This window comes from Streptomyces sp. GL_148 (assembly GCF_057834205.1).
This window is the reverse complement of the sequence record NZ_CM174396.1, coordinates 7,099,816-7,157,302: the sequence shown is the minus strand read 5'-3', so window position 1 is coordinate 7,157,302 and position 57,487 is coordinate 7,099,816. Positions and strand designations below refer to the sequence as shown.

Annotated in this window: 48 protein-coding genes and 3 pseudogenes (1 of these 51 cut by a window edge); 24 read left to right on the top strand and 27 right to left on the bottom strand. The window is 69.8% G+C overall.

Annotation, left to right across the window (positions count from 1 at the left end; genetic code table 11):
• Together AC3IYI_RS32320 and AC3IYI_RS32315 are read right to left on the bottom strand one after the other, a co-directional pair.
• Positions 1-607, bottom strand: the 5' portion of a protein-coding gene (locus tag AC3IYI_RS32320; RefSeq protein WP_489406991.1) for an ABC transporter permease. The gene continues 449 nt to the left of window position 1, outside the view; only the first 607 of its 1,056 coding nucleotides appear in the window; the start codon lies at positions 605-607; the stop codon falls past the left edge of the window.
• Positions 604-1,626, bottom strand: a complete 1,023-nt coding sequence (locus tag AC3IYI_RS32315) for a sugar ABC transporter substrate-binding protein (RefSeq protein WP_489406990.1) — start codon at positions 1,624-1,626, stop codon at positions 604-606. Before AC3IYI_RS32315 ends, AC3IYI_RS32320 begins: the two co-directional genes overlap by 4 nt.
• A 206-nt stretch (positions 1,627-1,832) precedes the next feature.
• Between AC3IYI_RS32315 and AC3IYI_RS32310 the strand changes: the two genes are divergently transcribed.
• On the top strand, positions 1,833-2,837 hold the full coding sequence (locus AC3IYI_RS32310) for a Gfo/Idh/MocA family protein (protein ID WP_489406989.1): 1,005 nt from the start codon (positions 1,833-1,835) through the stop codon (positions 2,835-2,837).
• 196 nt (positions 2,838-3,033) lie between these two features.
• On the opposite strand, the gene AC3IYI_RS32305 is transcribed toward AC3IYI_RS32310, so the two are convergent.
• Both AC3IYI_RS32305 and AC3IYI_RS32300 read right to left on the bottom strand, forming a co-directional pair.
• Positions 3,034-3,954 (bottom strand): DMT family transporter, encoded by a 921-nt coding sequence (locus AC3IYI_RS32305; protein ID WP_489406988.1) that lies wholly within the window; start codon positions 3,952-3,954, stop codon positions 3,034-3,036.
• Between the two features lie 174 nt (positions 3,955-4,128).
• Entirely contained in the window at positions 4,129-4,743 is a 615-nt protein-coding gene (locus AC3IYI_RS32300) for a dihydrofolate reductase family protein (RefSeq protein WP_489406987.1), read from the bottom strand.
• A gap of 169 nt (positions 4,744-4,912) precedes the next feature.
• Here AC3IYI_RS32300 and AC3IYI_RS32295 point away from each other — a divergent pair, with 169 nt between their 5' ends.
• Positions 4,913-5,647 (top strand): 3-oxoacyl-ACP reductase family protein, encoded by a 735-nt coding sequence (locus tag AC3IYI_RS32295; protein WP_489406986.1) that lies wholly within the window; start codon positions 4,913-4,915, stop codon positions 5,645-5,647.
• A gap of 128 nt (positions 5,648-5,775) precedes the next feature.
• On the opposite strand, the gene alc is transcribed toward AC3IYI_RS32295, so the two are convergent.
• Together alc and allB are read right to left on the bottom strand one after the other, a co-directional pair.
• Complete coding sequence (gene alc, locus AC3IYI_RS32290) at positions 5,776-6,894, bottom strand: allantoicase (RefSeq protein WP_489406985.1); 1,119 nt, start codon at positions 6,892-6,894, stop codon at positions 5,776-5,778.
• Between the two features lie 2 nt (positions 6,895-6,896).
• Positions 6,897-8,231, bottom strand: coding sequence for an allantoinase AllB (gene allB, locus AC3IYI_RS32285; protein ID WP_489411752.1), 1,335 nt, complete (start codon positions 8,229-8,231; stop codon positions 6,897-6,899).
• A gap of 337 nt (positions 8,232-8,568) precedes the next feature.
• Here allB and AC3IYI_RS32280 point away from each other — a divergent pair, with 337 nt between their 5' ends.
• Positions 8,569-9,369 (top strand): IclR family transcriptional regulator, encoded by an 801-nt coding sequence (locus AC3IYI_RS32280; RefSeq protein ID WP_385367555.1) that lies wholly within the window; start codon positions 8,569-8,571, stop codon positions 9,367-9,369.
• 78 nt (positions 9,370-9,447) lie between these two features.
• Here the strand turns inward: AC3IYI_RS32280 and AC3IYI_RS32275 are convergent, their stop codons facing one another.
• Together AC3IYI_RS32275 and AC3IYI_RS32270 are read right to left on the bottom strand one after the other, a co-directional pair.
• Positions 9,448-10,140: an ABC transporter ATP-binding protein gene (locus AC3IYI_RS32275; RefSeq protein WP_489406984.1), complete on the bottom strand. Its 693-nt coding sequence runs from the start codon at positions 10,138-10,140 to the stop codon at positions 9,448-9,450.
• Positions 10,137-11,228 carry an ABC transporter permease gene (locus AC3IYI_RS32270; protein ID WP_489406983.1) on the bottom strand — a complete coding sequence of 364 codons (1,092 nt, stop codon included), beginning with the start codon at positions 11,226-11,228 and terminating at the stop codon, positions 10,137-10,139. Before AC3IYI_RS32270 ends, AC3IYI_RS32275 begins: the two co-directional genes overlap by 4 nt.
• A 134-nt stretch (positions 11,229-11,362) precedes the next feature.
• Here AC3IYI_RS32270 and AC3IYI_RS32265 point away from each other — a divergent pair, with 134 nt between their 5' ends.
• Complete coding sequence (locus tag AC3IYI_RS32265; RefSeq protein WP_489406982.1) at positions 11,363-12,607, top strand: sensor histidine kinase; 1,245 nt, start codon at positions 11,363-11,365, stop codon at positions 12,605-12,607.
• Complete coding sequence (locus AC3IYI_RS32260) at positions 12,604-13,239, top strand: response regulator (RefSeq protein WP_243339143.1); 636 nt, start codon at positions 12,604-12,606, stop codon at positions 13,237-13,239. The genes AC3IYI_RS32265 and AC3IYI_RS32260 overlap by 4 nt, the downstream gene beginning before the upstream one ends.
• A 71-nt stretch (positions 13,240-13,310) precedes the next feature.
• Here the strand turns inward: AC3IYI_RS32260 and yczR are convergent, their stop codons facing one another.
• Entirely contained in the window at positions 13,311-14,807 is a 1,497-nt protein-coding gene (gene yczR, locus AC3IYI_RS32255) for a MocR-like transcription factor YczR (RefSeq protein ID WP_489406981.1), read from the bottom strand.
• 88 nt (positions 14,808-14,895) lie between these two features.
• Here yczR and AC3IYI_RS32250 point away from each other — a divergent pair, with 88 nt between their 5' ends.
• From AC3IYI_RS32250 to AC3IYI_RS32235, 4 genes are all read left to right on the top strand, one after another.
• Positions 14,896-15,135, top strand: a complete 240-nt coding sequence (locus AC3IYI_RS32250) for a hypothetical protein (protein WP_489406980.1) — start codon at positions 14,896-14,898, stop codon at positions 15,133-15,135.
• The gene (locus tag AC3IYI_RS32245) at positions 15,132-15,713 is read left to right on the top strand and encodes a nucleotidyltransferase family protein (RefSeq protein WP_489406979.1); all 582 of its coding nucleotides are present in this window, start codon (positions 15,132-15,134) and stop codon (positions 15,711-15,713) included. Before AC3IYI_RS32250 ends, AC3IYI_RS32245 begins: the two co-directional genes overlap by 4 nt.
• Positions 15,714-15,963: 250 nt before the next feature.
• A complete protein-coding gene (gene aceB, locus AC3IYI_RS32240; RefSeq protein ID WP_489406978.1) occupies positions 15,964-17,583 on the top strand; it encodes a malate synthase A in 1,620 nt (539 codons plus the stop codon).
• A 269-nt stretch (positions 17,584-17,852) separates the two neighbouring features.
• Complete coding sequence (locus tag AC3IYI_RS32235) at positions 17,853-19,040, top strand: GDSL-type esterase/lipase family protein (RefSeq protein WP_489406977.1); 1,188 nt, start codon at positions 17,853-17,855, stop codon at positions 19,038-19,040.
• Between the two features lie 85 nt (positions 19,041-19,125).
• Here the strand turns inward: AC3IYI_RS32235 and AC3IYI_RS32230 are convergent, their stop codons facing one another.
• Together AC3IYI_RS32230 and AC3IYI_RS32225 are read right to left on the bottom strand one after the other, a co-directional pair.
• Positions 19,126-19,515, bottom strand: coding sequence for a VOC family protein (locus AC3IYI_RS32230; protein ID WP_489406976.1), 390 nt, complete (start codon positions 19,513-19,515; stop codon positions 19,126-19,128).
• 101 nt (positions 19,516-19,616) lie between these two features.
• On the bottom strand, positions 19,617-21,641 hold the full coding sequence (locus AC3IYI_RS32225) for an ATP-binding protein (protein WP_489406975.1): 2,025 nt from the start codon (positions 21,639-21,641) through the stop codon (positions 19,617-19,619).
• Positions 21,642-21,768: 127 nt separating this feature from the next.
• Here AC3IYI_RS32225 and AC3IYI_RS32220 point away from each other — a divergent pair, with 127 nt between their 5' ends.
• Entirely contained in the window at positions 21,769-22,842 is a 1,074-nt protein-coding gene (locus AC3IYI_RS32220; RefSeq protein WP_489406974.1) for an Lrp/AsnC family transcriptional regulator, read from the top strand.
• A gap of 372 nt (positions 22,843-23,214) precedes the next feature.
• Here the strand turns inward: AC3IYI_RS32220 and AC3IYI_RS32215 are convergent, their stop codons facing one another.
• From AC3IYI_RS32215 to AC3IYI_RS32185, 7 genes are all read right to left on the bottom strand, one after another.
• A complete protein-coding gene (locus tag AC3IYI_RS32215) occupies positions 23,215-24,627 on the bottom strand; it encodes a nucleobase:cation symporter-2 family protein (RefSeq protein ID WP_489411751.1) in 1,413 nt (470 codons plus the stop codon).
• Between the two features lie 416 nt (positions 24,628-25,043).
• Complete coding sequence (locus AC3IYI_RS32210) at positions 25,044-26,447, bottom strand: 8-oxoguanine deaminase (RefSeq protein ID WP_489406973.1); 1,404 nt, start codon at positions 26,445-26,447, stop codon at positions 25,044-25,046.
• Between the two features lie 209 nt (positions 26,448-26,656).
• On the bottom strand, positions 26,657-27,580 hold the full coding sequence (gene pucL, locus AC3IYI_RS32205) for a factor-independent urate hydroxylase (protein ID WP_327255912.1): 924 nt from the start codon (positions 27,578-27,580) through the stop codon (positions 26,657-26,659).
• Position 27,581: 1 nt separating this feature from the next.
• Positions 27,582-27,974, bottom strand: coding sequence for a hydroxyisourate hydrolase (gene uraH, locus AC3IYI_RS32200; protein WP_489406972.1), 393 nt, complete (start codon positions 27,972-27,974; stop codon positions 27,582-27,584).
• Between the two features lie 8 nt (positions 27,975-27,982).
• Positions 27,983-28,498: a 2-oxo-4-hydroxy-4-carboxy-5-ureidoimidazoline decarboxylase gene (gene uraD / locus AC3IYI_RS32195; protein ID WP_489406971.1), complete on the bottom strand. Its 516-nt coding sequence runs from the start codon at positions 28,496-28,498 to the stop codon at positions 27,983-27,985.
• Positions 28,499-28,652: 154 nt separating this feature from the next.
• Positions 28,653-29,072, bottom strand: a complete 420-nt coding sequence (locus AC3IYI_RS32190) for a helix-turn-helix domain-containing protein (protein WP_489406970.1) — start codon at positions 29,070-29,072, stop codon at positions 28,653-28,655.
• A complete protein-coding gene (locus AC3IYI_RS32185) occupies positions 29,069-29,326 on the bottom strand; it encodes a YkoF family thiamine-binding protein (protein WP_489406969.1) in 258 nt (85 codons plus the stop codon). Before AC3IYI_RS32185 ends, AC3IYI_RS32190 begins: the two co-directional genes overlap by 4 nt.
• 181 nt (positions 29,327-29,507) lie before the next feature.
• Here AC3IYI_RS32185 and AC3IYI_RS32180 point away from each other — a divergent pair, with 181 nt between their 5' ends.
• The 6 genes from AC3IYI_RS32180 to AC3IYI_RS32155 all read left to right on the top strand — a co-directional run bounded on the left by AC3IYI_RS32180 (position 29,508) and on the right by AC3IYI_RS32155 (position 36,237).
• On the top strand, positions 29,508-30,341 hold the full coding sequence (locus AC3IYI_RS32180; protein WP_243339126.1) for a TIM barrel protein: 834 nt from the start codon (positions 29,508-29,510) through the stop codon (positions 30,339-30,341).
• A 74-nt stretch (positions 30,342-30,415) separates the two neighbouring features.
• Positions 30,416-31,306 (top strand): 2-hydroxy-3-oxopropionate reductase, encoded by an 891-nt coding sequence (locus tag AC3IYI_RS32175; protein ID WP_243339125.1) that lies wholly within the window; start codon positions 30,416-30,418, stop codon positions 31,304-31,306.
• 244 nt (positions 31,307-31,550) lie between these two features.
• Positions 31,551-33,008, top strand: coding sequence for a catalase (locus AC3IYI_RS32170; RefSeq protein ID WP_243339238.1), 1,458 nt, complete (start codon positions 31,551-31,553; stop codon positions 33,006-33,008).
• Positions 33,009-33,651: 643 nt separating this feature from the next.
• A complete protein-coding gene (locus tag AC3IYI_RS32165; protein WP_489406968.1) occupies positions 33,652-33,993 on the top strand; it encodes an ArsR/SmtB family transcription factor in 342 nt (113 codons plus the stop codon).
• 74 nt (positions 33,994-34,067) lie between these two features.
• On the top strand, positions 34,068-35,723 hold the full coding sequence (locus AC3IYI_RS32160; RefSeq protein WP_489411750.1) for a SulP family inorganic anion transporter: 1,656 nt from the start codon (positions 34,068-34,070) through the stop codon (positions 35,721-35,723).
• Between the two features lie 178 nt (positions 35,724-35,901).
• Entirely contained in the window at positions 35,902-36,237 is a 336-nt protein-coding gene (locus AC3IYI_RS32155) for an ArsR/SmtB family transcription factor (RefSeq protein WP_489406967.1), read from the top strand.
• A gap of 247 nt (positions 36,238-36,484) precedes the next feature.
• Here the strand turns inward: AC3IYI_RS32155 and gcl are convergent, their stop codons facing one another.
• Complete coding sequence (gene gcl, locus AC3IYI_RS32150) at positions 36,485-38,266, bottom strand: glyoxylate carboligase (protein WP_489411749.1); 1,782 nt, start codon at positions 38,264-38,266, stop codon at positions 36,485-36,487.
• A gap of 276 nt (positions 38,267-38,542) precedes the next feature.
• Between gcl and AC3IYI_RS32145 the strand changes: the two genes are divergently transcribed.
• Positions 38,543-39,466 carry a hypothetical protein gene (locus tag AC3IYI_RS32145; protein WP_489411748.1) on the top strand — a complete coding sequence of 308 codons (924 nt, stop codon included), beginning with the start codon at positions 38,543-38,545 and terminating at the stop codon, positions 39,464-39,466.
• Between the two features lie 42 nt (positions 39,467-39,508).
• Positions 39,509-39,997: a glutathione peroxidase gene (locus AC3IYI_RS32140; RefSeq protein ID WP_489406966.1), complete on the top strand. Its 489-nt coding sequence runs from the start codon at positions 39,509-39,511 to the stop codon at positions 39,995-39,997.
• Positions 39,998-40,105: 108 nt separating this feature from the next.
• Here the strand turns inward: AC3IYI_RS32140 and AC3IYI_RS32135 are convergent.
• A pseudogene (locus AC3IYI_RS32135) lies at positions 40,106-41,647 on the bottom strand (AMP-binding protein).
• A 240-nt stretch (positions 41,648-41,887) separates the two neighbouring features.
• Positions 41,888-43,087, bottom strand: coding sequence for a winged helix DNA-binding domain-containing protein (locus AC3IYI_RS32130; protein ID WP_489406965.1), 1,200 nt, complete (start codon positions 43,085-43,087; stop codon positions 41,888-41,890).
• 154 nt (positions 43,088-43,241) lie between these two features.
• On the opposite strand from AC3IYI_RS32130, the gene AC3IYI_RS32125 reads away from it, so the two are divergent.
• Positions 43,242-44,438, top strand: a complete 1,197-nt coding sequence (locus tag AC3IYI_RS32125) for a magnesium and cobalt transport protein CorA (RefSeq protein WP_489406964.1) — start codon at positions 43,242-43,244, stop codon at positions 44,436-44,438.
• 635 nt (positions 44,439-45,073) lie between these two features.
• Here the strand turns inward: AC3IYI_RS32125 and AC3IYI_RS32120 are convergent.
• Positions 45,074-45,280: pseudogene (locus tag AC3IYI_RS32120) on the bottom strand (TetR-like C-terminal domain-containing protein); the annotation flags it as partial.
• 87 nt (positions 45,281-45,367) lie between these two features.
• Between AC3IYI_RS32120 and AC3IYI_RS32115 the strand changes: the two are divergent.
• Positions 45,368-46,219, top strand: coding sequence for an IS5 family transposase (locus AC3IYI_RS32115; RefSeq protein ID WP_489406963.1), 852 nt, complete (start codon positions 45,368-45,370; stop codon positions 46,217-46,219).
• Between the two features lie 25 nt (positions 46,220-46,244).
• Here AC3IYI_RS32115 and AC3IYI_RS32110 read toward each other — a convergent pair.
• From AC3IYI_RS32110 to AC3IYI_RS32090, 5 genes and pseudogenes are all read right to left on the bottom strand, one after another.
• Positions 46,245-46,549: pseudogene (locus AC3IYI_RS32110) on the bottom strand (TetR/AcrR family transcriptional regulator); the annotation flags it as partial.
• A gap of 416 nt (positions 46,550-46,965) precedes the next feature.
• Positions 46,966-47,367, bottom strand: coding sequence for a hypothetical protein (locus AC3IYI_RS32105; RefSeq protein ID WP_489406962.1), 402 nt, complete (start codon positions 47,365-47,367; stop codon positions 46,966-46,968).
• A 124-nt stretch (positions 47,368-47,491) separates the two neighbouring features.
• Positions 47,492-51,526, bottom strand: a complete 4,035-nt coding sequence (locus AC3IYI_RS32100; protein WP_489406961.1) for an SGNH/GDSL hydrolase family protein — start codon at positions 51,524-51,526, stop codon at positions 47,492-47,494.
• 280 nt (positions 51,527-51,806) lie between these two features.
• Positions 51,807-52,340 carry a hypothetical protein gene (locus AC3IYI_RS32095; protein WP_489406960.1) on the bottom strand — a complete coding sequence of 178 codons (534 nt, stop codon included), beginning with the start codon at positions 52,338-52,340 and terminating at the stop codon, positions 51,807-51,809.
• 156 nt (positions 52,341-52,496) lie between these two features.
• The gene (locus AC3IYI_RS32090; protein WP_489406959.1) at positions 52,497-53,060 is read right to left on the bottom strand and encodes a hypothetical protein; all 564 of its coding nucleotides are present in this window, start codon (positions 53,058-53,060) and stop codon (positions 52,497-52,499) included.
• 505 nt (positions 53,061-53,565) lie between these two features.
• Here AC3IYI_RS32090 and AC3IYI_RS32085 point away from each other — a divergent pair.
• The 4 genes from AC3IYI_RS32085 to AC3IYI_RS32070 are packed head-to-tail and all read left to right on the top strand — an operon-like array spanning position 53,566 to position 57,469.
• Positions 53,566-54,198: a hypothetical protein gene (locus tag AC3IYI_RS32085; RefSeq protein ID WP_489406958.1), complete on the top strand. Its 633-nt coding sequence runs from the start codon at positions 53,566-53,568 to the stop codon at positions 54,196-54,198.
• Between the two features lie 17 nt (positions 54,199-54,215).
• Entirely contained in the window at positions 54,216-54,803 is a 588-nt protein-coding gene (locus AC3IYI_RS32080; RefSeq protein WP_489406957.1) for a toxin-antitoxin system, toxin component, read from the top strand.
• Between the two features lie 52 nt (positions 54,804-54,855).
• A complete protein-coding gene (locus AC3IYI_RS32075; protein WP_489406956.1) occupies positions 54,856-56,046 on the top strand; it encodes an MAB_1171c family putative transporter in 1,191 nt (396 codons plus the stop codon).
• On the top strand, positions 56,039-57,469 hold the full coding sequence (locus AC3IYI_RS32070; protein WP_489406955.1) for an FAD-dependent oxidoreductase: 1,431 nt from the start codon (positions 56,039-56,041) through the stop codon (positions 57,467-57,469). The genes AC3IYI_RS32075 and AC3IYI_RS32070 overlap by 8 nt, the downstream gene beginning before the upstream one ends.
• Positions 57,470-57,487: the final 18 nt, after the last annotated feature.

Here is a 57,487-nt window from a genome sequence, read left to right as displayed (position 1 = left end):
ACCACAGGATGGTGACCTTGAGGGTGACCGAGCCGAAGGTCCACTGCGAGGCGAAGAGCGCGCGGGCGGAGGAGAAGCCCTCCATGTCGGCGATGGTCTTGGTGGAGACCGAGCCGCTGATCAGCTTGGTGAAGCCGAGGTTCAGGCCGGTCAGCATCAGGAAGGTGCCGAGCGTGATGATGAAGCTGGGCAGTTTCGTGCGGGTCAGCATGAACCCGTTGAAGAACCCGATCCCCAGGGTGACCAGCAGCGATACGAGGACGCCCACCCAGACGTTGGCGGTCATCTGGTAGCTGAACATCGAGCTGAGCAGCGCCGACGAGGTGACCATGACCCCGGCGGACAGGTCGAACTCGCCGCCGATCATGAGCAGGGCCACCGGGACGGCCATGATGCCGATGGTGGAGGCCGAGTACAGGACCGTGCTCAGGCTGGAGGCCCGCAGGAAGCTGTCGGCGGCGAAGGAGAAGAAGACGAAGACGGCCGCCGCGCCGACCACCGCGCCGAGCTCCGGCCGGCCGAGCAGGCGGCGCAGCAGCGAGGTGGGTGCGAGCCGCTCGTCGCGCGGGGCGGGGGCGGGAGCCGGGGTCCGGGTGGTGGTGGTCATCGGCTGCCCCGGTTGATGAACTTCTCCAGGGTGGTGGCCTCGGCCCCCGTGACGATCTGCGGTCCGGTGAGCACCGGCCGGCCGCCGCCGAGCACGTCCGCGTTGTAGCGGTAGAGCCAGAGCAGGTCGACGGCCTCGTACCCCTGGAGGTAGGGCTGCTGGTCGACGGCGAATCCGAGGGCGCCGGACTTCAGGTCGCGGGCGACGGAGGCGTTCAGGTCGAAGGTGTCGACCTCGGCCTTGCTGCCCGCCGCGTCCTTGGCCTTGACGGCCGTGGGGGCGAAGGGGGCGCCGAGCGTGAGGATCGCGTCGACGGAGGGGTCGGCCTGGAGCTTGGCCTGGAGGGCGGCCTGGACGGACGGCATGTTGGTGCCCTCGACGTACAGGTTCTCCATGGTCCCGCCGGACTCGCCGAAGGTCTTCTTCGCTCCGGCGCAGCGCTGCTCGTGGCCCACGTTGCCCTGCTCGTGCAGGACGCAGACGGCCTTCTTGCGGCCGCGCTTGCCCAGCTCGGTGCCGACCGCCTCGCCGGCGATCTCCTCGTCCTGGCCGATGTGGGTGAGCGCACCGTACTCGGCGGACTGGGCGGATCCGGAGTTGACCGTGATCACCGGGATGCCGGCCTTGACGGCCTTGGCCAGGACGTCCTTGAGCGCCTCGGGCTTGGCCAGGGAGACGATCAGCCCGTCGACCTTCTGGTCGATGGCGTTCTGGACGAACTGGGCCTGCTGCTGCGCCTGGTCGTCGTGGGCGTAGACGAAGTTGATGTTGTCCTTCGCCGCGGCCTCCTTGGCGCCCTTCTGCACGATGTCCCAGAAGGTGTCGCCGTCTCCCGCGTGGGTGACCATCGCGAAGGTCCAGCGCGGGGTGGAAACGGCGGGCCGGCCCGCCGCCTCGGCCTTCGCGCGGTCCTCGGCGCGCTTGCCGCCCGTACTGCTGCAGCCCACGAGGGTGGTGGCACCCAGTACCGCCGCGAGCACCGCGCCCACGAGGCGTACCCCTGTCCGAACCCTAGCCACGTCTGCCCGTGCCTTTCGCTTGTCGGGCCGTTCCGCGAGCGCTGTCCCGCCGCGGTACCCGGTCGCCGAAACGGTCATTTGTTTCAAGCCGCAGCCGCCCAGTATCCGTCACAGTGCACCATGCAAGGTCATCGGGGCTATTGCGGACCGTGCCGGACACAGCGGGACAGATTGACAGCTCCCCCGGACGGGGTCACGTTGAGTGCATGCGCATCGGGCTGATCGGAACGGGCCGGATCGGTTCCTTCCACGCGTCCGCACTGGCCCGCCAGGCGGACGCGAGCTCGCTCCTGCTCGCCGACGCCGACCCCGCGCGGGCGGCGCGCCTCGCCGACCGGCTCGGGGCCACCGCCGCGCCCACCGTCGAGCAGATCTTCACCTGGGGCGTGGACGCGCTGGTGGTGTCCTGCGCCACCGAGGGGCACGCGGACCTCGTCGTACGGGCCGTCCGCGGCGGGCTGCCGGTGTTCTGCGAGAAGCCGGTCGCCCCGGACCTGGACCGCACCCTGACGGTGCTGCGCGAGGTGGCCTCGGCCGGCGGGGTGCTCCAGCTCGGGTTCATGCGCCGCTTCGACGCGGGCTATACGACGGCGCGCGAGCTGGTCCGCTCCGGAGCCCTGGGCCGGCTGCACACCGTACGGACCACGACCGCGGATCCCTCGCCGCCGGGCGCGGAGTACCTGCGGACCTCGGGCGGGCTGTACCGGGACTGCCTGGTGCACGACTTCGACATGGTCCGCTGGGTGACCGGGCGCGAGGTGAGCGAGGTGTACGCGACGGGGTCGGACGCGGGGCCTGCGGCGTTCCGGGAGGCGGGTGACATCGACACGGCGTCCGCCGTCCTCACCCTGGACGACGGGACACTGGTCTCCAGTACCGGTACGCGGTGCAATGGCGCCGGGTACGACGTACGGATGGAACTGGCCGGGGAGCTGGACCAGGTCTCCACCGGGCTGGACGACCGTACGCCGATCGCCTCGACCGAACCGCACGGACCGCCCCCGGCGACCAAGCCCTGGCCGGGCTTCCTGGAACGCTTCGCTCCCGCCTACGAGGCCGAGCTGGCGGCCTTCGTCCGGCTGGTGCGGGGCGAGGGCCCCAATCCGTGCGACGGCGTCGAGGCGCTCGCCGCGTTCCGGGTGGCGGAGGCCTGCGAGCTCTCGCGGCGGGAGCGGCGCCCGGTCGCGCTGGCGGAGCTCGCCGATCTCTGAGGTCCGCCAGCCGCCTGCTTCCGCCCGCCCGTCCGCCGCCTTCACGCGGTGGACGGGACCCTGCGCACGCGGGCGCGCGGAGCGGGGATACGGGTTCTCGTTGATGTCTTCGACGATCGCACTGAGGTCCACAACCGGCATGTGGCCACCCTAGACCGGGAGTTGACCTGACCCGAGCGGCTTTGGGTCAATCTGCTCAGCCGGCCGCGCGCCGCCCCCAGGCGGTACCCGCGAGCACCAGTGCGACCCCCGCGAAACCGGCCGCGCCGAGCCGCTCGCCGCCGATGGCGATGCCCGCCGCCGCGGCCCACAGGGGTTCGGTGCCGAGCAGCAGGCTGACGCGGGAGGGCGAGGTGCGGCGGACGGCCCACATCTGGACGAAGAAGGCGAACAGGGTGCAGAAGACGGAGAGGAAGGCGAGCCCGGCCCACTCGGCCGCGCCGAAGTCGGCGGCGGCCGCCCAGGGGCTCGCGCCGGTGCCGGGCAGCAGGGCCAGTACGGCGAACACGGCGACCGCGGTCCCGAGCTGGACGGTGGTTAGGGAGAGCGAGTCCGCCTCCTGCACGGCCTTGATCCGGGCCATGAGCAGGACGTGCGCCGTCCGCGCGAGCGCCGCGCCGAGGATGAGGAGGTCGCCGAGGCTCGGGGTGGTGAAGCCCGCCCCCTGGGTGAGCAGGACGACTCCGCTGACGGAGACGGCCGCGGCGCCGAGGAAGGCGGGCGAGGGGGCCTCGCGGCGGACGGCGGACTCGGCGAGCGGGGTGAAGATCATGGTCAGGCTGATGATGAGCCCGGCGTTGGTGGCGGACGTGTGGACGACCCCGTAGGTCTCCAGCAGGAAGATTCCGCCGAGTACGAGTCCCAGCACTCCGGCGCCGCGCAGTTGGGCGGGGGTCAGTGCGCGCAGCCGGCGACGGCCGGCGACGGCGAGGACGGGCAGGACCAGCGCGAAGCGCAGGACGAGCACCGCGATCACGGTGTGCGTGGTGGTGACGCCCTTGGCCGCGAGGTAGCTGCCGCCCCAGACGACGGCGACGAGCAGGACCGGCAGATCGGCGAGCCAGGCCCTGCGGGGCGCGGCGGCGGGAGCGGGGGCGGGGGCGGCGATGGTGGACACCGGTTCTCCAACGGCAGAAGGCAGGTGGAGACTTCGGCGGCTCGCACGGGGGGAGAGCTCAAGCTACCCGAGCATGATCGGCCGGTCGAGCCTTTTGATGCCCCCGGACCCCGCCCCCCGCCCGCAGGCCCGAAGGCACGCAGTCCTACGGAACCGCAGGCCAGGGGCCCGGTGTCAGCCGAAGCTGCCGAACGCGGCGCGCCCCTTCGGCCGGTAGGTGTGGATGGCCGTGCCGGCCGAGGTGGTGCGGGAGTCCTTCAGCTCGAAGGCCGTCGGCAGCCCGCCCGTCGGGAACAGCCGCCGTCCGCCGCCCAGGAAGACCGGGAAGACCAGCAGGTTCAGCTCGTCCACCAGGTCCCGCGCCAGCAGCCACTGCGCGAGCGCGCCGCTGCCGTGCACTTGCAGCTCCCCCTCGGTCGCGTCCTTGACCCGTACGACCTCGCTCTGCAGCTGCTCCCCGTCGATCACGGTGGCGGGGCCCCAGGCCGGCTCCTTGAGCGTGGTCGAGGCCACGTACTTGGGCAGCCGGTTGAGCTTGCTCGCGACCGGGTCGGCGGGGTCGTCGTGCTGCGGCCAGTACGCGGCGAAGATCTCGTAGGTCCGGCGCCCGAGCAGGAAGGCCGCGGCCCGGTCGAACACCTCGGTGACGAACTCCCCCATGCCCTCGTCGGCGAAGGGCACGAGCCACCCGCCGTACGCGAACCCGCCGCTGGGGTCCTCGTCCGGCCCTCCGGGCGCCTGCATCACACCGTCGAGGGTCAGAAAGGTGGTGAGGGTCAGCTTTCCCATGGTTCTGCGCTCCTTGGCTCCGGTACGTCGACTGTCACGGGTTCAGACTCCCGGGCCGCCCCGGACTCATCGGTCCGGCGCGCGCGAACGCGATGTCCATTTCCTGCCAGCGCCGTCGACTTCCGGGCGATTTCATTGAACTCGCAACCAACCAACGCGGAGGAACACCATGAACGGCAACGCAGTGGCCCTGGTGACGGGTGGCAGCAGGGGAATCGGCGCGGCGGTCGCGCTGCGGCTGGCGCAGGACGGAGCCGACGTCGCGATCACCTACGTCAGCGACGCCGCAGCGGCCGCCGAGGTGGTCGGCAAGATCGAGGCGCTCGGTCGGCGGGGCCTCGCCCTGCGTGCCGACTCGGGGGACGCCGAGCGGGCCGCCGGCGCGGTGGCGGAGGCCGTACGGGGCCTGGGGCGGCTCGACGTCCTGGTGAACAACGCGGGGGTGGGCGTGCTCGGCCCGCTGGAGGGGCTCGCCCTCGCGGACATCGACCGGCTCCTCTCCGTCAACGTACGGGGCACCTTCCTGGCCTCCCGGGCGGCGGCCGGAGTGCTGGGCCGGGGCGGGCGGATCATCACCATCGGCAGCTGCATCGCGCAGCGGGTCCCGGGTCCGGGCGGCACGCTGTACGCGATGAGCAAGGCCGCGCTGAGCGGTCTGACCAAGGCCCTCGCCCGGGAACTCGGCGAGCGCGGGATCACCGCGAACCTGGTCCACCCGGGCCCGGTGGACACCGACATGAACCCGGCCGGCGGCCCCTACGCCGCCCCGCAGGCGGCCATGACGGCCCTGGGCCGCTTCGGCACCCCGGAGGAGGTGGCCGCCATGGTGTCCTTCCTCGCGGGCCCGGACTCCGCATACGTCACGGGCGCCGAGTTCTCGGTGGACGGCGGCCACGCGGCGTAGGCCGTCGGGGCAGCGGCCCGCACTCGCCGGAAAGCCCGCAGGGGCGCGCCGTCGAAACGGTGCGCCCCTGCGGGGTGTTCGAGCATGCCCCGGGAGTGTCGGCCCCCGGGGCGGTCACGAGGGTGGCGTCAGCCGCCCAGCTCCTGGTGTCGGGCGGTGTGCGCGGCGGTGCCGGCCTCCGTCAGCGCACCGAAGAGGCGCAGGCGGGAGAAGCCGCCGTCCGGGAAGATGTCGATGCGCACGTGCGTGCCGACCGCCGGGGCGTCGAGCACGAAGCGGTGGTTGGTGTCGGGCTGCAGACGGGTGCGCGGCAGGAACTCCGTCCACTCGCCCTCCTCGCCCGTCTTGACGGACAGCGAGGCCCAGCCGGCCGAGTTGCCCTTGAGGTACGCGGTGTCGATCTCGACGGCGCGGATCTCGGACTCGGCGACGAGCTGGTAGCGGATCCAGTCGTTGCCGTTGTCGCGGCGACGGGCGGTCTCCCAGCCGTCGTCCATCTTGCGGGAGCGGCCCGGGTTGATGGTGTTGGTCGGCGGGGAGTAGAAGCGGTTGGAGGCGTCCTGGACGGAGCCGCCGTTCTCCAGGGCCACCACGTCGAAGGAGCCGAGCGCCGCGAGCCACTTGGGGTCGGGCACGACCTCGCCGTAGACGCGCAGGCGGGCGATGCCGCCGTCGGGGTGCTGGTTGACGCGCAGGTGCGTGAAGCGCGCCCGGGCGTCCACCACGAAGCCGTTGGCCGCGTGGCCGCCGACGGGGGTGCGGGCGACGATGGTCGTCCACTTGATGTCGTCGCCCTGGAGCTCCGCCGGGGTCGGCGCGAGGGCGCCTTCCCAGTTGGTGGCCTCGACAGAGACGGCCTGCGGCATGTTGCCGCGGAAGTGCGCGGTGTCGACGACGATGCCGCGGATGACGCCGGGGGCGCCCAGGCGGACGAGCGCCCAGTCGTGGTCCTCGGGGGTCGGCCAGGGCTGGGTGGCGGAGATGCCGCGGCGACGGCGGGTCTCCCAGCCGTCCATGACCTTGCCCTTGTGGCCGAAGTCCTCGGGGTCGAAGTGCGCGGCCTCGGAGATCAGCAGGTTCTCGCGCTGCGCGAAGAACTCGTCGTTGGCCTCGATGACACCGGCGCCGAGCTCACGGGCGGCGAGGTTCGCGTACTGGGTGAACGGGAAGTCCGCGCTGCGGTAGTCCGCGTACGGGTCGCCGCCTCCGTACGGGTTCGCGTTGCCGGTGAAGGATTCAATCGCCACTGTCAGTTCTGCCTTTCAAGGAGTCGGCCGGTGGGCTCGGACGGGGTGCCGTGGTCGGCGATCTGCGCTCCGCGCAGCCAGGTGGACTTCACGACGCCGTGCAGGGTCTTGCCCGCGTACGCCGTGACCTGGTTGCGGTGGTGCAGTTCCGCGGGGTCCACGGTGAAGGTCTCTTCGGGGGCCAGGACGGCGAAGTCGGCGTCGCGGCCGGCCTCGATCGCGCCCTTGCTCGCCAGACCGGCGAGGGCGGCCGGGGCGGCGGACATCCAGCGGACGACGTCCTCGAGGGTGCGGCCGCGCTTCTTCGCCTCGGTCCAGATGGCCGGCAGGCCGAGCTGGAGGGAGGAGATGCCGCCCCACGCGGTGGCGAAGTCGCCGGTCTTGAGGTCCGCGGTGGAGGGCGAGTGGTCGGAGACGATGCAGTCGATCGTGCCGTCGGCGAGCGCGTCCCACAGGACGTCCTGGTTGGCGGACTCGCGGATGGGCGGGCAGCACTTGAACTCGGTGGCGCCGTCCGGGACTTCCTCGGCCGTCAGGGTGAGGAAGTGCGGGCAGGACTCGACCGTGATCTGCACGCCCTCGGCCTTGGCCGCGGCGATCAGCGGCAGCGCGGAGGCGGACGACAGGTGCAGGACGTGGACGCGCGCGTTCAGTCGCTTCGCCTGGTCGATCAGGTTCTGGATCGCGGTGTTCTCGGCGTCCTGAGGGCGGGAGGCCAGGAAGTCGGCGTACTTGGGGCCCGGGTTCTGCGGCGCGGACTCCAGGTGGTGCGGGTCCTCGGCGTGCACGATCAGCAGGCCGCCGAAGCCGGTGATCTCGGCGAGCGAGGCGGCCAGCTGCTCCTGGTCGAGGAGGGGGAACTCGTCGACGCCGGAGGGCGACAGGAAGCACTTGAAGCCGAAGACTCCGGAGTCGTGCAGCGGACGCAGGTCCTTGACGTTGTCCGGCAGCGCACCGCCCCAGAAGCCGACGTCCACGTGCGCCTTGGTCCGCGCCACGTCCTGCTTGACCACCAGGTTGGCCGTGGTCGTGGTCGGCGGCAGCGAGTTGAGAGGCATGTCGAGGATGGTGGTGATGCCACCGGCCGCGGCGGCGCGGGTGGCCGTCCAGAAGCCTTCCCACTCGGTACGACCGGGGTCGTTCACGTGGACGTGGGTGTCGACCAGGCCGGGGAGGAGCACGTCGTCGCCGAAGTCCTCCAGCCGGGCCCCGGCCGGTACGTCGGCCTCGTACGGCAGCACGGCCGCGATCTTCCCGCCGGCGACGGCCACCGAAGCGGCACGCGTCCCCTCGGGGGTGATGACGCGCGTCGAGCGCAGTACCAGTTCCACAGCCAGGTCGGACACCGGAACCTCCCCATCTACTTCCACAGAGCGAAATTCAACGTTCTGTTGACGGAGTCTTCCCGTCGATCCGGAACCAGTCAAGAGCGCCCGGACGGACCACTGACGGCGGCGTATCGCAATTGGAGGTTTCCACAGGATGGAATTAAGATTTCGCTATGCAGAATGTAGCTACCGCCACCGGGAACCGGACGGGCAACTTCCCGAGGACGTCCACCACCAGGACAAACCGCCTCTGACCGGCGAGGACGGCATTGCCCCGGCTCTAGGGCCGACGCAGACCGACCGGTAGGCTGCTTGCTTGCCTGCCAGCACCGAAAGGACCGCGCCCGTGCCGACGTCCAGCGCCAGCACCACCGACGCCTCCACCAAGCCCACCGCCAGCGGTGGCGTCCAGTCCCTTGAGCGCGCCTTCGATCTGCTCGAACGCATGGCCGATGCCGGGGGCGAAGTCGGCCTCAGCGAGCTCTCCGCCGCCAGCGGTCTGCCGCTGCCCACCATCCATCGCCTCATGCGCACCCTCGTGGCGTGCGGCTACGTCCGGCAGCAGCCCAACCGACGGTACTCCCTCGGACCCCGGCTGATCCGCCTCGGCGAGTCCGCGTCGCGGCTGCTGGGCACCTGGGCCCGCCCCTACCTGGCGCGCCTGGTGGAGGAGACCGGCGAGACCGCCAACATGGCCCTGCTCGACGGAGACGAGATCGTCTACGTCGCCCAGGTGCCGTCCAAGCACTCCATGCGCATGTTCACCGAAGTCGGCCGCCGCGTGCTGCCGCACTCCACGGGCGTGGGCAAGGCGCTGCTCGCCTACACCCCCGCGGACGAGGTCAGGGCCCTGCTCTCGCGCACCGGGATGCCCGCCGCGACCGAGAAGACCATCACGACGCCCGAGGGCTTCCTGGAGGCCCTGGAGGTCGTCCGCCGGGTGGGCTACGCGGTCGACGACAACGAGCAGGAAATAGGAGTCCGCTGCCTCGCGGTCTCCGTGCCGAACTCGCCGACCGCCGCCGCGATCTCCATCTCCGGCCCGGCCGGCCGGGTGACCGAGGCGGTGGCCGAGTCCTTCGTGCCGATCCTCCAGGGCGTCGCGGCCGAGCTGTCGGTGGCCCTGCAGAGCCAGAACCCGGCGTAGCCGACCCCCGTACGCGGACCTGCGTACGGGAAAGGCCCCGGCCCCCTTCGAAGGGGGCCGGGGCCTTTCCCGTAGGCCCTACGCGGCCGGAACGGACCGCGCACCCTGCGACAGGCGGCCGTCGGTCATCGTCGCCGTGGCGTCCATCCGCTCCAGGTGCGCGTGGTCGTGGGTGACCAGCACGGTGGCCGTGGAGCGCTCCCGGGTGAGGGTGACCAGCAGGTCCAGGATCGCGGCGCCGCGCTCGTGGTCGAGGGCGCTGGTGGGCTCGTCGACCAGCAGCACGGCGGGCTCGTTCATCAGGGCGCGGGCGATGTTGATCCGCTGGCGCTGCCCCCCGGAGAGCTGGTGCGGCCGCTTGTCGGCCTTGTCGGCCAGTCCCACCGCGTCCAGCAGCTCCAGGGCCCGCCGGCGCAGGGCCCGCGCGGGCCGGCCGGAGAGATGGGCCATCACCTGGAGCTGTTCGGCGGCGGTGAGCGAGGCCAGCAGGTTCGGCTGCTGGAAGACGATGCCGATCTTCTCCCGGCGCAGCGCCGACTTCTCGCCCGCGCCGAGCACCGAGGTGTCCTGCCCGGCCACGACCACCCGTCCGGCATCGGGCGTGACGAGGGTGGCGGCCACCGCCAGCAGGCTGGACTTCCCGGAACCGGAGGGACCGACCACCGCCGTCAAGGTGCCGGCCGGCACCTCCAGACCGACCGCGTCCAGTGCGGTGAGGCGGCCGTCGCCGTCCGGGTAGGTGAGCGTGACGTCGTGCACGAGCAGGGTCATCGGGCGCTCCCGAGAGCGGTCAGGGGGTCTACGGCGGTGATCCGCCGGATGGACAGGGCGGCGCCGAGCGCGCCAAGCGCGATCATGACGGCCGCCGGCACCAGCACGGTGGCGGCGTCGAGCACGAAGGGCACGTCACCGCCGCTGATCAGCGCTCCGAAGCCGGCCGCGAGCGCGGTGCCGGCACCGGTGCCGAGCGCCAGCATCACCACGGCCTGCCCGAGGGCGTCCTTGAGGAGGTACGGGGTGGAGGCACCCAGTGCCTTCAGCACGGCGATGTCCCCGCTGCGCTGGATGGTCCACACCGTGAAGAAGGCTCCTATGACCAGGGCCGAGATGGCGAAGAGGAACCCGCGCATCAGCTGCAGGGAGCCGTTCTCGGAGGTGTACGAGCCGATCGCGGTCAGTGCCTCGTCGACGGTCTGCGCCTGCGTGCCGGTGGCCTCGTCCCCGGCCGCCCAGTCGACGCCGCCCGTCCCGTCGAGGGCGACGACGGTGGCGAGGGTGTCGATGGAGGTGCCGGGGTTCCCGACGCGCTGCCAGTCGTTGAGGTCCATCCAGACGACCGGGGTGTGGCTGTAGGCGGCGGCGGCGGAGACCGCGGCGACGGTCATCTCGACCTGGCCGACCCTGAGCTTGCCTCCCGCGGTCAGCCCGCCGAGCTCCTTGGCAGCCTTCTCCGTGAGGACCACCTGTCCCTGGGTCAGCCCGCTCCCCCGGGGCGCGAGGGATCCCGCCGGATCCACGCCGAAGAGGGACACGGCCGCAGTGCGCTCACCCGAGACGACATTCGTGGTGCGGATGCCCAGCGGCTGCGCCGACGTCACCCCCGGCTGTTCCCGCCAGGCCAGCCAGGCCTTCTCGGGCACCTGGGAGTTGGTGAAGGAGACCTTCTGGTCCCCGGAGGGCGCGGCGAACGCGAGGCGGGTGGTGGCGGGCAGGCCGGTGATGGCCGAGATGTTCTCCCGGGCCAGGCCTGCGGTGAGCCCGGACAACAGGCCGACCAGCAGCGTGATCAGCAGTACGACCGAGCCCATCAGGGCGAAGCGGCCCTTGGCGAACCGTAGATCTCTCCATGCGACGAACATGTTCCCCACCTTGGTCTTCCGCGTGGACACAAGGCATCGCGCCACAGTAGAGATCCTCGTATCGAAGGGCGCACCAAGACATCAATCCTTTGGTTGACCGGGGCCCCCGGACCCGGACTTACGCTGGTCAGGCCATGACTGCTCACCTCCCGCCCCCCGCGGCCGCCCTCCCCCCGCCCCCCGCGCCCGGTGCCCCCGGCGCCCGCACCCTCACCCCCGTCTCCCGCGTCCTGCGGCTGTGCCTGCACGCCCTGCTCTTCGGCCTGCTCGCCCTCGCGGCCGGGCGGGCCGTCGCCGACTCCGCACCGCGCGCGGGCTGGGTGGTCGCGGCCTGCGCGGTACTGGCCGCCGTGTACGTCGCGGGCGTACGGACCCCCGCGGTGCACAGCTCGGCGCGCGCCGGGGCGGTGTGGCTGGCCGCGCTGGGCGCTGCCTGGGCCGCGCTGCTCGTGGTCTCCCCCGACGGGCTGTGGATCGCCTTCCCGCTGTACTTCCTGGAGCTGCACCTGCTGCGGCTGCGCTGGGGCGTGGCGGCCGTCGCGGTGACCGCGTGCGCGGCGATCGCCGGCTTCCTCGCACACAGTGGCGCGGTGACCCCGGGGGCCTTCCTCGGGCCGCTGCTGGGCGGCGCCGTGGCGGTGGCGACCGTACTGGGCTACCAGGCGCTGTACCGGGAGAGCGAGCGGCGCCGCGAGCTGATCGAGGAGCTCATCACCACCCGGGCCGAGCTGGCCGCGGCCGAGCGGAGCGCCGGGATCCTGGCGGAGCGGGAACGCCTGGCCCGGGAGATCCACGACACCCTCGCCCAGGGCCTGTCCTCCATCCAGCTGCTCCTACGGGCCGCGGAGCGCAGCCTGCCCGAGGGCTCGGCGGCCCTCCCGCACATCGGCCGGGCCCGGGAGGCCGCCCAGGAGAACCTCGCCGAGGCACGGCGCTTCGTACGGGCCCTCACGCCTCCGGACCTGGAGCACGGGTCGCTGCCGGCCGCACTGGAACGGCTGTGCTCGGGGGCGCCGGGCCCGCGGGTCCGTTTCTCCCTGAGCGGCACCCCCCGCTCCCTCCCCACGCCCTACGAGGTGGCGCTGCTGCGGATCGCGCAGTCGGCTCTGGCCAATGTGGTGCGGCACGCGGAGGCCGGGCGCGCCGAGATCACCCTGACCTTCATGGACTCCTCGGTGACCCTGGACATCGTCGACGACGGCAGGGGCTTCGACCCCTGCGCGGCCTCCTCCGCCCCCTCGGACGGGGGCGGCTTCGGCCTGCCGGCAATGCGCTCGCGGGCCGAGACCCTGAGCGGCCTGTTCACGGTCGAGTCCGCCCCGGGCCAGGGCACCGCCGTGGCCGTCACCCTTCCCCTGCCCGCGGAGGCCCTGTCATGACGATCCGGCTGCTCCTCGCCGACGACCACCCGGTGGTCCGGGCCGGGCTGCGCGCGGTGCTGGACACGGAGCCGGACTTCGAGGTGGTGGCGGAGGCGGCGACGGCGGAACGGGCGGTGGAGCTGGCCGGCTCCGCCGGGGTCGACGTGGTCCTGATGGACCTCCAGTTCGGCCCCGGCGGCGGCATGCACGGCTCGGCGGCCACGGCCCTGATCACGGCCGGGTCCCCGTCCCCCCGGGTGCTGGTGCTGACCACGTACGACACGGACGCGGACATCCTGGCGGCGGTGGAGGCGGGCGCCTCGGGCTACCTCCTCAAGGACGCCCCGCCGGAGGAGCTGGCGGCGGCCGTCCGCACCGCGGCGGCCGGCCAGTCGGCCCTGGCCCCGGCGGTGGCCCTACGCCTGATGGACCGCATGCGGACACCGGCGGAGGCCCTGACCAAGCGTGAGCTGGAGGTCCTCCAGCTGGTCGCGGACGGCCTGTCGAACCAGCAGATCTCCAAACAGCTCTTCCTCAGCCAGGCCACCGTCAAATCCCACCTGGTCCACATCTACGCAAAACTGGGCGTCGACTCCCGCACCTCGGCCGTAGCCACGGCGGCAACCCGCCGCCTGATCCGAACGCCGTAGCCAAATCCAGCCCGCGGCCAAATCCAGCCCGTCCGGCGTTTGAGGACCGGGGTCTGGGGGGCCGGCGCCGGCTACGCCACCCAGTACGGCCGCTCCACCGCCGAAGGCAGCGGCACGCCCCCGTGGAAGGCCTCCGCCAGCCTCCGTACGCCCTCGTCCAGCCGCTCCGCCGGCAGCGTGTACGGGATCCTCAGCCGGTGCTCGAAGGTTCCGGGGTCCACCCCGAACCGTGCGCCCCGCCCGATGTTGACCCCGGCCGCCGCCGCCCGGTCGGCCAGCGCGGAGCTGACGGGCTCCCCCAGGTCCACCCAGAGCGAGAGCCCGCCGGGCGGCACCTGCCAGGACCACTCCGGCGTGTGCCGCTCCAGCGAGGCGATCAGCGCCGCCCGCTGCCCGCGCAGCCGCTCCAGCCGGGCGGGCAGCGTCCGCTCCAGCCCCTCCAGCAGCGGCAGCGCCACCAGCTGGTCCAGGACCGAGCCGGTCATGTCGGCCGCCACCCGTACCGCCGTGAGCTCCGTGATCATCTTGGCGGTGGCCCGGATCCATCCGACCCGCAGCCCGCCCCAGTGCGTCTTGCTCAGCGAGCCGATGGTCATCACGTGATCGGCTCCGCCGGCCCCGCCCTTCGGCGCGAGCGAGGCCAGCGGGGCGGGCGCCGGCACGTCGAGCGCGATGTCGGCGATGGTCTCGTCGACCACCAGCCAGGTCCCGGTCCGCCGGGTCGCCGCCAGCAGCCGCAGCCGCTGCTCCTCCGGCATCAGCGCGCCCGTCGGGTTGTGGAAGTCGGGGATCACGTAGGCGAGCCTCGGCACGGTCTGGCGCAGCGCGGACTCGGCGATCTCCAGGTCCCAGCCCGCGTCGGAGACGGCGATCGACCCGGTGCGCAGCCGCGCGTGCCGCAGGGCGTCCAGGGCGTTGGCGTAGGTCGGGTTCTCGGTCATCACCCGGTCCCCGGGCCGGCACAGCAGGCTCACCACCAGCGCGAACGCCTGCTGCGCGCCCGACGTGACGAGGATCTGCTCCGGGCGGGTCGCCAGCCCCCGCCGGGTGAACCGCTCGGCGATGGCCGTCCGCAGCTCGGGCAGCCCGAAGGGGTGGTAGCCGGGGCTCCGGGCGAAGGCCGGGAGCCTGGGCGCGGCCCAGGCCACCGCGTCGGTGAGGCTGTCCTCGGGGGCGCCCATGGCGGCGATGGCGAGGTCGATGCCGGGGTCGCCGTCGGCGCTGTAGCCGCCGGCGCCGACGATGGAGTGCGCGCCGACCGGGCGGTGGCCTTCGGGGAGCTCGGTCCAGGTCCCGGAACCGCGGCGGCTGCGGACGTAGCCGCTCTCGCGCAGGAGGTCGTAGGCGCCGGTGACGGTGGCCCGGCTGGCGCCGACCGCCTCGGCGAGCTCGCGTTCGGCGGGCAGGCGCACGTGCAGGGCGATCCGGCCGTCGAGGATCAGGGTGCGGACGGCGTCGGCCAGGGCCCGGTAGCCGGGGCGGGCCAGTACCTCCGCCGGAAGCAGGGCCGCGAGCTGGCGGCTGCCGATCATTCTGTCCGCCGTGTGGACCACTCGCCCGTTTGCCATGCCAACCTCCCCTGATTGGCTCTGCCTGCCAGGCCAATCAAGGTCCAGACTCGCTGCATTGGCCGCAGATTGGCAAGGAGAAGCCGCAATGTTGACGAGGTTGACCGACCGTGACGAACGGGACCTGCTCACCGCCGCCGAGAACCGGATCGCCGAGCCCCTGCGCGCGGGGGCGGCGCTGGCGGCCGTACGGCGCCTCCTGCGGCGCGAGCGAGAATCGGTGACATGTCACCCCACAGCAGCGCACCAGCCGAGCACCGGCACCAGCAGCACGAGCACCGGCAGCAGCACCCCGCGGCGGCAGCCGACCAATCCGCTCCCCCGGTGATCGCCGGCCTGCTCCTCGCGGCCGGCGGCGGCCGCCGCCTCGGCGGCCGTCCGAAGGCCCTGCTCACCTACCGGGGCCGCCCGCTGGTGGAGAACGCCGTACGGGTCCTGCGCGAGGCGGGCTGCGGCCCGCTGCACGTGGTGCTCGGCGCCTCCGCGGCCGAGGTGCGCGAGCGCGCCGACCTGAGCGGCTGCGTGGTGACCGACAACCCGGACTGGGCCGAGGGCATGGGTTCCTCCCTGCGGATCGGCCTCGCCTCGCTGGCCGGTACGGGCGCCCGCGCGGCCCTGGTCTCCCTGGTGGACCAGCCGGGCATCGGCCCGGAGGCGGTGGCCCGGGTCCGGGCCGCCTACCGCTCCCCGGCGAGCCTGGTGGCGGCGGCGTACGACGGCGAGCGCGGGCACCCGGTGCTCTTCGGGGCGGACCGCTGGCCGGACATCGTGGCGACGGCCACGGGCGACAAGGGCGCGCGGGTGCACCTCTCGGCGCACTCGGATGAACTCACGCTGGTCGAGTGCGGTGACATCGCGGAGGCCTTCGACATCGACACCCCTCCCGACCTGGCACGACTGACCTGAGCGGGCTGTGACTGCCATGGCACTGAGGGCCACGGCGAAGCGGAATCTGTCGACTCAGAGAATCTCGACATCAACAAACCATTGAACTTCCACCATGAGGAAATTACTATCCACTGGTCAGAAGCGCCCTGAACCCCCAGACGGCGCCCGCGACCGTATTCGGAACTCTCCACACCCGACGGCACTGCGTGCCGTCCAGCGCGAGCATTCCCCGCGGCCGCCAGGCACCGCCGCTGAAGGAGTGACAGATATGTCCGCACCAGCGCCGTCATCGCTGGCCATCGTCGACGCCGAGCCCCTGCCCCGGCAGGACGAGGTACTCACGGAAGCGGCTCTCGCCTTCGTGGCCGAGCTCCACCGCCGGTTCGCCCCGCGCCGTGCCGAGCTCCTCGCCCGCCGCTCCGTGCGCCGCGCCGAGATCGCCCGTACTTCCACCCTCGACTTCCTCCCGGACACCGCACAGGTCCGCGAGGGCGACTGGAAGGTGGCGCCGGCCCCGGCCGCGCTGAACGACCGCCGTGTGGAGATCACCGGTCCCACCGACCGCAAGATGACCATCAACGCCCTGAACTCGGGCGCCAAGGTCTGGCTCGCCGACTTCGAGGACGCCTCGGCTCCCACCTGGGAGAACGTGGTCCTCGGCCAGCTCAACCTGATCGACGCCTACGAGCGCCGCATCGACTTCACCGACGCCCGCACGGGCAAGGCGTACGCCCTCAAGCCCGCCGAGGAGCTCGCCACCGTCGTGATGCGCCCCCGCGGCTGGCACCTGCAGGAGCGCCACCTGCAGTTCGAGGGCGGCCCGGCCTCCGGCTCGCTCGTGGACTTCGGCCTGTACTTCTTCCACAACGCCAAGCGCCTCATCGCGCTCGGCAAGGGCCCGTACTTCTACCTGCCGAAGACCGAGTCCCACCTGGAGGCGCGCCTCTGGAACGAGATCTTCGCCTTCGCCCAGGACTACGTCGGCATCCCGCAGGGCACCGTCCGCGCGACCGTCCTGATCGAAACGATCACGGCCGCGTACGAGATGGACGAGATCCTCTTCGAGCTGCGCGACCACGCGGCGGGCCTGAACGCCGGCCGCTGGGACTACCTCTTCTCCATCGTCAAGAACTTCCGTGACGGCGGCGAGAAGTTCGTCCTGCCGGACCGCAACGCGGTGACGATGACGGCGCCCTTCATGCGGGCGTACACCGAGCTGCTGGTCAAGACCTGCCACAAGCGCGGCGCGCACGCCATCGGCGGCATGGCGGCCTTCATCCCGTCCCGCAAGGACGCCGAGGTCAACAAGGTCGCCTTCGAGAAGGTCAAGGCCGACAAGGACCGCGAGGCCGGCGACGGCTTCGACGGCTCCTGGGTTGCCCACCCCGACCTGGTCCCGATCGCGATGGCCTCCTTCGACGCCGTCCTGGGCGAGAAGCCCAACCAGAAGGACCGCCTCCGCGAGGACGTCTCCGTCGCGGCCGGCGAGCTCATCGCGATCGACTCCCTGGACGCGAAGCCCACGTACGACGGCCTGCGCAACGCCGTCCAGGTCGGCATCCGCTACATCGAGGCGTGGCTGCGCGGCCTCGGCGCCGTCGGCATCTTCGGCCTGATGGAGGACGCCGCCACCGCCGAGATCTCGCGCTCGCAGATCTGGCAGTGGATCAACGCCGGCGTGGTCTTCGAGAACGGCAAGCTCGCCACCGCCGACCTGGCCCGCGAGGTCGCGGCCGCCGAACTCTCCGCGATCCGCGCCGAGGTCGGCGAGGAGGCCTTCACCTCCGGCAAGTGGCAGCAGGCCCACGACCTCCTCCTCCAGGTCTCCCTGGATGCGGACTACGCGGACTTCCTCACCCTTCCCGCGTACGACCAGCTCACCGGCTGACACCCCCGTCTTCGGCTGAATCGCACAGCAGCCGAAACCACGACAGCGCCCTCGGAGCCTTCCGGCTCCGGGGGCGCTGTCGTGCGTCCGAAAGGTTCCCGCCGAACGACCGATCGGTTGTTACTTGTTCGTAACTTGCATGTACCTAGCGGTAACAACGCGCGGGATGGCACCTTTCCGATTGCCACCGGCCGGAGGTAACCCCCACTTACCGCGCCATGCGCCGGAGTTGTCCCGGTATGCGCATGGCCGACCGCAGGAGTTCCGCAGTGATCGGATTGCGCAGCGACAGCATGGACCGGGCCCGTCGAGTGCGACGACTGGCCGGGATCGGGATGGCGGCAGCACTCGGCGCCGGGGCCCTGGTCGCCGGAGGGTCCGGGACGGCCGTGGCCGAGCCGGGCAGCGGGCCCACGGCCGTGGTCTCCCTCGGCGACAGCTACATCTCCGGGGAGGCCGGACGCTGGAAGGGCAACAGCCTGACCAACAGCGGGAATCGGACCGGGACGGACCGGGCCTGGGTGAGCGGCAGCAGCTACGACCCCGGCAAGGTCTACGGGGCCACCGCCGGCGGCTGCCACCGGTCGGGCTCCGCCGAGGTGAAGAGCGCCGGGGCCATCGCCGACGTCGCGATCAACCTGGCCTGCTCCGGGGCGGTCTCGCAGAACGTGTTCCGCGCCTCCAACGGAGGCGTCGCCTACAAGGGCGAGGCCCCGCAGGCCGATCAGCTCGCCGCCGTGGCCGCGAGCCACGACGTGAAGGTCATCGCGCTGTCCATCGGCGGCAACGACCTCGGCTTCGCCGACATCATCAAGGAGTGCGCGTACGACTTCGTGCTCTGGAACTCCTACTGCTACGACGATCAGCAGTGGGACGTGGACCAGAAGATCGACGGGGTCATGGCCAACGTCGGCAAGTCCGTCGACGAGGTGCGGGCCGTCATGCGCGGCGCCGGGTACGCCGACTCCTCGTACCGGATCGTGCTGCAGTCCTACCCGTCACCGATCCCGCGCGGCGCGGAGAACCGGTACACCCAGAGCGACTGGAGCCGGCTCAACACCGGCGGGTGTCCCTTCTGGAACAGGGACTCCGACTGGGCGCGGGACTCGCTCGTGCCGCAGCTCGCCGGGCGGCTCAAGGCGGTGGCCGCGGCGAAGGGCGCGCAGTTCCTGGACCTGAAGGACATGATGCAGGGGCGCGAGGTGTGCGCGAAGGCGAGCATGCAGGTGACCACGGCGGCGCCGGCCTCGGCGAAGACCAGCGAGTGGGCCCGCTGGATCGACAGCAGCGAGACGCAGGGGCTGGTCCAGGAGTCCATGCACCCGAACTACTTCGGGCAGCTCGCGGCCGGGCGCTGCCTGGCGCTGGTCGTGGCACAGCCGGCGGGCAGCGGCTTCGGCTGCAAGAACACCGCCGGGGCCGACCAGAGCGGGATGTACCTGACGCCGGCCCCGTAGCCCCGTAGCTCCGCAGCTCCGCAGCTCCGTAGTACTGATCCGCCGCGGCCTGGTCCTTCCGGCCTCGCCGCGGCGGGGTGCGGTACTACGGGGACTCGTTGAGGACGGACAGGACGTTGCCCGCCGGGTCCTTGAACCAGGCGATGTCCGGCGTTCCGCGCTCGGCGTGGCGGACAATGCCCCTGTCGTCGGCCTCGAACTCTTCGTAGCGCTCGAAACGGACGCCTCGCGCGGCGAGTTCGTCGACCGCCTTGTCGATGTCGTCGACGGGGAAATTGAGAACCGTGAAGCTCGCGGGCTCGTGGTTCTCCTTCGGATAGACCAGCACCTTGCTGCCGCCCGCGAGGTGCAGCTGCAGGTGCGGCATGTCCTCTTCCTCGGTGACGCGGAGCCCGAGCGTGCCACCGTAGAACTCCTTCGCCTTCCCGAGGTCGTCGACCGAGAAGCCGCTGAAGGCCTTGCTGTCCGCAAACATGACCACTCCCTCGATCCGTCGCACACGTCCCCTGCTCCCATGTTCCCCCCGGGCCCGGCGGCCGTCGACCGGGAAATGGGGCGATCGTCCCGACCGCGGAGTCAGGCCGGCAGTTCCGGCAGCAGTTCGCGCAGGGGTGTCCGGGCGCCGGAGGTGTAGGCCGCGCGGAAGGCCTGCGGGGTGAGGCGGGTGCGGACCGTGTGCTGGACGCGGGGGGCCGCGGCCGCGTACGGGCGGGTGCGGGAGACGGCGCCGAGGAGGCGGGCGGCCTCGGCGTAGCGGCCCTGGTCCGCCTCCAGTTCGGCGAGGAGTTCCACGGAGAAGGCCTGCCCGAGCGTGTCGTCCAGTGCGAACTGGGTCCGCAGCGCGCTCAGCAGTTCGGTACGGGCCAGTGCCGGACGCCCTTCGTGGCGCTGGACCAGGGCATGGGCGTGGCTCACCCAGGAGTGGGCCCACAGATCGGCCGGGCCGTCCGGCGGGGCGTCCTCGACCGGGACAGAGGCCGGGTCCGTACGGGCCGCCGCCAGGGTGTGCGCGGCCCGCAGGGCTTCGCGGCCGGGTCCGAACCCGGGATCCGCCGGCAGGAGTTCCAGGCCCTCCCGGTACTCCGCCGCGGCGTCCTCGTACCGGTCCTCCCACAGCGCGATCGTGCCGCGCAGGTGCGCGAGGTACGCCAGGCAGGCGTCCTCCCCCTCGTGCACGGCCTCGGTCCACGCCTCCACCAGCAGGGGGTCGGCGCCGTCCGCCTCGCCGAAGGCGGCGACCAGCCACGCCGCGAGCCACAGCGCCCGGGCGGGCCGGGGCGCGGGGTGTACGGCCAGGGCCCGTTCCACGTGCCTGCGCCCCTCCGCCGCCATCCCGCACGCGGTCCACAGGAACCACAGGGACACCGCGATCTCCAGGGCCGCGCCCGGCCCCCCGGCGGCGAGCGGATTCATCGCCGCGCGCAGCTCGGGCAGTTCCCGCAGGGCGAGGGCGCGCGCTTCCCGCTGCGCGCCGGCGCGCCACAGCTGCGCGGCCCGCTCCGCCACCACCCGGCAGCGCTCGCGATGGCGCCGGGCCGTCGTCGCGCCGTCCCCGGCAGGTCCGTGCGCGAGCCGCCGGGCCGCGTACGCCCGTACGGACAGGGGCAGCCGGTAGCGGCCCTGACCGGCGTCCGCGAGCAGGCCGGGGGCCAGCCGGAGCAGGGCCTCGACGGCGGTGTCCGGGGTGAGCGCCCCGAAGCCGCACACCTCGGCGACGGCCGCCCTGTCGAAGGAGCCCGCGAAGACGGAGAGCCGCTCCCAGAGCAGCCGTTCGGCGGGCGAGGCCAGCCGCAGCGAGCGTTCGGCGTCGACCCGGGTGCTGCGGCCGGCGCCGCCGGCGAGGAAGCCCAGCGGGTCGGAGCCGAGTCTGCGGAGCGCCTGCGCGGGCGCGTACTGGTGCGAGCGCCCCGCCGCGAGCTCCAGTGCGCCGGGGATGCCGTCGAGCGCCCGGCACAGCGCGGCCACGGCGCCCGCGTTGCGGTCGGTCAGCTCGAAGAAGGGGTCGGCGCCGCGCGCCCGCTCCTCGAAGAGCCGTACGGCCGCGTAGCCGGCGACGTCGGCCACCGGGAACCGCCGGGCGGGGTCGGCCGCGGCATGCCCCGGCAGGCCCGACGGCGCCGCGGGCAGCGGTGGCACGGAGGGTGCGGTCGGCACCGACAGCGGCGGTACGGGGAGCACCACTTCCCCGGCGAGCCGCAGTCGCCGCTGCGACGTGGCCAGAATGCGCAGCCCCGGCAGGCGGCGCAGCAGCCCGGCCGCGAGCTCCGCGCCGGCCTCCCCGAGCTGTTCGCAGCCGTCGAGCACGAGCAGCGCCTCACGCCCCGCGAGGCGGTCCGCGAGCTCCGCTCCGAGACGGCCCCAGCACTGCTCGGGCAGGGCCCCGAGCTCCGCCCAGACGGCGTCCAGGCCGTCCCTTTCGCCCAGGGTGCGGACGGTGCGCACGGCGAGCCGGGTCTTGCCGATGCCGGCCGGTCCGGTGAGCGTGACCAGGCGTTCGGTGGCGAGCAGGGACGCGAGGGCGGTGAGCTCCCGCTCCCGCCCGATGAAGCTCGACAGTTCGGCGGGCACCGCCTGCCGCACGCCCGCGCCGGCCTCCGCCACACATCCTCCTGCTACGTCCGACACGTGCGCACCGTCATGTGGTCAACAGTTGAACGCGCAAAGAGAGATGATCGGCTCATAATCCCGTTGTCCCGTCACCGACCGGGAGAACCACCAAGGGGAGGGTATGAACTCGGCCATTTCCGCCATCGACGACACGGACCGGGCACTGGTCCACGCACTCCAGCTCGCACCCCGTGCGAGCTGGGAGCTGCTGGGTCCGGTCCTCGGCGCGCGCCCGGACACCCTGGCGCGCCGCTGGGAGCGGCTCACCGGGTCCGGCGAGGCGTGGCTGAGCGGACTCGGGCTGCGCACCGGCGTCACGAAGCCCTGCATGGCGTGGGTGGAGGTCACGTGCACCGCGGGCACCTCGCCTTCGGTGGGGGACGTGCTCGTGGCGGATCCGCACGCCCTGGGGGTCGAGCACACCACCGGGGGCCGGGACCTGCTCGTCTTCGTGGCCGTACCCGACCTGCCGACGCTGTACTCCTACCTGTCCTCCCGGGTGCAGCGGATCCCCGGCGTGATCGGCACCCGTACCTCGATGGTGACGGCGGTGCACTACGCCCCCGACCGCTGGCGCCTGGACCAGCTGACCCCGGCCCAGATCGGCCTGCTGACCCGACGGACCCGGCGGCCGGCGGCTTCCGGCGCCCCGGACCGGCCGGCGGTGGCGTCGCTCCAGGAGGAGGACCGGCCGCTGGTCCTGGCCCTGGCCTCGGACGCGCGGCGCAGCGTGGCCTCGCTGGCCCGGGAGTTCGGGATGAGCGAGTCGACCGTACGGCGCCGGCTGGCGCGGCTGGAGGGCGGGCAGAGCCTGCGCTACAGCTGCGCGCTGGCCTCCGGGCTGTCGGGCTGGCCGGTGTCGGCGACGCTGTGGGCGGAGGCCTCCGAGTTCGAGCTCGCCGACTGCGCGGCGGTCGCCGCGGGGCTGCGCGAGACGCGTATCTGCATGTCCGTCAGCGGCCCCTGGAACTTCATGATCAGCGCCCGGCTGCGCACGGTGGAGGACCTCTCCCGCTACACGGCGGAGCTCACCCGAAGGTTGCCGGGCCTGCGCATCACGGACTCGGCGTTGGCCCTGCAGGTCCGCAAGTCCGAAGCCCAGGAACTGGACCGCCGCGGCCACCGCGTCCGCACGGTCTCCCCGGACATCTGGTCGGCCCCGGACCTGGGCATGTCCAGCCCCGCCGGCGCGTAAGCGCGGGGTCCCCAGGGCATTTCCAGCCCCGCCGACGCGCAAGGCACGGGGTCCGGGGCATTTCCAGCCCCGCCGACGCGCAAGGCACGGGGTCCGGGGCATTTCCAGCCCCGCCGACGCGCAAGGCACGGGGTCCGGGGATTTCCAGCCCCGCCGGCGTTTGAGGCGCGGGGTCCGGGGCGGAGCCCCGGGAACCTCGGCCGGAGCCTGCCCGCGGCGTCACGCGCCGCCGCCGCCCGGCGGGGCAGCCGCGCCGAAGACGCGTACGGCGGTGCGGACGCCAACCCCGCAGTGGGTGACGTACGCACCGCCGTATCCCGCGCACGGACCGGGAACAGCCCGGTCAGCGCTCACCGGCCGGGAACAGCCCGGTCAGTGCACCAGTACCGGATCCGGGGCGGCCGAGGCCGATCCCTTCTTGGCACCGAGGTGGTTGAAGGCGAGGTTCAGCACGATGGCCACGACGCAGCCGGTGCTGATGCCGGAGTCGAGGACGACGAGCAGGTCCTCGGGGAAGGCGTGGTAGAAGCCGGGGGCCGCGATCGGGATCAGGCCGATGCCGAGCGAGGCGGCGACGATCAGGGCGTTCTCGCCCGTCTCCATGGCCGCGCCGGCCAGGGTCTGGATGCCGCTGGCGGCCACCGAGCCGAAGAGGACGACGCCCGCGCCGCCGAGGACCGGCAGCGGTACCACTCCGATGACGGAGGCGGCGATGGGACACAGGCCCAGCAGGATCAGGATGCCGCCGCCGGCCGCGACGACGAACCGGCTGCGGACTTTGGTCATGGCGACCAGCCCGATGTTCTGCGCGAAGGCACTGCACATGAACCCGTTGAACAGCGGGCTGAGCGCACTGCCCAGGGTGTCGGCGCGCAGGCCGCCCTCGATGGTCTTCGCGTCCGCCGGACGGCCGACGATCTTGCCCAGGGCGAGGATGTCGGCGGTGGACTCGGTCATGCACACCAGCATCACGATGCACATGGAGATGATCGCGGCGACCTGGAACTGCGGCGCCCCGAAGTGGAACGGCGTCGGGAAGCCGACGAAATCGGCGTTCCGTACGGCGTCGAAGTTCGTCATGCCCAGTGGCAGCGCTATGAGCGTGCCGGCGACCAGGCCGAGGAGGATGGAGATCTGCTGGAGGAAGCCGCGCAGGAACTTGCGCATCAGCAGGACGATCGCGAGGGTGACGGCGGCCATGGCGATGTTCTTCATCGAGCCGTAGTCGGTGGCGGTGCTGTTCCCGCCCTGCGACCAGTTGAAGGCCACGGGGAGCAGCGAGACGCCGATCAGGGTGATGACCGTACCGGTGACGACCGGCGGGAAGAACCGGACCAGTTTGCCGAAGTACGGGGCGGCGAAGAACCCGAGGATTCCGGCGACGATGATCGCGCCGAAGATGATCGGGACGGCGTTGTCGCCCTCGCCCTTTCCGATGGCGATCATCGGGGTCACACCGGCGAAGGAGACGCCGTTGACGAAGGGGAGTTTGGCGCCGATCTTCCAGAACCCGAGGGTCTGGAGGAGGGTGGCGAGCCCTGCGGTGAAGAGCGAGGCGCCCATCAGGAAGGCGGTCTCGGTGGCGGAGAGTCCCACGGCCGGGCCGACGATCATGGGCGGGGCGACTACACCCGCGTACATGGCGGCCACGTGCTGGAGACCGCTGGTGAACATCTTCAGCGGGGGCAAGGTCTCGTCGACCGGGTGCTTCGCCCCTGAGTCGTCTGCGACCTGCGGTACTGCGACTACGTCTGCGTCTTTGCGAAACCTGGGCGCCTGGGCCACGGCTTCCTCCGAACTGTTTAACACGCCGGCAGGGGCGTGATGTGTCTGGGAGGTGATGCGAAAGCTGTACGAGTCGAGCCGGTATGGAGTTGTGGGTACTGCTCCTGCTGTTCCTGCTGCTGCGAATGCTTGTCCCAAGGGGTGCGGAAACGATTCGCCCGAGTCGTTTCCACGCAAGGGCGGCCCGGGGGCCGCCGGTAGGGAAGTCGGAAGAGAGCTGGAGGTGCCGTAGCAGTGGCGCGGTACACGAGCTGCGGGGCCAGTGGCGCGAGCTGCGGAAAAACCGGCACGAGTCACCGCTCCCGGGGCGCCCTCGGAAAAATCCTCGGGCGCTACCCGGGAACAGCTGCCGCGGACCCCGCTCGGGTCCGCGGCCGCCGGCCGGGGGCCGTCCCCCCCGGCCGGACTCCGTGGGATCAGGCCTGCGCGGAGATCCGCGCCAGGCGCTGGGCCTCTTCCCGAGTGGACACCGCGATGGCGTCCTCGTCGGCGAAGAGCAGACGGTTGTTCTCGACGATCTGCTTGCCGTTGACGAACGACGCGGTGACCGGAGCCGCCGCACCGAAGACCAGCGCCGTGACCGGGTCGGCGATCGAGGAGTGCAGGAGGGTGTTCAGGTTCCAGAGCACCAGGTCGGCGCACTTGCCGACCTCAAGCGAACCGATGTTCGAGGCGCGGCCGAGGACCTGGGCGCCACCGAACGTGCCGAGGCGCAGGGCCTGGCGGGCGTTGAGCGCGCGCTCGCGGTGGACCGGGTTCAGGCGGTTGATGAGCAGCGCGTTGCGCAGCTCGGTGTGCAGCTCACCTGACTCGTTGGAGGCGGTGCCGTCCACGCCGAGGCCGACCGGGACACCGGCGGCGAGCATGTCCGGGACGCGGGCGATGCCGGCGGCCAGACGGGCGTTGGAGGACGGGCAGTGCGCGACACCGGTCTTGGTGCGGGCGAACGCGGCGATGTCGGAGTCGTTCATGTGGACGCTGTGCGCCATCCACACGTCCTCGCCGAGCCAACCGGTCGACTCGAAGTAGTCGGTCGGGCCCATGCCGAACAGTTCCTTGCAGAACTGCTCTTCCTCGACGGTCTCCGAGCCGTGCGTGTGCATGCGCACACCCAGGCGGCGGGCCATCTCGGCGCCCTGCTTCAGCAGCTCGGTGGAGACCGAGAAGGGGGAGCAGGGGGCGACGGCGACCTGGGTCATCGCGTCGAAGGAGGAGTCGTGGTACTTCTTCACGGTCGCCTCGGTGTCCGCGAGGGCACCTTCGAGGGTCTCGACCGCGTGGTCCGGCGGCAGGCCGCCGTCCTTCTCGCTGCGGTCCATCGAGCCACGGGCGAGGGTGAAGCGGACGCCCATCTCGGACGCGGCGCGGATGATCGACCCGGAGAGGTCGCCCGAGCCCTTGGGGAAGACGTAGTGGTGGTCCATCGCGGTGGTGACGCCACCCTTGGCCATCGCGGCGAGGGAGCCCTGCGCGGCCGTGTACGTCATCTGCTCGTCGATGCGCGCCCACGTCGGGTACAGCGCGACCAGCCAGTTGAAGAGGTTGTGGTCGGTGGCCAGACCACGCGTGATCCACTGGTAGAAGTGGTGGTGCGTGTTGACCAGACCGGGGGTCACGAGGTGCCCGGTGCCATCGATGCGGCGGACGACGTTCTCGAGGTTGTCGGGGGCCTTGCCCGCGCCGACGAACTCGATCTTGTTACCGGCGAGCACCACGTGACCCGAGGCGTACTCGGTGTCGTTGGCGTCGACGGTCGCAATCGCACAGTTTTCGATGACGATGCGCTCTACGGCGCTGTCATTGGCTGCCGATGCTGCCATGGGACTTCCTCGTGCTTTCAGTGGCGGTGCGGGCACGGCAAAACCCAGGGGATTTGAGTGCCGGAGCCGGGGGCCTTGACAGCTGACAGTACTGCCGCCCCGTGTGGTGCGTCCGGGTGCCGATTCAGGAAGTTCAAACGTGTTGAAAGTGCTGACAGGTGTCGCGCCGTCCCGGGGCCACTGCGGAGCCCCGGGACGCGCGTGCCACGTCAGAGGTTGGTCATGTCCACGGGGATACGGGCGTCTACGCCGTCGCGGAGGACCGTCGCCTCGATCAGACCGTACGGGCGGTCCGCGGCGAAGTAGACCTCGTTGTCGTTCTTGAGACCGAAGGGCTCGAGGTCGACGAGGAAGTGGTGCTTGTTCGGGAGCGAGAAGCGAACCTCGTCGATCTCCGAACGGTGGTTGATGATGCGCGAACCCATCTGGTACAGGGTCTGCTGCAGCGACAGGGAGTAGGTCTCCGCGAAGGCCTGGAGCATGTGCTTCCGGGTCTCGGCGTAGGACTTCTCCCAGTTGGGCATCCGCTGCTCGTCATCCGACCAGGCGAAGCGCCAGCGAGCCGAAACCTGGGTCGCCAGGATGCGGTCGTAGGCCTCCTTCAGGGTCGTGTACTTGTCCTTCACGTAACCCCAGAACTCGGAGTTCGTGGAGTTCATGACGACCAGGTCCTTGAGGCCGGAGATGACCTCCCAGTTCTTGCCGTCGTACGTGATCTGGGTGACGCGGGTCTCCATGCCCTCGCGGACGAAGGAGTGGTTCACCTCGTCGGAGCCGATGAACTTGGAGTTCGCGTCCGAGGTCGCGATCCGGGACCAGGAGTACTCCTCGATCCGGATGCGGGCCTTCTGGATCGGCTCCTGGCTGTTGACGAACCAGCGCGCCAGGTGGATGCCGAACTGCTCGGCGGACTCGATGCCGTACTCCTTGGCGAACGCGTACACCGTGTTCTTGGTGGTGTCCGTCGGCAGGACGTTGGCGTTCGAGCCGGAGTAGTGGACGTCGTCCATGTCGCCGGAGAGGGCGACCGAGACGTTCAGGTCCTTGATGTGGTGGGTGTCGCCGTCCCGCGTGATCTTGACGACGCGGTTCTCTGCTTTGCCGTACTGGTTCTGGCCCAGAATGGTGGCCATGCTAGCTCCCTCGGTAAACGGAGTAGCCGAACGGGTTGAGCAGCAGCGGTACGTGATAGTGCTCGCCCGGGTTCACCGCGAAAGTGATGGTGACCTCGGGGAAGAACGCACCGCTGTCCCTTACGCGGGGGGCGTCCTGCTGTGCCTCGGCGGCTTGCTTCTTAAAGAAGTACGTCTCGGTCTCGAAGTCGAGACGCACGTGGGTGGTGCCCTCCGGCAGCGCCGGCAGGTCCTTGCAGCGCCCGTCCACATCGGTGGCGGATCCGCCCAGGGCCGCCCACTCACCGTCGAGACCCGTACGGGCCGACAGGGAGATCGCGACGCCTTCGGCGGGCTTTCCGATGCTGGTGTCCAGGATGTGCGTGGACACCGACGCGGTGGTCTCAGTGCTCATGCTCGGTCTTACTCTCCTTCTACGGATTCCACGAGGCGGGTCAGGCGGATCCGGTTGATCTTGACGAGCTCGCCACGAGCGATTTCCCGCTCCTGTTCCGGCGAGTTCTCGATCCGGACCTTGACCGCGTCCCGCATGAACTCACCGGTCGCACCGGTGGCGCAGATGAGGAAGACGTGGCCGAACTTGTCCTGGTAGGCCAGGTTCAGTTCGAGGAGCTCGGTCTTGAGCTCCTCCGAGGCACCGGCCATGCCGCGCTGTTCGCGGGCGGAGGTCGGGTCTCCCGGCTTCGGCCGGCCGATCGGCGCGTGTCCGCCCATCGCCTCGCCCAGGTCCTCCGCGGTGAGCTCGGCCATGGCGGCCTCGTTCGCGGAGAACAGGGTTTCGGCGCTGGTGAAGGGGCGCTGGGCGAGCAGCTTGCTGCCCCATGCCGAGCTGGCACACACCTCGTGCAGCTCGGCCGTGGCCGCGCTGTCGTCCAAGGCGTTGAACCGGGTGAGACCCGGGGTCGGACTCGAAGTCACGGTAGGCCTCCGTGGCCTGTTGTTGCTTTGACGGGCTGCGCATAGCTAACGCCCTCGACAACACGGCGTCAACACTTTGTTGAAACTTCCCGTACACAAAAGCCGCCGCCCGGGTGAATTGGGCGGCGGCTCGTCACGGTGAGTCAATCAGGATTCACTCTTGGTTGGTCTCGGCGGACCCTTCGGAGGTCCCGCTGGACCCCTTGGGCGTGCTCGAGTCCCTGTTCAGGTAGTTGTAGACCGTGAAGCGGCTTACGCCCAGGGCTCCAGCGACCGTCTCCACACCGTGCCGGACCGAGAAGGCGCCGCGCGCCTCCAGTATCCGCACGACGTCCTGCTTGGACTTCCGGTCGAGCTGGGACAACGGTACGCCGTGTCGGCGCTCCAGCGCCGCCAGGATGTGGTCCAGCGAGTCCGAGAGCTGCGGAAGCCGTACGGCGAGCAGGTCCCGTCCCTCCCAGGCGAGCACGACGTCGTCGGGCTGGGCCAGGGACGGATCCATCAGCTCGCCGCCCATCGCGTCCACCAGCGGCTTGACCGCCGCGACGAAGGGATGGTCCCGGGGCTCGGTCATGGCGTCTCCTCCTCGGTCCCGATCACGTTGACCTGGAGCGAGACGCGCGTGGCTCCGGCTTCCAGGGAGTTGCGCAGCAGCGCGGTGACCGCGGTCAGCACCGCCTCGGACTCCCCCTCGGCCGTGTTGCCGAACGGGCCGACATCCACCGCGTCCAGCTGGGCCGTCTGGATGACCTCACGAGCGGCTACGGCATGGGCAGGGGCCTCTTCAAGATCGAAGGGCTCGGTCGTGAACTCCACTCTCAATCGCACGCCGCTCAAGCTACCCGGACCAGAAGGAGTGGCGCGATAGCGCCCCCTTGAGGGGTGGCGGTCGGGCGACGGGCGGGCCGGACTTTTCGGGAGGCGGTACTTGACAACCAGGCCGCCCAGCTTGCAGTCTTCCATCAGGCAGAAACTAACTTCCGCAATACGGAAGGAGCGCACACCCCTCATGGGATACACGGACCAGCGCTTCGATGTAAATCTTTCGATCCTCTTCACGGAACTCCCGCTCCTGGAGCGTCCCGCGGCTGCCGCCGCAGCGGGCTTCACGGCGGTCGAGCTGTGGTGGCCCTGGATCGAGACCCCCACCCCCGCTCAGGAGGAGCTCGACGCCCTCAAGACCGCTCTTGAGGACGCCGGCACCCAGCTGGTGGGCCTGAACTTCTACGCCGGCCAGCTGCCGGGCCCGGACCGCGGTGCGGTGTCGGTTCCCGGTGAGGAGTCGGAGCGCTTCAACGCCAACATCAACGTGGCTGCGGACTTCGCCGCCTCGGTCGGCTGCAAGGCGCTGAACGCCCTGTACGGCAACCGCGTCGAAGGCGTGGACCCGGCCGTTCAGGACGAGCTCGCGCTGAAGAACCTGGTCGTGGCGGCTCAGGCCGCGGACCGCGTCGGCGCGATCCTCCTGATCGAGACCCTGAACAAGCCCGAGTCGCCGCTCTACCCCCTGGTGAGCGCCCCGGCCGGCATCGAGGTAGTGGACAAGGTGAACGAGGCCACCGGCCTCGGGAACGCCAAGTTCCTGCTCGACCTGTACCACCTGGCGATGAACGATGAGGACCTCTCCGAGGTCATCGAAAAGTACGCCGCCAAGACCGGACACGTCCAGATTGCGGACAAGCCGGGGCGAGGTGCTCCCGGCACCGGCGAGCTGCCCCTCGAAGAGCTGCTCGACCAGCTCCAGAAGGCCGGCTACCAGGGCTTTGTCGGTCTCGAGTACAAGGCCGCCGACGCCGCCGCCTCCTTCGCGTGGCTGCCCGCCGAGGCCCGCGCCGCGAAGTAAGCGGAAAAGTCCGGGCGAACAGCCAGGCACCTGACGAACTTTTCGTACGAAGCATTAAGAGAAGGACCCTCATCATGAGCAACCTCCCCAAGATCGCATGGGTCGGCCTTGGCATCATGGGCTCCCCCATGGCCGAGAACCTCCTGAAGGCCGGCTACTCGGTCACCGGCTTCACGCTGGAGCAGGACAAGCTGGACCGCCTCGCCGCAGCCGGTGGCTCCGCCGCCGGTTCGATCGCCGAAGCCGTCAAGGACGCCGACGTCATCATCACGATGGTGCCCGCCTCCCCGCAGGTCGAGGCCATCTCCTACGGTGAGAACGGCATCCTCGAGAACGCCAAGTCCGGCGCGCTGATCATCGACATGTCGTCGATCACCCCGCAGACCTCGATCGACCTGGCGAAGAACGCCGCCGCCAAGGGCATCCGCGTCATCGACGCCCCGGTGTCCGGTGGCGAGGCCGGTGCCATCGAGGCCGTCCTGTCGATCATGGTGGGTGGCGAGCAGGCCGACTTCGACGAGGCCCTGCCGGTCCTCGAGACCCTCGGCAAGGTCATCGTCCTGTGTGGCCCGCACGGCTCCGGCCAGACGGTGAAGGCTGCCAACCAGCTCATCGTCGCGGTGAACATCCAGGCGTGCGCCGAGGCCGTCGTCTTCCTCGAGAAGTCGGGCGTGAACCTCGAAGCCGCTCTGGACGTGCTCAACGGCGGTCTGGCCGGCTCCACGGTCCTGACCCGCAAGAAGGCCAACTTCCTGAACCGCGACTTCAAGCCCGGTTTCCGGATCGACCTGCACCACAAGGACATGGGCATCGTCACCGACGCCGCCCGCAACGTCGGTGCGGCCCTCCCGGTCGGCGCGGTCGTCGCCCAGCTGGTCGCCTCGCTGCGCGCCCAGGGTGACGGTGGCCTGGACCACTCCGCGCTGCTGCGCGCGGTCGAGCGCCTCTCCGGCGCCCAGATCTGAGCTCCGCTCCGATAGGCGGCCCGCTCACAGGGCCGCCACCCGCCCCTCTCACGGGGCCCTGAGTTTCCGGATGGTGCCGGTGCTGACACCTGTCCTGTCGCGCCCAAGTGCCGGCACCGTCCGGATTACCTCTCCTCCAACTTTCATTTCAACAAACTGTTGACGTCGCGTTCATGCCGAAATTAGTCTGTTCCGCATGACGGAAGACGATTTCCGTCAGCAGTTCCCCGTACGGAAGGTCACCATGTCGAAGCGCACGCTGACGACCGAGTCTGGCGCCCCGGTCGCCGACAACCAGAACTCCGCTACCGCCGGCGTCGGTGGCCCCCTCCTGATCCAGGACCAGCAGCTCCTCGAGAAGCTCGCCCGCTTCAACCGCGAGCGCATCCCGGAGCGCGTGGTGCACGCCCGCGGCTCGGCCGCGTACGGCTACTTCGAGGTGACCGACGACGTCACCGAGTACACCAGCGCCGCGTTCCTGAACACGGTCGGCAAGAAGACCGAGACCTTCCTGCGGTTCTCCACCGTGGCCGACTCGCTGGGTGGCGCGGACGCCGTCCGCGACCCGCGCGGCTTCGCGCTGAAGTTCTACACCGAAGAGGGCAACTACGACCTCGTCGGCAACAACACCCCGGTGTTCTTCATCAAGGACCCGATCAAGTTCCCCGACTTCATCCACTCCCAGAAGCGCGACCCCTTCACGGGCAAGCAGGAAGCGGACAACGTCTGGGACTTCTGGGCGCACGCCCCCGAGGCGACGCACCAGATCACCTGGCTGATGGGTGACCGCGGTATCCCGGCGTCGTACCGTCACATGAACGGCTACGGCTCCCACACGTACCAGTGGACCAACGCCCAGGGCGAGGCCTTCTTCGTCAAGTACCACTTCAAGACGAACCAGGGCATCCGCTGCCTGTCGGGCGAGCAGGCCGCCGAGCTCGTCGGCTCCGACGCCAACTCGCACCAGACCGACCTGCTGCAGGCCATCGAGCGCGGTGTGAACCCGAGCTGGACCCTGTACGTCCAGGTCATGCCGGCCTCCGAGGCGGCGGACTACCGCTTCAACCCGTTCGACCTCACCAAGGTGTGGCCGCACAGCGACTACCCGCTGCAGCGCGTCGGCCGTCTGGTCCTCGACCGGAACCCCGACAACGTCTTCGCCGAGGTCGAGCAGGCCGCGTTCTCCCCGAACAACTTCGTCCCGGGCATCACCGCCTCGCCGGACAAGATGCTCCAGGGCCGTCTCTTCGCGTACGCCGACGCCCAGCGCTACCGCCTCGGTGTGAACCACACCCTGATCCCGGTCAACGCTCCGAAGGCGACGAAGGCCGACAACTACGGCCGCGACGGCGTCATGGCGCTGCGCAACGGCTCGCGCTACGACAAGAACTACGAGCCCAACTCGCACCAGGGTCCGGCCGAGACCGGTCTGGCGCTGGGCGCCCCGAAGGCCGTCTCCGGCTACACGGGCACCCACGAGGCTCCGGCCCACACCAAGGACGACGACTTCTTCCAGGCCGGTGAGCTCTACCGCCTGATGTCGGAGGCCGAGAAGCAGCGTCTGGTGGCGACCATCGCCGGCGGCCTGTCTCAGGTCACCCTCGAGGACGTCATCGAGAAGAACCTGGCTCACTTCCACGCCGCCGATGCCGACTACGGCAAGCGCGTCGAGGAGGCCGTCCGCGCCCTGCGCGACGCCTGAGCCCACAAGCTGCGCCGGGATCCTGACGGGAGGTCAGGATCCGGGTGCTGAGCCCACACTGCGGACCCGGATGAGGGGTGGTACGCGGTGAGGGCAGGACGAGGACCGTGGCGAGCGTGCGAGCCAGTGCGGTGGTAATGGGTTCCGAGGCCCGTCTCTCGACCTGAGGGAGACGAAGCCGGAGTTCTCGTCGCCGTTCGCCACGGTCCCAGCCAAACCACTCCTCTCTCTACAGGGGCCACGCACAGAGTCCCCTGTATGAGAAGGAGAACCTCCCCCACCCTCTCCGCCCGGCGGTGCGAACGTCCTGTCGCGCCAGCCTCGTACCGTCGGGCGGTAACAGCAACACACACTCAAAGAGCCGAGTCACGGACGGTCCCGTGACTCGGCTCTTTGTCATGCCCGGGGGCCGTTTACAGGGGGCCTCGCCGACGACAGAGGGCCTCGCCGACGGGGGATGCGGCGAGGCCCTGCCTGGACGCTACACCCGCGACGTGGAGACACGGAGAGGAATCACAGAATCGTCGAATTGCATAAGTTTGCAATTTCATAGATGCTGTGAGTGTTGTGCTCGTAGGTAGCCGCGGGCACGGCACCAGCCATCCGCCCCGGCATGCGGGGCGGCGAGAAGGGGTGCGAGACCGTGCCGGTTCCGCTGTATCAGGCCAAGGCCGAGTTCTTCCGGATGCTCGGGCACCCCGTCCGGATACGGGTTCTGGAGCTGTTGCAGGACGGGCCGATGCCGGTACGGGACCTGCTGGCCGCGATCGAGGTCGAGCCCTCCGCTCTCTCGCAGCAGCTCGCGGTGCTGCGCAGGTCGGGGATCGTCACCTCGCTGCGTAACGGATCGACCGTGGTCTACGAGCTGGCGGGCGGGGACGTCGCGCACCTGATGCAGGCGGCGCGGCGGATTCTGACCGAGGTACTGGCCGGACGGAGCGAGCTGCTGGAGGAGCTGCGGGAGTCCGAGGTCTCGGCGTCGTGACCTCGGACACCCTCCTGACGTCCCTGCTCGGGCGGGTCCGCTCGGTGCTGCCGGCCCGGGCCGACTTCGCGGTCATGGGCCGCAACCCCCGCCGGGATCTCCTGGCCGGGCTGACCGTGGCGATCGTCGCCTTGCCGCTCGCCCTCGGCTTCGGCGTCTCCTCCGGACTCGGCGCCGAGGCGGGCCTCGCCACCGCCGTCGTCGCCGGCGCGCTCGCCGCCCTGTTCGGAGGCTCCAACCTCCAGGTGTCGGGCCCGACCGGTGCGATGACCGTGGTGCTGGTGCCGATCGTCGCCCGGTACGGGCCCGGTGGCGTGCTGACGGTCGGGCTGATGGCCGGTGTCCTGCTGATCGGCCTCGCCCTGATGCGGGCCGGGCAGTACATGCGGTACGTGCCGGCGCCGGTGGTGGAGGGGTTCACCCTTGGTATCGCGTGTGTGATCGGCCTTCAGCAGATACCCCATGCGCTCGGTGTGGCCAAGCCGGAGGGGGAGAACGTCCTGCTCGTGGCCTGGCGGGCACTCCTGGACTTCGTGGCTTTCCCGAACTGGACCGCAATCGCCCTGTCGGCCGGTGTCGCGGCCGTGATGCTGGCAGGGGCCAGGTGGAAGCCGACGATCCCCTTCTCGATCGTCGCGGTGATCGCGGCGACCGTGATCGCGCAGGTCTTCCACTTGGACGCGGCGGCCCCGATCGGTGACCTGCCCTCCGGCCTGCCCGCCCCCTCCCTCGCCTTCCTGGACCTGTCCGCCCTCGGCTCGCTGCTCGCCCCGGCCGTGGCGGTGGCCGCGCTGGCCGCGCTGGAGTCCCTGCTGTCGGCGACGGTCGCGGACGGGATGACGGTGGGGCAGCAGCACGACCCGGACAAGGAACTGTTCGGCCAGGGCATCGCCAACCTCGCGGCCCCCTTGTTCGGCGGCGTCCCGGCCACGGCCGCGATAGCCCGGACCGCGGTCAACGTCCGCACCGGCGCCTCCTCCCGCCTGGCCGCGCTCGCCCACGCAGCCGTGCTCGCGGTGATCGTGTTCGCCGCGGCCCCGCTCGTCTCGAAGATCCCGCTGGCCGCGCTCGCGGGCGTGCTGCTGGCGACGGCGATCCGCATGGTGGAGGTCGGCTCGCTGCGGGCCATGGCGAAGGCGACGCGCTCGGACGCCGTGGTGCTGGTCCTGACCGCCGCCGCGACCCTGGCCCTCGACCTCGTCTACGCGGTGATCATCGGCCTGGCTGTCGCCGGAGCCCTCGCCCTGAAGGCGGTGGCGAGCCAGGCGCGGATGGAGCAAGTCGACTTCCGCCCGGACCTGCCCGGCGAGCACAGCGACGAGGAGCACGCCCTGCTGGCGGAGCACATCGTCGCCTACCGCCTCGACGGACCCCTCTTCTTCGCCGGCGCCCACCGCTTCCTCCTGGAACTCTCCGAGGTCGCAGACGTGAAGGTGGTCATCCTGCGGATGTCGAGGGTGACCACGCTGGACGCGACCGGCGCCCTGGTACTGAAGGACGCGGTGGAGAAGCTGAACCGACGCGGCATCGCCGTCATGACCTCCGGCATCCGGCCCGGCCAACGCCAGGCCCTTGACGCCGTCGGGGCGCTCGAACTGCTGCGCCTGGAGGGACGCGAGTACGCCACCACCCCGGAAGCCATCGCCGGGGCCCGCACACACCTGGAGCAAGCAGGGCTACTGCCCCGTGCGCGTCTGCGACCGCACCGCATCCGGAAGGCCGCACGATGACCCTCCCCGCCGACCGCCGGCTGGTGACCGAACGTCACGAAGGCCGCCCACCGGGTCCCAGGAGTTGCAGGGATCTGCAATTGTGGAGGTCACAAGGCGTGAAGAGGGGCGAGGCGCTGCCCCTATGAGGGAACGGTTCCGGGTGGATGAGATGGGCAGTCACGGCAGGGGTACCCAGGTGAGCACACCGCTGTACCAGCTGAAGGCGGAGTTCTTCAAAACGCTGGGGCATCCGGTCCGCATCCGTGTCCTGGAACTCCTGGCCGTACGCGAGCACGCGGTCGCCGAAATGTTGCCCGAGGTCGGGGTGGAGCCCGCGAGCCTCTCCCAGCAGCTGGCCGTCCTGCGCAAGGCCAACCTGGTGGTCACCCGCCGCGAAGGCTCGACCGTGTACTACAAGCTCACCCACCCGCAGATCGCCGACCTCCTGCGGGTCGCCCGCGGCATCCTCTCCGGCGTCCTGGAAGGCCAGGCCGAACTCCTGGCCGACCTCCGCGCCACCAGCCACACCTAGGCAGCACATCACGGCGTAGGCCCTGCGGGGCCCGCGCACCCATTCGGCGGCCGTCTTCCGTTAGTGCGGGTTCATCGCGCTTCTGACACCGGAGGACGGCCGCTCCCTTTCGCCGCCTCGCTGCGCGGGCGTGCCGCATGGTGGAACGGCTGCGGGACCTGGGACCCGTAGGGAACGCGGAACGGCCCCCGTTCCTCCTGGAGGAGGGACGGGGGCCGTTCGGTGGTGCTAGACCAGCCTGATGGGACTAGGCGGGCAGCGTGTTGCGGAGCGCGGTCGGGGCGTGACCCAGCTCGGTCGCGACCTCTTCGAACTCGGTGACGTCGCTCATGTCGACGGTCTTGCTCATCGAGATGTTGGTGATGCGCTCGAGGATGGCCTCGACGACGACCGGGACCTGGTGCTCCTGGGCCCACTTCTTGGCCGTCTCGAAGGCCTCGCCCAGCTTGTCCGGGTCGGTGACGCGGATCGCCTTGACGCCCAGGCCCTCGGCGACCTTGACGTGGTCGACACCGTAGACACCCAGCTCGGGGGTGTTGATGTTCTCGAACTCGAGGTTGACCTCGAAGTTGATGCCCAGGCCGCCCTGCGCCTGACGGATCAGGCCCAGGTAGGCGTTGTTCACGAGGACGTGAACGTAGGGGACCTTGTGCTGGGCGGCGACCGCCAGCTCCTCGATCATGAACTGGAAGTCGTAGTCGCCGGACAGGGCGACGATCGGGGTCTCCGGGTCCGCGGTGGCGGCACCGATCGCGGCCGGGATGGTCCAGCCGAGGGGGCCGGCCTGGCCACAGTTGATCCAGTTGCGCGGCTTGTAGACGTGCAGCATCTGCGCACCGGCGATCTGGGACAGACCGATGGTGGTGACGTAGCGGGTCTCGGGGCCGAACGCCTTGTTCATCTCCTCGTAGACGCGCTGCGGCTTCATGGGGATGTTGTCGAAGTGCGTGCGGCGCAGCAGCGTCGCCTTGCGCTCCTGGGCGGAAGCGGCCCAGGCGCTGAAGTCGGGCAGCTTGCCCTCGGCCTTGAGCTCCTTGGCGATCTCGACGAAGAGCTCCAGGGCCGCCTTGGCGTCCGAGGCGATGCCGAAGTCCGGGGCGAAGATCTTGCCGATCTGGGTCGGCTCGATGTCGACGTGGACGAACTTGCGGCCCTTGGTGTAGGCGTCGAGGTTGTAACCGGTGTGACGGTTGGCCCACCGGTTGCCGATGCCGAAGACGAAGTCCGACTCGAGGAACGTCGCGTTGCCGTAGCGGTGCGAGGTCTGGACACCGACCATGCCGGCGGCCAGCTCGTGGTCGTCCGGGATGACGCCCCAGCCCATGAGGGTGGAGATGACCGGGACGTTCGTCAGCTCGGCGAACTCGACCAGCAGGTCGGAGGCGTCGGCGTTGATGATGCCGCCACCGGCGACGATCAGCGGGCGCTCGGACTCGAGCAGGAACTGCAGGGCCTTGCGGGCCTGGGCGCGGGTGGCGCTCGGCTTGTAGACCGGCAGCGGCGCGTAGGTCTCGGGGTCGAACTCGATCTCGGTCAGCTGGACGTCGATCGGGAGGTCGATCAGGACCGGGCCCGGACGGCCGGAGCGCATCAGGTGGAAGGCCTCCTGGAACACGCCCGGAACCTGGGCGGCCTCCAGGACGGTCGTCGCCTTCTTGGTGACCGGCTTGGCGATCGAGGCGATGTCGACGGCCTGGAAGTCCTCCTTGTGGAGCTTCGAGACCGGAGCCTGACCGGTGATGCACAGGATCGGGATGGAGTCCGCGATCGCGGAGTACAGGCCGGTGATCATGTCGGTGCCGGCCGGGCCCGAGGTGCCGATGCAGACGCCGATGTTGCCGGCCTTGGCGCGGGTGTAACCCTCCGCCATGTGCGAGGCGCCCTCAACGTGGCGGGCCAGGGTGTGCGCGATTCCGCCCACGTTCTTGAGCTCGCGGTAGAACGGGTTGATCGCAGCACCGGGGACGCCGAACGCTTGTTCGACACCCTCGAGCTTGAGGATCTCCACTGCAGCGGCGGCGGCTGTCATACGAGGCATCGAGTTCTCCTGCGGGTCTGGCGGTCAGGCTTTTCCGTAATCCGGAAGTTTTGTTCTGCTATACGGAACAAGCTAAGCGGCGACTCCCTGCGCCGTCAAGGCGGTACGGCACCCCGGAACCCACCAAAAGCCGCCGATGGGGCAGCGAGTTGTACGAAAATCCAGTGCCCGACCGAAAATCAAGGGTCCGCCCACCCCTCCGGTGGCAGGTGGTGGACCATGGGTCTACTCACAGCGACGAAGAGCGACGAAGGGGGTCCGGCCCTCATGGCGGATGCGGTACCGGTGCGCTGCCCGGCGTGCCTGCGCGAGAACGGCTACGCCGCCCCGGTGTTCCCCTGCGCCTGCGGGAACCCGGTCACCCCTCCCCTGGACCTGGCGTCACCGCCCCGGGAGCTGACCCACCGCACCTGGACACAGAGCTGGGTCGCGGTGCGGTGCGGGGCCTGCGGCCGGGAGAGCGAGTGGCCGCACCCGGAGGTGGGGTGCACCTCCTGCGGGACGGTGGTGCTGGTTCCGGTGCATCCGGTGGAACCGGCGGGCGGGGTTCCAGGGGCGCTCGGGGGTAGGGGCTCGGGTGCTGGCTCCGGTGCTGCCTCCGGTGGGGATGCACGGACTCCCCCTCCCCCGGCGGCGAGGCCCGGACGACCGGCGTCGCCCGAGGGGCCGGCTGCGGGGGCCCCGGCACCGGGCTCGGCAGCCGGCTCGACACCGGGCGCGGCGCCAGACCCGATACCCGATCCGGCGCACGGCCCGATGCACACCCCGGCCGGCCCGCCCCCCGCCACCGATCCTCCGGTGCCCCGGCCCGCCTTCCGGCCCGTGACCATCCGTACCGCCCGGGACGCGGTGGTCACCGCCGCGCTCTACCTGCGCTGGCTCGGCTTCCAGGACGTGCGCCAGCCCGACGGACGACCGATCCCGTCGACGGCGGTGGACCTGCGGGCCCCCGGCCTGGTCGCCCAGGTGGACCCGACCACGGCCCCGGCCGGGCTGCGGGCGGTGGAGTGCGTCTGGCTGAACGGACTCACGGCCTGCGCGACCAGCGTCTACTTCTCGCTCGCCGGATACACCGAAGACGCCCGCGCCCGCGCGGACGACCTCGGGATACCGCTCTTCGTCATGGACCTCACGGGCATGCCCCAGCCGGTCAACGACCCGGCGGAAGACCTCCTCGGCATGGGGGCCTAGGCTCGGGGGGTATTACGTGTGTTGCCTGCCGAGGAGAGCTTGATGAGCCTGTACGACATCCCGCTGACCACCCTGTCCGACGAGCCCACCAGCCTCGCCGCGCACCAGGGCAAGGCGATCCTGCTCGTGAACACCGCCTCGCAGTGCGGTCTCACCCCTCAGTACTCGGGTCTGGCCCGTCTGCAGTTCAAGTACGAGGAGAAGGGCTTCACCGTCATCGGTGTGCCGTGCAACCAGTTCGGCGGGCAGGAGCCGGGCAACGCCGACGACATCCAGACGTTCTGCGCGGCCGGCTTCGGCGTCACCTTCCCGATGCTGGAGAAGTCCGAGGTCAACGGTGAGAACCGGCACCCGCTCTACAAGGAGCTGGTGAAGGTCCCGGACGCCGAGGGCGAGGCCGGTGACATCACCTGGAACTTCGAGAAGTTCCTGATCTCCCCCGCCGGCGAGGTCGTGGCCCGCTTCCGCCCGCGCACCGAGCCCGAGTCCGCCGAGGTCCTCGCGGCGATCGAGGCGCACCTGCCGGCCTAGCACCACCTGGGGTCGAGGGCCGGTACGGGGGCTGCGCGCGCAGCCCCCGTACCGGCCCTCGACCGTTCTCCTCCGCCGTTCCCGGGGATCCCCTCCGGGGTTCCGGGGTCAGTTCACCTGCCGCTCCTGGCCCGACCAGTACGGTTCGCGGAGCTTGAACTTCTGGATCTTGCCGGTGGCCGTACGCGGGATGGTGGCGCGGAATTCGACCGTCGTCGGGGCCTTGTACCCGGCCAGTCGCTCCTTGCAGTGGGCGATGATCTACGCCTCCTCGACGGCCTCTCCCTCCGCGAGGACCACGAGGGCCTTGATCGTCTCGCCCCACTTCTCGTGCGGCACGCCGATCACGGCGACCTCCGCGACCGCCGGATGGCTGAAGATCGCGTCCTCCACCTCGATCGAGGACACGTTCTCGCCGCCGGTGATGATCACGTCCTTCTTCCGGTCGGAGATCGTCAAGTGGCCGTCGGCCTCGTCGACCGTGCCGCCGTCACCGGTGTGGAACCAGCCGTCCCGCAGTGCGGCCGCGGTCTCCTCCGGCTTGTCCCAGTACCCCTCCAGTACGACGTTCGACCGGGCCAGTACCTCGCCGTCCTCGGACACCCGCAGCTTGACCCCGAGCGCGGGCAGCCCCGCGCGCGACAGCCTGCGCGCCCGTTCCCCGGCCGGCAGCTGCGCGTCGGCGGGCCGGGTCCGGTTGAAGGTGAGCAGCGGCGAGGTCTCGGTCAGGCCGTAGATCTGCGTGAACTCCCAGCCCAGCTCCTCACCCATGCGCTGGATCGTCCGGCTCGGCGGCGGGGCGCCCGCGCAGACGACGCGTACCCGGTCCCGGCCCGGGATCTCGCCCTCCCAGCTCGCCGCCGCGTCCAGCACCGTGTTCCACACGGCGGGCGCACCGCACATCAGCGTGACGCCGTGCTCCTCGACCCGGCGCAGGATCTCGGCGCCGTCGACCTTGCGCAGCACGACCTGCTTGACGCCGAGCCCGGCCATCACGAAGGGCATGCCCCAGCCGTTGCAGTGGAACATCGGCAGCGTGTGCATGTAGACGTCACGCTCCCAGACCCGGGTGTGCAGGCCGAAGGTGAGCCCGTTCACCCAGATGTTGCGGTGGGTCAGCTGCACCCCCTTGGGCCGGGCGGTGGTCCCCGAGGTGTAGTTGATCGTGGCCGTCGCGTCCTCGTCCGGGTGCGACCAGGGGCGCGGCTCCACCCCGAAGCGCATCAGCTCCGCATCCGTCTCCGGCCCGAGGACGAAGCGGTGGCGCGCCTTGACGCCCGACAGCGATGCGTCCAGTTCCGGGTCGACGAGCAGCACCGAGGCCCCGCTCTGCCGGACCACGTAGTCGACCTCCTCCGGCTTCAGCCGGAAGTTGACCGGCACGCAGACGCGCCCGCTCATCGGCACCGCGAACAGCAGCTCCAGCAGCCGGGCGGAGTTGTGGCTGACCACCGCCACGCGCTCGCCCTCGCCGACCCCCAGCGCGTCGAATCCCGCCTGCCAGGCCCGTACGCGCTCGCCGAGCCTCCCGTAGGTCGAGTCGGGAACCGGTGGACCGGGCTGATCCGATTCGTCCACCACGCCCGGACTGGACGAGAACCCCAGCTCCGCCCGGTCGAGGAAGTCCGTGACGGTCATGGGAATCCGCATTGCTCTCTCCTAGGGTCCCGAATCCCGAACAACTGCCTGAATGACGCGCCGCGCTCCGTCGATGGTCGAGCGGCCCGCCACGAACGAGAACGACCGCAACCGCGGGTGATCTCGGTCGTGCCAGGCATCGTGCCGTGTCGGACGTACGGGCCACCAGAGCGCGGGGGGGGCGGGTCACGCGACTCCCCTCCCCTTACCTCCTCCCTCCCCTACCTCCTCTGCCTCCCCTCCCTCTCCCACTCAGCCGCGGATGGAGCCGAAGCGGATGGACCCGGTGCGGGCGGAGGCGGAGCCGCCCGGACGGTCCTCTCCACCACCGCCGCCGTCCCCCATGACAGCGAGAAGCGCCTCCCCCTCGGCCACGATCTCCGCCTTGCCGGCCTTGGAGACGTCGGCGAAGAGCTCGACGGTGAGGGTCCCGCCGTCCAGCTTCCAGAGCCCGGCGAGGAACCCGTCGAGGAGCAGCGCGCAGTGGGCCTGGTTCCCCGACCAGGTACTCCCCTTCAGCTCGGGGGCGATCACCCGGGAGCGGTCGGCATGGGAGAGGAGCAGGTTGTCGAACTCGGGCAGGAAGCGGGGCGGCGCGGGCTGCTCCGCATCGGGGCGGGGCCCGTCGGGCAGATCGAACAGCTCTACGCCGTTCTCGTCCTGGAACACCTCCAGGCCGGGCCTGAGCCGCTCGAAGGCCTCGCGCAGCCGGGTGAGCCCGGCCCACGTCTGCATGTCCTTGACGGAAGCGGGCCCAAAGGCCCCGAGATACCGCAGAACAACCTCATCAATCCCCTGCCCCTCCCCCCAAAGCGCTCCCCCCTCTCCCCTCTCTCCTTCTCCTCTCCCTCCTTCTCCTCTCCCTCCCTCTCCCCCAACCCACTCGCTCAAGGTGGTGAGGCGGACCTGCCCGCTCTTCCCCCACACCCCGCGCGGGGTGACCTGGACGAGCGGCAGCCGGCAGCGCGCGGCGACGGACAGCGACTGCGGGTCGGCTCCGGGCCACTCCTTGAGCAGTTCCTCCCGTATCTCCGCCATGGTCCGCGGCTCGGCCTCCACGAACGCCCGCGCCCGCTCGGCCAGCTTGTCCAGGTCCACTCCGACCAGGCCCTTGCGGAAGTAGTTGATCTCCCGGTCGCGGGCGGGCTGGACGAGCGGGCGCAGGGTGAGCGCGTCGTGGACGGTGTGGGTGTGGATGGTGGACCTCATGGTGACCATCCGGACCACCTGGCGGGACTCCATCAGCCCGGCGAGCTCGGCCGGCCCGAATCCGGCGAGTCGGGCGTGGAGCTGGAAGTAGGGCGGCTTCACGTTCTGTGCCTGTAGTCCCAGCAGGTGCTGCGTGGCGTCCTGCGCGGACATCTCGGCGCGGGTCAGGAGCAGCTGACGGGCGAGCGTGGCGCGGTTCAGCGCACGGGTGTCGAGTACGGGACGCGTCGTTTTGGAGGCCATGAAAGCAACGTAGCGGCCCATGCGGACACCCTCTGTCCGCAACTCCGCACCGGTCGCACCCGCGTGCACGGACCCGCATGGACCCCGGGGTCCATTCACCCGGATATCCTGCCCCTTGCCCGTAAACACCCGTTCGACCGGGAGCTGACCTGCGATGTCGGAGCGACCAGACCGCCGCCCCACGCCCCCGTCCGCCTCCACGCCCACACCCGCGCCCGCGCCCGCGAAGCGCGCGGGATGGCGACGCCCGGCCGCCCCTCCCCCCACCCCTCCCACCACACCCCCACGGGCCCCGAAGCCGCCCCCGCCGGCCCCCACCCCCGCGGACCACCGCAGCGTGATCGACTCCGCGGTCTACCGCGACGGCGTCCGGGTCGCCTCCCCCACCACCCTCGCCGACACCTTCCGCCGACTGCGCGAACAGCCCGACGGCATGGCCTGGATCGGCCTGCATCGCCCCACGGAGCCCGAACTCCACTCCCTGGCCGACGAGTTCAACCTCCACCCGCTCTCCATCGAAGACGCCCTGGAGGCCCACCAGCGCCCCAAGCTGGAGCGCTACGGCGACACCCTCTTCGTCGTCCTGCGGGCCGCCCGCTACCTGGACGCGCTGGAGGAGGTCGACTTCGGAGAGCTCCACATCTTCGTCGGCCCCGACTTCCTGATCACGGTCCGCCACGGCGCGGCCCCGGACCTCTCGGCGGTCCGCCGCCGCATGGAGGAGTCCCCCGAACTCCTCTCCCTCGGCCCGGAAGCCGCCCTGTACGCCATCCTCGACGCGGTGGTCGACGGCTACGCCCCCGTCGTCGAGGGCGTCCAGATCGACATGGACGAGATCGAGACCGAGGTCTTCAGCGGCGACCCGGAAGTCTCCCGCCGCATCTACGAACTCTCCCGGGAAATGGTCGAGTTCCAACGCGCGACCCGCCCCCTGGTCGGCATGCTCCACAGCCTGATGGCCGGCTTCGCGAAGTACGGCACGGACGAGGAACTCCAGCGCTACCTACGCGACGTAGCCGACCACGTCACCCACACCAGCGAACGCGTGGACGGCTTCCGCCAAGCCCTCACCGAAATCCTGACGGTCAACGCCACCCTGGTCTCCCAACAACAGAACGCCGAAATGCGCGCCTTGGCCGAGGCCGGCTTCGAACAAAACGAGGAAATCAAGAAGATCTCCTCGTGGGCTGCCATTTTGTTTGCTCCCACACTCGTCGGAACTATCTACGGCATGAACTTCGAAGACATGCCCGAACTCAAGTGGGCAGGCGGCTACCCCTTCGCGATCCTGCTGATGGCGGTGGTCTGCGTGAGTTTGTACGTGATTTTCAAGCGGCGAGACTGGCTCTAGGCTCCTCGCATCCCGCTCAGATCATCCTTCGCACTTCGCTTTCGCGTCACCCACAGATCGACCTCGAAGCGGCCGTGGGGGGTCTCTGGGGGGGAATAGATGCGGGTGATCTCCTCGCCCTGCCCCGACAAGCCCGTGACCAGGCCTTTTAGGGCGTCGGTAAGCCCTGGGGGGAATCCGGGGAGAAACGACTAGCAGTCGGCGCCTTATGTCCGCCACAACGAGCCCGCCTGGCCGCCGTTCAACGTGCCCCGCAGAGCCCGCCCGCCCCTGCGGCGCATCACAGACAGTGGCCATCATGCGCTTGCCGTACCCGACAGGACGAAGTCGTACCGTCCACACGGGAGCACACCGGGCGGAGTGGCCTCGGGCCTGCCGCAACCACGCGCTGCCCGCGGGGTCAGAACGCCCTGACCTGCGTGGAGGTGCGAGTCGTCCACGACCAGCAGCGCCAGTTTGTCGCCCGCAAGCCGCTCGACCACCCGGCCGCGGCTTGGTCCCAGTGGGCCACGAAGAAGTTGTTGTCGGCAGGTTCTTCATGAAGACGATGCTGTCGTAATCGGCGCGTAGCCACGTTGGCAGTACCAGTCGACGAGGTCTGCCGCCTGCGAGGAGGTATCGATGACGACCTGTGGTCAGGCGCGCGCGCCGTCGAGGATCAGGTCGACCAAGCGCGGGACCAGGGTGTCCTCCAGCGGTTCGCCGGTGAGCAGTACCCGGGCGAGGAGGGGGCCCGTGATGGCCTCGACCAGGAGGTGGGGGTCGGTTCCGGCGGGCAATTCCCCTCGGGCGATACCGCGCCGGACGAGGGCTTCGGCACGCTCCAGCCGGGCGTTCCAGTAAGAGCGTCCGCCAGTAGGCGGGTGAAGTGGTGCAGGCACGGTCCCCGATCATGGAGTTCTCACGCTTCATGATCACTCGGGGTGTCCGTGCCTGCTGTCCCATCATGCCTGCTCAAACCGGTTCGCGACCAGTTCCTGGCGCTGCTGCCTGACCGTGAGGAGCGTCATCCGCTGGGCTGTCACAACCCGCGGATAGCCGACGGGATTGTCTTCGACCGCCTGGTCCAGGTCCTCGTCTTCGGCTGCGGATACGAACGCGCGGCCGACGAGTACTGCTCCGCCACGACGCTGCGGCGCCGTCGGGACGAGTGGATCAAGCTGGGAGTCATGGAGGAGCTGCGGCTGCTGGTCCTGAACGCCTACGACCGTGTGATCGGCCTGGATCTGGACCACCTCGTCGCGGACGGCTGCATCACGAAGGCCCCCTCTGGTGGTGAGTGCGCCGGCAGGAGCCCCGTCGACCGCGGTAAACAAGGCCTCAAACGCTCGCAGTTGACCGAAGCCCGCGGCATACCCCTGATCACCGAGCCTGCACCCGCGAACATCCGCGACCACACTCTCCTGCCCGCCACCCTGGACGCGTACAGCCATCTTGAGAAGGCCCTGGGGCCGTTGCCGGAGCGCCCGCGGCTGGGCCTGGACGCCGGCTACGACTACCGCCCCGTCCACGACGATCTGGCCGAACGCGGCATCGACGCACAGATCACCCCACGCGGAGAGAAAGTCCCGATCCAGGCGGGAGGCCGGTGGGTCGTCGAGCGCACGAACTCCTGGATGAACAACTTCGGGAAACTCCGACGCTGCACCGAGCGACGAAAGAGTGCCATCAAGTTCTACATCGCCCTGGCCTGCGTATTCGTCACCGTCCGCCACCTGATCCGCCAGGCATGGACCCGCTACCGCTGGAACACACGACCCCGCACACCCCGCATCCGATGACCTACTGGCGGACGCTCTAAGAGCGCCTCCCCTCCTCCAGGTCGTTCTCACCGCGCACAGTGCCGAGGTGCAGCAGTGCTGCGCCGGCCGGCGTCGAGAGGTACCGGGCCAGCGCCGTGAACAGCTGGGGACAGGTCTTCGCGCACGTCGCCCGTGTCCGGAGTCGGGAGTGCCGTGTCGGAATGGGTGGCCAGTGCGTCGAAGACCAGATTCTCGCGGGTCTTCCAGTGCCGGTACACGGAGGTCTCGTGGACGCCGGCCGCGCGCGACAGCGGCCAGGGTGGTCGCGGCCAGCCCTTCTGCGGTGAGCAGGTCGACGGTGGCGGCCAGAACCGCCTGCCCAGCGGCAGCAGGGGGTCACTCACTGCATCTCACCCCACGCCGTCAGCAGGGCCACGTTGAAGGCGGGGTCGTTGACATCGACGTGCGCGTAGATCTCATCGACCGTCTGGGTCGAGGCTCAACCGCCGGCGCCCCGGACGATGACCAGGTTGCCGTCCGCGGCATCCAGCACCGCGTTCGCCCAGGTGTGGCGGAACATGTTAGGGCGGATCAGCCCTAGACCGGCGCGGAAGCCAGCCCGCTTGAGCGTCTTGCGGGCGCCTTCCGGGGTCAAGGCCCCATGTCGGCGGTGACAGCTCCACCTGCCTCGGAATAACCCGTCGGGTTCGGGCGGTGCGCCGACGGCCAGGAACCCGCCCGAAGGTACGGCTGCCGACAGCTCCGGGCACGATCATCACGGCCGTTTATAGGAAGCCCCCCGAGGAGCCGACGACCACGAAGGACGCCAACATCAGCACGCCGGTGGCGACCAGACCGGCTCTCCGCCAGGCGGGGACCGTACAGACGGCGACGAGCGCCGGGCCGAGCGCAAGCGCGGTCAAAGTGACGACCGAGGGCTGCGGGACGTCATCCCCTAGGAAAGGGATGAGGGCGAACGCGTCCATCTGGAGTGCCAGGCATGCCGGCACGGTCGCCTTCAGCGGTCGCACGCCCAGCACGCCCAGCGTGATCGCGAAGGTGAGCACGGCCAGAAACGCCCACAGCCCGATGCCGATGAACGGGTAGGCGGTGAAGCAGACTGACGTGCCTTCCTCACAGGCGCGGGCATCGGCGGTGTCGGCCCACTGCCACAGGGCCAGCCCCATCCACCCGGTGACAGCACCTGTTAAGGCGCTGCCGAGAACGCTGTAAGCCTTAGTCATGGGGAGCAGCCTTTCAGGGAACGAGGCAGGGGTCCTGAGTACGGATACTCAGGACCCCCTCAGGCTGTTACTTCGCGTCGTCTCTCAGCGTGTCCTGCAGGGAGTTGGCGTACAGCCGGGCACCTGTGGTCTTTGGGTGGAAGGACTGCGCCGAGCGCGGGATACCGCCCTCATCACCAGGTGTTTTGTCGTTGACGATGCCGTGGATCGTCTCGGGGTTGCCGCAGATCGCCTTTTTGTCGAAATCGTTCGTGGGGTCGGAGAACCAGGCCTTTACATTGCCGCTCGCCTTGGCGTCCGCGACCGCGTTCTTCATCTCTTTGACCAGCAGAGCGCCGATCTCGTTGAGCCAGGGGGTCTCCGCCGTACCGATGCCTGGGACACAGCCTCCGTTGCCCGAGAGGAGGGGCGGGTAGCCCATCAGCACGATCTTGGCGTTGGGTGCCCGCTTGGCGATCTCCAAGAGCGTGGTGTGGATCGAGGGCCGCACCGAATTCTTGATCAGCCTCGGCTCGGTGACCTTGAGCGGCTCCGACATGCCGCTGAGCTTCGCGTTCTGGCAGGGGATGAGGCCGCCCTTGAAGACGCACTCCTGGATGACGTCCCCGAACCGCGCGTCGTTGCCGCCGATGGACACGGTCACCAGGCTGGTGTTCTGATCCAGGTATCCCTTGTCGAGCTGCGGGAGCTCACCGTAGGAGGGACGCCCCTTCTCGCCCTCGGAGTTGGTCGGCCCCGTCGCGCTGTTGGAGAGGATGTTCTCCGTCTGAGCGCCGGAGCAGGCGATCAGGTGGTAGTCCATTCTGGCGTCGGCGGCATCGGACATCGCGCCGATCGACTTGGTGTACCCGGGCAGGGTGGCCTGACGGGACCAGGCGTTCTTGGACCGGTGGCAGGCGTTGCGCAGCTTCTTGTCGGTGCCAAAGAGGTCGGTCTCCTTGTAATAGTCACCGCCGCCCGAGACGGAGGCGCCTTCACCAGAGGAGTACGAGTCGCCCATGGCGACCACGAAGTTCGCCGGCTTGGCCGCGAGGGGCTGGAAGCCCACGGCGTCCCAGGCGATGTCCTCGGTCCCGTCACCGTCACGGGTGTGCGTGTCGAGGGTGACCTGCGGGGTACCGGTGAAGTAGAAGACACCGAGATCGACCCACTTGTTGGCCAGTACGCGCTGCGGTTGGACGCGGACCGGGCTCGTGGAGTTGGTGCCCTTGACCTGGTAGGCGGCCTGACGCGTGTGGGCGCCGTGGTCAGGGATGTGGGTCCAGACGCGCATCCAGCCACGGTTGGGCTGGTTCAGCGTCCAGGTGCCGGACAAGAAAAGTCGGCTGCCGTCGGCAGTGGACTTGTCGCGGGTGTGCGCGAACCAGAAGTGGTTGCGGAATCCGGCGCCGATCTGGTGCGTATCGATCTTGGACGGGTACACGCCGTTGGTGCCCGCGAAGGTGAACCGGAAGGAACCGGCCGAAGCCGTGTTCGCGCAGTTGCGCGGGGAACCGCCTGCCGGGCTGACGCCGGCTGGCAGATCGTCGATCACGAAAGTACCCTCGGGCAGGCCGATGGTGCAGCGCGGTGGGTAGGAGCTCTCGTCCGGCTGCTCCGGGTAGGTGGTGTCGAACCGGTGGACCGCGTTCCCGCACTCGGCGTTCTTGCAGTCCTTCCACTTCGCGGCGCTGTGGAACCAGCACTTCAGGTAGAGCGGGTTCGTGGTGTCCGGGTCGCCCGGCAGCAGGCAGGCACCCTGGCCGGTCTTGTTCGAGTCGGTGTTACTGATCTTGGACTTGTCGCAGTTGTTGGAAGCGTTGCAGAACAGCCCGATCGGAGGCATCACCCGCGTGCGGTCCGGATTGGTGGTCCACCATGCCGGACGGTAGCCGGGGGCGAAGGTGCCCGGCTTGGCCATCGCGGAGATCGGGCGGGCGGCCCAGCCGATCACCTTCTCCTGGTACGGCCAGTGCTGGGGGTTTGCCGCGTGGTAGTACGCGTCACCCCCGCTCGCGTCCTCCAGGAACGGGGTGCGGTTGGCCTTCCACAGCGGGTTGGCCGGGTTGTTGGTCCAACCCACGCCCCACTTGCCGCCGTTCTGGGACGCCGTCGAGGCCGCGTAGTAGCCGGCGTTGTACGCCCACAGAGCATACGTCCAGTTCTCGATGTACTTGGGGTGACCGTCGTTGATGACCAGCCCGTCGCGGCGCGTGGAGTTCCACTTCTCGATGAGGATGTTCACGCCCGCCGCGATGTTCGCCGCGTAGTCGAGGGCGACGGCCTCCTGCTGGACGGTCGTCTTCGGAGCCTCGCCCTTCTTCTCGTGACCGTGGGCGCGCATGCCGTCGGTGACCTGCGTGATGCCGTAACCGCAGTCCGCATTAGCCCAGTTGATGGCCCACGGGTCCTGCTGCTGGCCGTTGGAAGCGACCTTGTGCCCGTAGAAGTTGCCGATGAGCGAGTTGGCCGTGACACCGGGCACCGCATAGCGGGTGGCCTGCCACATGTTCGACTCCTGCGCAGTGATGCCGAGCAGCACCTGCGAGGGGACATGCCATTCGTCGGCGCGGTCCGGCGCGCCGTTCGGGTCGCCGACCAGCGTCGTGATCGGGAACAGGGTCTGTGGCGCGTATGCGGCCATGCCCGTGTTCTTCCAGTTCGCCGGACGCGTGGCGCCCTTGTTCAGCTGACCAATGACGGTCTGGTTGACCGCCCACTCGACCTGCCGCGGCGTGGGCTGGAAGGCCTGCCTGCGGGGGTCGTTGCGCGCCACCGAACAGTAACGGTCGGCGTCGACGGTGCTGTTGCCCGGAGAGGCGGCGAACGCGGTGTCAACGCCGTCCGCGCCGCCGGACTCCCTTGGAGCCGGGGCGGCGCCGGACTTCAGAGCGGGGGAGGTGTCCTGGCCGTCCTTGACGGCCTGCTCGCTGCCCACGGGGTCGGCGAGGGGGACAGCGTCGAGCTCGACGGTCTTGCCCGTATCCAGAGACTTGACCTCGGTACGCGCGGTGCGGGCGCTCAGCACGTCCTCGGGCCGGATGCGGGAGTCCTGCCCATCGGCCCAGCGCGTCATGACGGCCGCCTTGCCGTCCGAGGAGACCTTGGACTCCTTGGCGATGCCACCCGGGTTCTTCACCGCACCCGGAAGCTTGCCCAGGCTGACCGCCTTGCCGGTGACGTACACCTTGCCGGACGGCGTGCGGGCCAGGTCGAAGGCCTCCAGCTTGCCGACCGCCAGCTGGGTGCCGGCCGCTTTGCCGTCGGACTTCTTGATCTCGTCCGCCGTGATCCGGTTGACGGAACCCGTCGCGCCGGAGGTCGCGGCCGCCATGGCGGCGCTCTTGGCCGCGGGCTCCTGGCCGGCCTCTACGCGGTCGATGTACGTCACGCCGCCGTCGGCGTCGGCCGACAACTGGAACGGGATGGCCGACGTGCGCTTGATGGAGCTGACCTTGGAGTCGGCGGCGACCTTTACCAGGCTCGGACCCTGGGCTGCGACGATCTCGCCGTTCACCGGGATGGCCGAGGTGACCTGGCCTGGCACCGTCAGCACGTCGGTCTTGGCCGTCGGTGCGTCCACGGTGACGAGCCGGGTCTCGTTCTTCGGCGCCGTCTCGTCGGCGAACTGCGAGAAGACGGCCTTGTCGCCGGAGCCGCAGCCCGGGGAGAAGTAGCCGAGGCTGGCCTGCAGGGGCAGCTTCGCCACCCTGCCGGTCCTCAGGTCGACGATCGCGGTGAACGCGCCGCGCGCCATCAGCTCGGGCTTGTTGGTGAACGTACGCGGCGCGTACGCGACGGCCGCGTGCGTGCCCGACTGGGTCAGACAGGCGTTGCCGATCCAGGTGTCGGTGTCGAAGCCCGGCTCGGACAGGGTGGCGGCGGTGCGCCACTTGTAGCCGTCCTTGTGGTCGGCGAGCAGCAGGTGGAAGCCCATGCCGTCGCCCGACGTGGTCCACGCACGGTCCTTGGAACTGCGGTAGTCCTTGCCGAGGGTGGCGGTCCGGTCCTCCTCGGGAACAGCTTCGGCCTTGCTGCCCTCCGCCCCCGGGGCGGGGCTGCTCCAGCCATCCGCCGGCCTCGGTGGAGGCGGTGGAGCCGCGAGGGCCTGTGTGGTCGCCACGCCTGCGGCTAATGACAGGGTGACGGCGACGGTCACGGGTATCCGTGCGCGCTGCAGAGTCTTTCGGTTCACTCTTCGCTCTCTCATTGGAACGCGGTGGAAGGATCCGACGCGGATGGCCCGCTCAGGGCATGGTGATGACATGCGCCAGGAATTCACGGGCCCCCGAACCCCCGCCGTGCGACAAGGACGGCGGGGGCGGGAGCTCGGACATGCCGGCTGCGTTGGCGCAGGCACCTGCGCACCGTGCTCGGCCACAGGGCACCATCGCGAGTGACCGTCAGTTGCAGGGACGGGCATTGACCTTGCGGTCGATGAGAGCCGTGGTGGAGGTCTTCGTGTTCTTCATGATCGCAATGGCTGTTGCGCAGTAGGTGGAAACCTGCATGCGAACCGGCCCGGCATACTGAGTGAAGTTGCCTTCATCCGTGACGCACGTGGGTGCGATCTTGTAGTCACACACCTTCAATTTCATGTACTTGGCGGTGCTCAGGTTGTTGTCGAAGATGGCACACACACCATCTCCGTCTGCCTGGTTGTAGATGAAGAGAGTGCCCCACCGCCGCGCGTCCGGAAGGCGTTCGGCGGAGTACAGCGAGTAACTGGAGCCACAGAGGTTTCCCGTCATGGCGACCGCCTGGGGCTCAGCGGCCGCGATGGCACGCGTGTTGGCGTCGGCCTTGGACGAGATCTTGACCTCCGCTGCCGCGCTGCCGTCTGCGGCCGAGGCGTGCGGAGCGGCCAGACCGAAGGCCACTACAGACACAGCGGTAAAACTGGCGCGCACAGCAATGCTCTTGGTAATGCCGAACATGACATTCCCCCCTTTGGATTCGACTGAGTGGCTTGATGCAATGCCGGGTCGTGAACCTGAGATCCGCCCGTGAGGTCGCCACGCCCCCCACGCCCCCACGCCGGCCGCCCGAGACGGCCCGAGGTGGGGGCTACCTGCTCCGCAGCGACCAAGCGGTCAGTCGTCGTTGGTACCGTGCACGAGACCTGAACCGGCAAGCTGCCAAGTGATGGCACCCTTGTCGTCCCCGACGATGTCGTAGGTGACGGTGGCGTCCGAGGACCACCACAGACGCGGGTCGTAGTTGGCTGCCGGCGCCGCACACTGGAAACTCCCGACGGTCTCCTTGTTGATGAGAGCGGTGAGATCACAGCTGTTGCTGGTCACGACAGTGTCCGCCCCCAGTTCCTGCGTGCGGCTCTCAAGCCGGGACACGACCTTGAACGACTCGAACCGCTTGCCCTCGACAAGCAGTTGTGCGTCAACGACCTTTTGCCAGGTCAGCTTGATATCGGCCTGGATCCTCCCCTGGCCGGTCGCATAGCCGATGTGCGTGCACGCCCTGTCCGAGAAGGAAAGCCCGGGCCGCTTGTCGGGGAAGGTGATGGCATAGTCCGCACTGTCCCAGTCCATCTGGCAGGCGGTCTGGGCACTTGCGGTCTGCGCGGACACCAGCAATCCGGCGCCCATCACCCCCGTGGCAACCGATATGACGGCTGCACGCATGGCTGTCTGCTTCATTTTTCCCCCATCGTCTGGCACTGCATGTCGGCGACCCGCCCCAGGGATCGCGTTGGGATCCCCACTCCCCCGATATGGCCGGTCTCGCAATGCGGAGGCCCAGCTTCGACTTCTGGCAGGGCGTCCAGCGCCTTGATGCTGACCCAGCCCAACACCGCGAGTCAACGATCATTTCAAGTCAGTAAACGATCATTGACTACCCTTCGCCCTCAGGCCGGCCGGCCGGATGCGGGCCCGAACCGCCACATGGGGGCCGCCCGCTTCGACCACATCAAGTCCACTCAACGATAGTTTTGTTGGCCATAAATGATCGTTGAGGCGGGGGCGGGCGTCGGCTGAACCGCCAAGCACACGCCACTCCGCTCCGGCCTGAAGACGTGGGTGCCGGCGACGGTCACCGCGCACCAGCGATCGCCTCTTGGCTGATATACGATCGTTGAAATCCGTGACGGGAGCGCAGTAAGGTGCCGTGTGCACGCCTTCCTGCACACATCGGAGTACGTCGGTGGGCCCTTCCCCGTCTCTGCACGCGACGCTCGAGCGCCTCGAGGCGCTCATCCACGAGCGGGACTTGACGTGGTCGGAGCTGATCAACCCCAAAGAGCTGGCGGCCAGGACGGCTCTGTCTGAAGACACCGTCCAGACCTTGCTTCGAGGCGGTGAGCCGTCGGCCGATACGGTCAACGAACGGGTCCGTCTACGCGTCAAAGCCCTCGCAGACGGATACCTTGCGCGCACCGGCAAACGCATGTCGGACCTCGCGGCCAACATCGCCCGCGAGTTGGGGGTCTCCGCGTTCTGGGCACGGCAGGTGTGCTCTGGCGAGAAGGTGCCCAGCGTTGAGTTCCTGCACGGTCTCGTGAGCTTTTTCGGCGTCGTCGGAGGTGAGGCGTTCTTCACCGCGCCTGCTCCCGAGGTTCTCAACCGGGCTTTGCTGCCGATCCTTTCCGCGCTTCAGCAGGCATCGGAGGGGCTGGAAGACGTAACCGATCCGCTGGCTGCCGTGCGGTTGGAGTACGACGACGTCCGGGGCATCGCCCTAAGGAGGGCGCGGGATCTCCCACCGGACCGCTGGAGCGTGCTCAACGCGACCTTGAAGGCCCTGCTCGAACTCGACGAGAGCGAAGATCCGCAGTGAGAACGGGACCCAGAAGGATGCGGCAGCTCAGTGCCCAGCTCGTCAGGAAATTTCAGCCGCCCTCCAGTGACGAGGATGTCATCCCCGCGTTAGGGCGTGCCCTGAGCCAAGCACGGGGACGGTCCGTCCGGCTGCGCAAGGCAGCTTTCCCGCCCGCGACGGCCAGTGGGCTATGGGTGGACCGCGCCGGCCACGACCTGATCGTCTACGAGGAGAACACCGATCGCGAGCACCAGCTCGTCATCATCGGTCACGAGGTGTGGCACATGTTTCAGGGCCACTGCGGTGGCAGCACCCACCAGGGGCCTGCCACCTCGCGTGCTGGAATGGCTGTGCCGACCGGTGCTCTTGCAGACCTTGTGACCGTGATTTCCGAGGTCGCGAACGCCGATCTTTCGCCCACCGAGTTCAAGGATGTCTCCCTCCACTTCGCCATGCGCGCCGATACCCGTCAGGTCGACGAGGAAGTCGATGCGGAGCGCTTCGGCTTCCGGTTTGCCACAGACGTGCAGGCGGCCCTCGAAGAGGCCCGCTCATCAGCTGACCCACAGGACCTTGCCGGGCGCATCCAAGCCTCGATGGCACACCGCTTCCGCCGGACCTGACACGTACTGCGCAGGTCTTCTGCCGCACCCATGCCGAGGAGAGAACAGCAAGGTGACGTCCGGTCCCGGCAATCTTGTCTTCTATGTCAGCGGAATCACCCTCCTACTCCTCACCGCCTCGAAGTTGCCCGCGTTGGCTCGTAGACGACACGACATGCTCTTACGCGCTGCCTGCCTGCTGCTCTTCGCCAGCGGATGCAGCATGCTCGTCGCCGCCCCGGAGTCCATCGTCGAGATCAACCGGCTGACGGGGATACCCAACTTGGCCGCCCCGGTGTTCCTCTCGGCAATGACCGCGTTCGCCGGAGCGACTCTCGTGCTGATCATCAATTGGCGGCCCGCGCCCCCGCAGCAGACCCGCCGCGCCTCACGCCTTTGTGTGGCCGTCTACGGCCTGACCATCCTCGCCATCTTCCTCCTGTACTGGGCCGGGAGTGCTCCCGTGGAGCAAGTCGCCCTGTTCGACGCCTACTACGCCAACACGCCGTACATCCGGGAGATGATCGTCACCTTCTTGGTGACCCAAGGCGTTGCGATGATGGCTGCGAGCGCAATGTGCTGGCGGTGGTCCAGGGAGGTACAGGGGTCGCTGCGGGCAGGCTTGCGCATCCTCGCTCCCGCCTACTTGATCATCGTGGGCAACGCCGCCGTCAGACTGGTGGCAGTGGCCGCCCGGTGGACCGGCCACAACATGGACTTCCTCGTCGACAAGGTCTCCCCCCAGTTCGTTGCTCCTTCTGCTCTCCTCGGTACCATCGGGTTCGCTCTCCCGCTGGCCGGTCCGCGTGTGATGACGGGTGCCCGGGCCGTACGACAGTTGTGGCAGCTCACCCCACTGTGGCGGGCCCTCCGGGACGTACCCACTCCGAATTCGTTCCGTGCTTCTCTGCCGTGGTGGCGGACTCCACCGGCCGTCCTCCTGACAGCTCGGAAGACCGCCCTGTACGACGCCATCCTCGCTCTGACGCCCTACTGCGACCCCGGTGTCCGGGAGATGGCCTACCACGCGGCGCTCCGCAAGGGTGGCGACGACTCCTCCGCCTCGGTCACGGCGGATGCAGCCGTGATCCTCATCGCTCGCGAGCGACAGCGTGCCGTTCCGGAGCAGCCGCACGATGCCACCGACAGATCGGCATGGCGCACGCGGGACCTGATTCCTCTGTCGCTCGCACTGACCTCGCCCGTCGTGCGCGCCATCCAAGACCGCCATGTGCCCCCGCAGAAAGCTGCCCGTCATGCATGAAGCCTCACGCTGGAGCCCCAAACGGGTTGTCGTCATCGGGGGCAGCTTGGCCGGCATGCTCGCGGCAGCTGCCTGCAAGGACTTCGTCGATTCCGTAGAGATCATTGAGGCCCACGAGCTGCCCGCAGGACCCGAGCCGCGTACCGGCGTCCCTCAAGCCGCCCACATTCACTGGCTGCAGACTGCTGGTGCGGAGGCAGTGGAGGCTCTACTGCCGGGCAGTACCGGCCTGCTGCTGGCGGCCGGCGCCCACCGCATCCCGGTGACCACCAACATGGTCATCAACTCTTCCGAGGGCTGGTACCGCCGCTGGCAGCGCGCCACCCACTATGTGATCACTGCCAGCCGCGACCTGACCGACTTCGTCGTCCGCGAACAGGTCCTGAAGGACCCCCGGGTCAGTGTGCGTACGCGGACCAAGGTCGTCGGACTGCTCGGCAACCGCCGCACCGTCACCGGTGTGCGTGTCCAGACGGCCGACGGCACGGAAGCGGAACTGCGTGCCGACCTGGTCATTGACGCCTGCGGCCGGGCCACCCGCATGCCGCAGTGGCTCGAAGGGCTAGGAATCACCGGCCTCGCTGAAGAACACATCGACTCCGGCCTCGCTTACGCCAGCCGCATCTACCGAGCCCCCGTCGCGACCCGGGACTGGCCCATTGTCGGCGTGCAAGCCGACCCCCGTCTGCCCCAGCCGGGCAAGGCCGGAGGCATCCTGCCGATCGAAGGCGACCGCTGGCACGTCAGCTTGATGGGCGCCCCCGGCGGCCACCCCACCCGCGAGGCGGAAGCCTTCGAGCCGTTCGCCCGCACCCTGCGCCACCCCGTCGTGGCCGACCTCCTCAAGGACGCCGAACCGGTTACTGGTGTCAGTGTCACCCGGAGCACCGAGAACAGGCGCCACTACTACGAACGGCTCCGCCGTTGGCCTGAGGGTTTGGTAGCGCTGGGAGACTCTGTTGCAGCCTTCAACCCTGTATACGCGCAAGGCATGTCGGTAGCCGCGCTTGGGGCACTCGCCCTGCGCAATCTGCTCTCGGCCCGCCCGGGTCCCGGCCTGGCCCGCCGCGCTCAGCGCGCCATCGCCCGCCCTGTTGACGCTGCGTGGGCTCTTGCCGTGGGGGCGGACATCCAGTTCTCCACCACCCGGGGCAAGCGCCCGAACCTTGCCGATCGTCTCCTCCATCGCTATGTCAGCCGCCTGACGCGGACCGCAACCGGTTCGTTCCACGCCGCCACAGCCTTGACCGACGTGCTGTCCCTCCAGGCCCCGCCCACATCGCTGGTCAGGCCCAGCGTGCTGCTGACGGCGCTCATCGGCCCCCTGCGCCCGCCGGCGGACGGCCCCTCGTTCACCCCCGCTGAACGCAGCCTGCTGAACGGGCTGAACGGTCTGAACACGATCGACTCAACTCTTGAGTGAGAGGCATCCACATTGTGC

Coding starts and splice junctions, on each gene's coding strand:
- AC3IYI_RS32310 (WP_489406989.1), top strand. CDS start 1,833: ATGCGCATCGGGCTGATCGGAACGGGCCGGATCGGTTCCTTCCACGCG.
- AC3IYI_RS32300 (WP_489406987.1), bottom strand. CDS start 4,743: ATGGGAAAGCTGACCCTCACCACCTTTCTGACCCTCGACGGTGTGATG.
- AC3IYI_RS32295 (WP_489406986.1), top strand. CDS start 4,913: ATGAACGGCAACGCAGTGGCCCTGGTGACGGGTGGCAGCAGGGGAATC.
- AC3IYI_RS32275 (WP_489406984.1), bottom strand. CDS start 10,140: ATGACCCTGCTCGTGCACGACGTCACGCTCACCTACCCGGACGGCGAC.
- AC3IYI_RS32270 (WP_489406983.1), bottom strand. CDS start 11,228: ATGTTCGTCGCATGGAGAGATCTACGGTTCGCCAAGGGCCGCTTCGCC.
- AC3IYI_RS32265 (WP_489406982.1), top strand. CDS start 11,363: ATGACTGCTCACCTCCCGCCCCCCGCGGCCGCCCTCCCCCCGCCCCCC.
- AC3IYI_RS32260 (WP_243339143.1), top strand. CDS start 12,604: ATGACGATCCGGCTGCTCCTCGCCGACGACCACCCGGTGGTCCGGGCC.
- yczR (WP_489406981.1), bottom strand. CDS start 14,807: ATGGCAAACGGGCGAGTGGTCCACACGGCGGACAGAATGATCGGCAGC.
- AC3IYI_RS32250 (WP_489406980.1), top strand. CDS start 14,896: ATGTTGACGAGGTTGACCGACCGTGACGAACGGGACCTGCTCACCGCC.
- aceB (WP_489406978.1), top strand. CDS start 15,964: ATGTCCGCACCAGCGCCGTCATCGCTGGCCATCGTCGACGCCGAGCCC.
- AC3IYI_RS32230 (WP_489406976.1), bottom strand. CDS start 19,515: ATGTTTGCGGACAGCAAGGCCTTCAGCGGCTTCTCGGTCGACGACCTC.
- AC3IYI_RS32220 (WP_489406974.1), top strand. CDS start 21,769: ATGAACTCGGCCATTTCCGCCATCGACGACACGGACCGGGCACTGGTC.
- AC3IYI_RS32210 (WP_489406973.1), bottom strand. CDS start 26,447: ATGGCAGCATCGGCAGCCAATGACAGCGCCGTAGAGCGCATCGTCATC.
- pucL (WP_327255912.1), bottom strand. CDS start 27,580: ATGGCCACCATTCTGGGCCAGAACCAGTACGGCAAAGCAGAGAACCGC.
- uraH (WP_489406972.1), bottom strand. CDS start 27,974: ATGAGCACTGAGACCACCGCGTCGGTGTCCACGCACATCCTGGACACC.
- AC3IYI_RS32190 (WP_489406970.1), bottom strand. CDS start 29,072: ATGACCGAGCCCCGGGACCATCCCTTCGTCGCGGCGGTCAAGCCGCTG.
- AC3IYI_RS32180 (WP_243339126.1), top strand. CDS start 29,508: ATGGGATACACGGACCAGCGCTTCGATGTAAATCTTTCGATCCTCTTC.
- AC3IYI_RS32175 (WP_243339125.1), top strand. CDS start 30,416: ATGAGCAACCTCCCCAAGATCGCATGGGTCGGCCTTGGCATCATGGGC.
- AC3IYI_RS32170 (WP_243339238.1), top strand. CDS start 31,551: ATGTCGAAGCGCACGCTGACGACCGAGTCTGGCGCCCCGGTCGCCGAC.
- AC3IYI_RS32160 (WP_489411750.1), top strand. CDS start 34,068: ATGGGCCGCAACCCCCGCCGGGATCTCCTGGCCGGGCTGACCGTGGCG.
- gcl (WP_489411749.1), bottom strand. CDS start 38,266: ATGACAGCCGCCGCCGCTGCAGTGGAGATCCTCAAGCTCGAGGGTGTC.
- AC3IYI_RS32145 (WP_489411748.1), top strand. CDS start 38,543: ATGGCGGATGCGGTACCGGTGCGCTGCCCGGCGTGCCTGCGCGAGAAC.
- AC3IYI_RS32140 (WP_489406966.1), top strand. CDS start 39,509: ATGAGCCTGTACGACATCCCGCTGACCACCCTGTCCGACGAGCCCACC.
- AC3IYI_RS32130 (WP_489406965.1), bottom strand. CDS start 43,087: ATGGCCTCCAAAACGACGCGTCCCGTACTCGACACCCGTGCGCTGAAC.
- AC3IYI_RS32125 (WP_489406964.1), top strand. CDS start 43,242: ATGTCGGAGCGACCAGACCGCCGCCCCACGCCCCCGTCCGCCTCCACG.
- AC3IYI_RS32105 (WP_489406962.1), bottom strand. CDS start 47,367: ATGGGGCTGGCCCTGTGGCAGTGGGCCGACACCGCCGATGCCCGCGCC.
- AC3IYI_RS32095 (WP_489406960.1), bottom strand. CDS start 52,340: ATGTTCGGCATTACCAAGAGCATTGCTGTGCGCGCCAGTTTTACCGCT.
- AC3IYI_RS32090 (WP_489406959.1), bottom strand. CDS start 53,060: ATGAAGCAGACAGCCATGCGTGCAGCCGTCATATCGGTTGCCACGGGG.
- AC3IYI_RS32080 (WP_489406957.1), top strand. CDS start 54,216: ATGCGGCAGCTCAGTGCCCAGCTCGTCAGGAAATTTCAGCCGCCCTCC.
- AC3IYI_RS32070 (WP_489406955.1), top strand. CDS start 56,039: ATGCATGAAGCCTCACGCTGGAGCCCCAAACGGGTTGTCGTCATCGGG.